The organism is Chryseobacterium sp. 27AL (assembly GCF_057815395.1).
In genome coordinates, this window is record NZ_JBYRIW010000004.1 from 54880 (window position 1) to 112550 (window position 57671).

Annotated in this window: 45 protein-coding genes and 1 riboswitch (2 of these 46 only partly in view); of the genes, 32 read left to right on the plus strand and 13 right to left on the minus strand. The window is 35.9% G+C overall.

Annotation, left to right across the window (positions count from 1 at the left end; genetic code table 11):
* The 4 genes in view from AC3WV0_RS09340 to AC3WV0_RS09355 are tightly spaced (at most 11 nt apart) and all read left to right on the plus strand, a layout consistent with a single transcriptional unit that may run on beyond the window.
* Positions 1–261 carry the end of a T9SS type A sorting domain-containing protein gene (locus tag AC3WV0_RS09340; protein ID WP_488845833.1) on the plus strand. The gene continues 1437 nt to the left of window position 1, outside the view, so the window shows 261 of its 1698 coding nt (coding positions 1438–1698); its start codon lies off the left edge, out of view; the stop codon is at positions 259–261.
* A 6-nt stretch (positions 262–267) separates the two neighbouring features.
* The gene (locus tag AC3WV0_RS09345; RefSeq protein ID WP_488845834.1) at positions 268–3381 is read left to right on the plus strand and encodes a hypothetical protein; all 3114 of its coding nucleotides are present in this window, start codon (positions 268–270) and stop codon (positions 3379–3381) included.
* 11 nt (positions 3382–3392) lie between these two features.
* Positions 3393–7007: a DUF6443 domain-containing protein gene (locus AC3WV0_RS09350; protein ID WP_488845835.1), complete on the plus strand. Its 3615-nt coding sequence runs from the start codon at positions 3393–3395 to the stop codon at positions 7005–7007.
* Entirely contained in the window at positions 6973–7464 is a 492-nt protein-coding gene (locus AC3WV0_RS09355) for a hypothetical protein (protein WP_488845836.1), read from the plus strand. The genes AC3WV0_RS09350 and AC3WV0_RS09355 overlap by 35 nt, the downstream gene beginning before the upstream one ends.
* 73 nt (positions 7465–7537) lie before the next feature.
* On the opposite strand, the gene AC3WV0_RS09360 is transcribed toward AC3WV0_RS09355, so the two are convergent.
* Positions 7538–7765 carry a hypothetical protein gene (locus AC3WV0_RS09360; RefSeq protein WP_488845837.1) on the minus strand — a complete coding sequence of 76 codons (228 nt, stop codon included), beginning with the start codon at positions 7763–7765 and terminating at the stop codon, positions 7538–7540.
* 145 nt (positions 7766–7910) lie between these two features.
* Here AC3WV0_RS09360 and AC3WV0_RS09365 point away from each other — a divergent pair, with 145 nt between their 5' ends.
* Positions 7911–9668: a discoidin domain-containing protein gene (locus AC3WV0_RS09365; protein WP_488845838.1), complete on the plus strand. Its 1758-nt coding sequence runs from the start codon at positions 7911–7913 to the stop codon at positions 9666–9668.
* 32 nt (positions 9669–9700) lie between these two features.
* Here AC3WV0_RS09365 and AC3WV0_RS09370 read toward each other — a convergent pair whose 3' ends face one another.
* The 6 genes from AC3WV0_RS09370 to AC3WV0_RS09395 form a co-directional block, all read right to left on the minus strand.
* On the minus strand, positions 9701–10552 hold the full coding sequence (locus AC3WV0_RS09370; RefSeq protein WP_488845839.1) for an alpha/beta fold hydrolase: 852 nt from the start codon (positions 10550–10552) through the stop codon (positions 9701–9703).
* A gap of 117 nt (positions 10553–10669) precedes the next feature.
* Positions 10670–12967 carry a TonB-dependent receptor domain-containing protein gene (locus AC3WV0_RS09375; protein WP_488845840.1) on the minus strand — a complete coding sequence of 766 codons (2298 nt, stop codon included), beginning with the start codon at positions 12965–12967 and terminating at the stop codon, positions 10670–10672.
* Positions 12968–13280: 313 nt separating this feature from the next.
* Complete coding sequence (locus AC3WV0_RS09380) at positions 13281–13619, minus strand: DUF3817 domain-containing protein (protein WP_488845841.1); 339 nt, start codon at positions 13617–13619, stop codon at positions 13281–13283.
* Between the two features lie 93 nt (positions 13620–13712).
* Positions 13713–14297 (minus strand): nicotinate (nicotinamide) nucleotide adenylyltransferase, encoded by a 585-nt coding sequence (gene nadD, locus AC3WV0_RS09385; RefSeq protein WP_488845842.1) that lies wholly within the window; start codon positions 14295–14297, stop codon positions 13713–13715.
* 5 nt (positions 14298–14302) lie between these two features.
* Positions 14303–16015, minus strand: coding sequence for a single-stranded-DNA-specific exonuclease RecJ (gene recJ / locus AC3WV0_RS09390; protein ID WP_312903095.1), 1713 nt, complete (start codon positions 16013–16015; stop codon positions 14303–14305).
* Positions 16016–16114: 99 nt separating this feature from the next.
* The gene (locus AC3WV0_RS09395) at positions 16115–17737 is read right to left on the minus strand and encodes an ABC-F family ATP-binding cassette domain-containing protein (protein ID WP_072883960.1); all 1623 of its coding nucleotides are present in this window, start codon (positions 17735–17737) and stop codon (positions 16115–16117) included.
* A 116-nt stretch (positions 17738–17853) separates the two neighbouring features.
* On the opposite strand from AC3WV0_RS09395, the gene smpB reads away from it, so the two are divergent.
* The 5 genes from smpB to AC3WV0_RS09420 all read left to right on the plus strand — a co-directional run bounded on the left by smpB (position 17854) and on the right by AC3WV0_RS09420 (position 22627).
* Complete coding sequence (gene smpB, locus AC3WV0_RS09400) at positions 17854–18312, plus strand: SsrA-binding protein SmpB (protein WP_089999839.1); 459 nt, start codon at positions 17854–17856, stop codon at positions 18310–18312.
* Between the two features lie 77 nt (positions 18313–18389).
* Positions 18390–19874 carry an OmpA family protein gene (locus AC3WV0_RS09405; RefSeq protein ID WP_488845843.1) on the plus strand — a complete coding sequence of 495 codons (1485 nt, stop codon included), beginning with the start codon at positions 18390–18392 and terminating at the stop codon, positions 19872–19874.
* 93 nt (positions 19875–19967) lie between these two features.
* The gene (locus AC3WV0_RS09410) at positions 19968–20708 is read left to right on the plus strand and encodes a YebC/PmpR family DNA-binding transcriptional regulator (RefSeq protein WP_488845844.1); all 741 of its coding nucleotides are present in this window, start codon (positions 19968–19970) and stop codon (positions 20706–20708) included.
* A gap of 123 nt (positions 20709–20831) precedes the next feature.
* Positions 20832–21659, plus strand: coding sequence for a UDP-2,3-diacylglucosamine diphosphatase (locus AC3WV0_RS09415; RefSeq protein WP_488845845.1), 828 nt, complete (start codon positions 20832–20834; stop codon positions 21657–21659).
* Positions 21656–22627, plus strand: coding sequence for a glycosyltransferase family protein (locus tag AC3WV0_RS09420; protein WP_488845846.1), 972 nt, complete (start codon positions 21656–21658; stop codon positions 22625–22627). The genes AC3WV0_RS09415 and AC3WV0_RS09420 overlap by 4 nt, the downstream gene beginning before the upstream one ends.
* Here the strand turns inward: AC3WV0_RS09420 and AC3WV0_RS09425 are convergent.
* Positions 22616–22906 carry a GNAT family N-acetyltransferase gene (locus AC3WV0_RS09425; protein WP_488845847.1) on the minus strand — a complete coding sequence of 97 codons (291 nt, stop codon included), beginning with the start codon at positions 22904–22906 and terminating at the stop codon, positions 22616–22618. The two genes, AC3WV0_RS09420 and AC3WV0_RS09425, sit on opposite strands and share 12 nt — an antisense overlap.
* 181 nt (positions 22907–23087) lie before the next feature.
* Positions 23088–23837: an RDD family protein gene (locus AC3WV0_RS09430; RefSeq protein ID WP_488845848.1), complete on the minus strand. Its 750-nt coding sequence runs from the start codon at positions 23835–23837 to the stop codon at positions 23088–23090.
* 27 nt (positions 23838–23864) lie between these two features.
* Between AC3WV0_RS09430 and AC3WV0_RS09435 the strand changes: the two genes are divergently transcribed.
* The 7 genes from AC3WV0_RS09435 to AC3WV0_RS09465 all read left to right on the plus strand — a co-directional run bounded on the left by AC3WV0_RS09435 (position 23865) and on the right by AC3WV0_RS09465 (position 30731).
* Positions 23865–24848, plus strand: a complete 984-nt coding sequence (locus AC3WV0_RS09435) for a stage II sporulation protein M (protein ID WP_488845849.1) — start codon at positions 23865–23867, stop codon at positions 24846–24848.
* On the plus strand, positions 24832–25794 hold the full coding sequence (locus AC3WV0_RS09440) for a DUF4013 domain-containing protein (protein ID WP_488845850.1): 963 nt from the start codon (positions 24832–24834) through the stop codon (positions 25792–25794). Before AC3WV0_RS09435 ends, AC3WV0_RS09440 begins: the two co-directional genes overlap by 17 nt.
* On the plus strand, positions 25787–26587 hold the full coding sequence (locus tag AC3WV0_RS09445; protein WP_488845851.1) for a DUF4129 domain-containing protein: 801 nt from the start codon (positions 25787–25789) through the stop codon (positions 26585–26587). The genes AC3WV0_RS09440 and AC3WV0_RS09445 overlap by 8 nt, the downstream gene beginning before the upstream one ends.
* Positions 26588–26595: 8 nt before the next feature.
* The gene (locus tag AC3WV0_RS09450) at positions 26596–27747 is read left to right on the plus strand and encodes a hypothetical protein (protein WP_488845852.1); all 1152 of its coding nucleotides are present in this window, start codon (positions 26596–26598) and stop codon (positions 27745–27747) included.
* A 108-nt stretch (positions 27748–27855) separates the two neighbouring features.
* Positions 27856–28887, plus strand: a complete 1032-nt coding sequence (locus tag AC3WV0_RS09455) for an AAA family ATPase (protein WP_488845853.1) — start codon at positions 27856–27858, stop codon at positions 28885–28887.
* A gap of 43 nt (positions 28888–28930) precedes the next feature.
* Positions 28931–30253, plus strand: coding sequence for a DUF58 domain-containing protein (locus tag AC3WV0_RS09460; protein ID WP_488845854.1), 1323 nt, complete (start codon positions 28931–28933; stop codon positions 30251–30253).
* A 52-nt stretch (positions 30254–30305) separates the two neighbouring features.
* Positions 30306–30731 carry an OsmC family protein gene (locus AC3WV0_RS09465; protein WP_488845855.1) on the plus strand — a complete coding sequence of 142 codons (426 nt, stop codon included), beginning with the start codon at positions 30306–30308 and terminating at the stop codon, positions 30729–30731.
* 79 nt (positions 30732–30810) lie between these two features.
* Here AC3WV0_RS09465 and AC3WV0_RS09470 read toward each other — a convergent pair whose 3' ends face one another.
* Together AC3WV0_RS09470 and AC3WV0_RS09475 are read right to left on the minus strand one after the other, a co-directional pair.
* Positions 30811–32490: a T9SS type A sorting domain-containing protein gene (locus AC3WV0_RS09470; protein WP_488845856.1), complete on the minus strand. Its 1680-nt coding sequence runs from the start codon at positions 32488–32490 to the stop codon at positions 30811–30813.
* Positions 32491–32825: 335 nt separating this feature from the next.
* Entirely contained in the window at positions 32826–35441 is a 2616-nt protein-coding gene (locus AC3WV0_RS09475) for an MGH1-like glycoside hydrolase domain-containing protein (protein ID WP_488845857.1), read from the minus strand.
* 188 nt (positions 35442–35629) lie between these two features.
* Positions 35630–35736, plus strand: a riboswitch (SAM riboswitch).
* A 56-nt stretch (positions 35737–35792) separates the two neighbouring features.
* Between AC3WV0_RS09475 and AC3WV0_RS09480 the strand changes: the two genes are divergently transcribed.
* The 8 genes from AC3WV0_RS09480 (at position 35793) to metF (ending at position 47279) form a co-directional block, all read left to right on the plus strand.
* Positions 35793–36731: an alpha/beta fold hydrolase gene (locus AC3WV0_RS09480; RefSeq protein ID WP_488845858.1), complete on the plus strand. Its 939-nt coding sequence runs from the start codon at positions 35793–35795 to the stop codon at positions 36729–36731.
* Between the two features lie 3 nt (positions 36732–36734).
* A complete protein-coding gene (locus AC3WV0_RS09485; RefSeq protein WP_488845859.1) occupies positions 36735–38273 on the plus strand; it encodes an ACT domain-containing protein in 1539 nt (512 codons plus the stop codon).
* Positions 38274–38381: 108 nt separating this feature from the next.
* On the plus strand, positions 38382–39548 hold the full coding sequence (locus AC3WV0_RS09490; protein WP_488845860.1) for an O-succinylhomoserine sulfhydrylase: 1167 nt from the start codon (positions 38382–38384) through the stop codon (positions 39546–39548).
* 63 nt (positions 39549–39611) lie between these two features.
* On the plus strand, positions 39612–40622 hold the full coding sequence (locus AC3WV0_RS09495) for a homocysteine S-methyltransferase family protein (protein ID WP_488845861.1): 1011 nt from the start codon (positions 39612–39614) through the stop codon (positions 40620–40622).
* An 83-nt stretch (positions 40623–40705) separates the two neighbouring features.
* Entirely contained in the window at positions 40706–41797 is a 1092-nt protein-coding gene (locus tag AC3WV0_RS09500) for a fatty acid desaturase family protein (RefSeq protein WP_488845862.1), read from the plus strand.
* 4 nt (positions 41798–41801) lie between these two features.
* A complete protein-coding gene (locus AC3WV0_RS09505) occupies positions 41802–44918 on the plus strand; it encodes a vitamin B12 dependent-methionine synthase activation domain-containing protein (RefSeq protein ID WP_488845863.1) in 3117 nt (1038 codons plus the stop codon).
* A gap of 28 nt (positions 44919–44946) precedes the next feature.
* Entirely contained in the window at positions 44947–46320 is a 1374-nt protein-coding gene (locus AC3WV0_RS09510; protein WP_488845864.1) for a Fic family protein, read from the plus strand.
* Entirely contained in the window at positions 46320–47279 is a 960-nt protein-coding gene (gene metF, locus AC3WV0_RS09515) for a methylenetetrahydrofolate reductase [NAD(P)H] (protein WP_488845865.1), read from the plus strand. The genes AC3WV0_RS09510 and metF overlap by 1 nt, the downstream gene beginning before the upstream one ends.
* A 91-nt stretch (positions 47280–47370) precedes the next feature.
* Here metF and AC3WV0_RS09520 read toward each other — a convergent pair whose 3' ends face one another.
* Positions 47371–47856 (minus strand): hypothetical protein, encoded by a 486-nt coding sequence (locus AC3WV0_RS09520; RefSeq protein WP_488845866.1) that lies wholly within the window; start codon positions 47854–47856, stop codon positions 47371–47373.
* Between the two features lie 17 nt (positions 47857–47873).
* Entirely contained in the window at positions 47874–49028 is a 1155-nt protein-coding gene (locus AC3WV0_RS09525; RefSeq protein WP_488845867.1) for a hypothetical protein, read from the minus strand.
* Positions 49029–49125: 97 nt separating this feature from the next.
* Between AC3WV0_RS09525 and folE the strand changes: the two genes are divergently transcribed.
* The 7 genes from folE to AC3WV0_RS09560 all read left to right on the plus strand — a co-directional run.
* A complete protein-coding gene (folE, locus tag AC3WV0_RS09530; RefSeq protein ID WP_488845868.1) occupies positions 49126–49791 on the plus strand; it encodes a GTP cyclohydrolase I FolE in 666 nt (221 codons plus the stop codon).
* A gap of 147 nt (positions 49792–49938) precedes the next feature.
* Positions 49939–51405: a cysteine--tRNA ligase gene (gene cysS, locus AC3WV0_RS09535; RefSeq protein WP_488845869.1), complete on the plus strand. Its 1467-nt coding sequence runs from the start codon at positions 49939–49941 to the stop codon at positions 51403–51405.
* Positions 51406–51654: 249 nt separating this feature from the next.
* Entirely contained in the window at positions 51655–52821 is a 1167-nt protein-coding gene (locus tag AC3WV0_RS09540; RefSeq protein WP_488845870.1) for a T9SS type A sorting domain-containing protein, read from the plus strand.
* 123 nt (positions 52822–52944) lie between these two features.
* A complete protein-coding gene (locus AC3WV0_RS09545) occupies positions 52945–55596 on the plus strand; it encodes a 4-alpha-glucanotransferase (RefSeq protein WP_488845871.1) in 2652 nt (883 codons plus the stop codon).
* A gap of 138 nt (positions 55597–55734) precedes the next feature.
* Positions 55735–56736 (plus strand): hypothetical protein, encoded by a 1002-nt coding sequence (locus AC3WV0_RS09550; RefSeq protein ID WP_488845872.1) that lies wholly within the window; start codon positions 55735–55737, stop codon positions 56734–56736.
* A gap of 181 nt (positions 56737–56917) precedes the next feature.
* The gene (locus tag AC3WV0_RS09555) at positions 56918–57373 is read left to right on the plus strand and encodes a hypothetical protein (RefSeq protein WP_488845873.1); all 456 of its coding nucleotides are present in this window, start codon (positions 56918–56920) and stop codon (positions 57371–57373) included.
* 124 nt (positions 57374–57497) lie between these two features.
* A protein-coding gene (locus AC3WV0_RS09560; protein WP_089999808.1) for a ferritin crosses the window boundary here: on the plus strand, positions 57498–57671 show its beginning. 336 nt of this gene lie beyond the right edge of the window; only the first 174 of its 510 coding nucleotides appear in the window; it begins with the start codon at positions 57498–57500; the stop codon falls past the right edge of the window.

The window sequence follows — 57671 nt, forward strand, 5'->3', positions numbered from 1 at the left end:
CAGATTGACCAGCTGATTGAGAAACAGGATATTAAGATTTATCCGAATCCCGTATCAGATTATGCATATGTAGAAATTGGTTTTGATTTTAAGGAGGCGGATATTGTATTGTATGATATGGGAGGAAGGCAGTTGCAGAGCCTGAAGACCAAGAATAAGGTAACCAAAACGAACACTCAGAATTTAATACAGGGTGCTTATTTAGTTATTATTAAAACGGATACGAACAAAACAGCCAACGCTAAATTGATTAAAAAATAATAAATTATGATATCAAAAAAAACTTTATATAATTTTCTGACATTAGCTTTAATCCTTCTAGCTCAAGTATTACTCTCTCAAGCAACTCCAAATTCAAATTGGACTCAGTACTATTTTAAAAATTTTCCAAATACTCCCTCAACATCAACCTTTTTAAGATATGGGGATATTCAAAACTCTGAATATACGGGAACAAATAGTCCCGAAATTTCTTTATACAACATAGAAACGGGTAATATAAAAGTTCCTTTTTCACTGAAATATATATCTGGAAATGGTGTTAAAGTCACAGATCAAGCATCATATGTTGGATTAGGATGGGGAATATCATTTCCAACGATTACACAATCTGTAATGGGATATGATGATCTTTCACAATTTGCAAAATTAAAACTTGATTTTACCTATAACAACACTCCCCCAGTTATAAGAGCTAATCAGTATTTTGATGTATGTGATAATGCAGCAGAACCAACAGGTTTTATTCAGCAACCAGGAGTAAATAAATTTGATTACTATAAAACTCTGAGTGTTCATCTTCCTGTGAATGGGGTTTTTGGTAATTATAATAATGATATAAATTATGATACTTCGCCAGATATTTTTACATGTAATTTGTTTGGTGAAAAGCTACAGTTTGTAACTAGTAATTTTCAAACTGTAAATGCAAATGCTCCTTACAATCCTACATTTTATTGTTTAAATAAAAAGGGTTATAAATTAACTTATACTACTTCTGATTTTTTCACAATTAAAGATCCTATGGGGATTTCATATAATTTTAGTCAATCAGAAATAATTGGAGCATCTACAGATATTCGTACAAGAAATTTTGTACTGACAAAAATTAAGGATCAAAACAATAATGAAGTAAATATCACATATAATAATTATTCTGTGACTAATATTCCTATATATAGTCAAAATCTTAATTTTACATATGGATATAATCAAAATGTTTTAGGAGATATACCTCGAAATGACATTAATGCTAACACTTGTCAACATATAAATGGATTTACTGGGGAGTATGAATTTTCAACTTCTGGATTTTTCCCATATGGGGCAAAAACTCAAATAAATAGTTTTTTTACTCCATCAATACAACTGCTTGCTCTTTATCAAAATGTTCTACAACCTTCTACAATTAGTTGGAGAGGTGGGAATATTAACTTTTCTTATTCTGGTAGAGATGACACTAGTACTCAGAAATTGGACAAAATAATTGTTAATAATGCTGGAGGAAAAGTTAAGGAGATAGAGTTTAATTATGATTATTTTCTTTCGCAAAATAGTAATACTGTAAGATTTTCTGATCCAAGACTTAACATTGTTAATATTCAACAAATCAATTCAATGAATGCCAATTTGTTTGATAAAAGACTGAAGCTAGTGTCTTTGAGAATCGATGGACAAAATCCTTATATTTTTGATTATAATAATATTCAATTACCTTCAAGAGATTCATTTGCTGTAGACTACTGGGGGTATTTTAATGGTGGAACTGCCAATAAAACATATTTCTTAAATCCTACCGATTTTGATTTGTCTACATATTCTGTGCCGATTGATAATTTTTATAATAATAATTTAAAAAAAGCAGATCTTAATTTTGCTAAAGCTGGTGTTTTAACTAAAATTACATATCCGACTAAGGGATATTCAACATTTGAATACGAATTAAACATATCTAATAATCTATTTTCTAATGAATTCTCTCCAATTCTAACTACAGGCAATGGACTTAGATTAAAAAGTCAGCATAATTATATTTATAATAATCAATTAGCTGATAAAACATTTTTCACTTACGAAAATGGAAATTCTACAAACCCATTATTTTTAATTAAAAGATATTTAAGTAGAAGCATTGAATTAAGTTCACTCACTCAGTCACTTATTAGTATGATTTCTTTTAATGCAAATAATAATAACTCTGCATCGCCTTTATCATCAGGAGATTATATTGGTTATAGTAAAGTTATAACCCAAAAAATAGATGATAACGGAAATAATTTAGGGAAAACGGAAATCAATTTCCAAAATAAAAGCGATTTTTTCTATTCTTTTTATGACAATCAGATACCAGTTAATATTCCCAGTTTAACATCAAATGACGTTGAAAATGGTAAAGTTTTAAGCCAAAGTATTTATGATAGTTCTAATAATAAAGTATCAGAAACAGCGAATACCTATACTAATACATTATCCAATATTTATTATGGAGTATCTCTAATAAAAGCATCAAGATTTGTTTTAAATAATGGTTGTTTTGCACCATCGCAATGTGCAATCTCTCCTGTTATGACAGCTGTCGGAAATATAGGCTATTATCCTATTTTTTCAAAAGAAAGTTTGTTAACCCAATCAATAAAAAAAGATTTTGTTAACAATAAAGAATTTATTACGCAAACAGATTATCAATATTCGGAACAGAATAATCTGCGCTACCAGCGTAGAAATTTCCCAGATGGAGGAACAGAAACTACAACCATATCTTATGCCAATGATATGAGTGATCAAAGGTTAGTAAACGCAAATATGATTTCCATTCCTCTACTCAAATCAATTTCAAAAGGAGGTCAAGATTATTCAGCTTTCAGGACTAAGTACGATGATATTTCTCATTTAAATCCTACATCTGTTCAGGAAACAAGCCAAGTCCAACCACCGAATTATTATGCAGATAGTAGAACTGTTATATCTTATACAAATTATGATGATAAAGGAAATTTATTAGAATATAAAAACATTGAAAATATACCAACTACTATAGTTTGGGGCTACAATAAAACTCTTCCCATTGCTAAAATAGAAGGAGCATCATACAACACTATTAGTCAATATTTACAAGATGCTATAAATAAATCAGATCTTGATATTGACACTCCTAGTGAACAAATATTGATTGATGCTTTAGATAATCTAAGAAAAAGATCAGAGATGAATAATTATCAAATTACAACTTATACATATAACCCTTTAGTAGGAGTGACCACTATTACTCCGCCATCAGGAGTTAGAGAAAAGTATATTTACGATTCTTCTAATCGTTTATTACAGATAATTGATGTTAATGGGAGAGTTTTGAAAGAAAATGAATATAACTACAAACACTAAAATATAATAAAATGAAAAAAATAATAATTCCAATAAGCATTTTATTTATAGTAGGCTCATTTCATGCCCAAACAACATCACCTAGCACAACAGAAAACTACATATACACAAAGACATATTTGAGCTATCCTGATACATCAGATCCAACGCAAATACCTAAAACGTCAGATGTTGTTCAATATCTTGATGGATTAGGGAGGCCTAAACAAATAGTTAATGTAAAAGCAAGTCCACTTGGAAGAGATGTTGTAAATCATATTGTCTATGATGGATTTGGAAGACAATTAAGAGATTATCTGCCCATTCCACAATCACAAACTTTGAATGGGGCAATTATTACAGATCCTTTAACAAATGCAACACAACCAGATATTTATGGATCAGAAAAGATATATTCAGAAAAGATATTTGAAAACTCTCCACTAGATAAAATATTACAACAAAAACAAGTTGGAAATTCTTGGGATAATAAGCCTATTCACTTTGGTTATGACTTAAATATAGATGGTGAAGTAAAAAAATATACAGCATCTACAGTCTGGGCAAATAAGACAACAAGTTCTACTGTAACCTTTTCTGGAAATTATGGACAAAATCTGTTATACAAAAATACTGTTACAGATGAGGATGGCAATATTTCTATAGAGTTCAAAAACGGAAGAGGACAAACAATTTTAGTTCGTAAAAATGATGGTACACAGAATGTAGACACGTATTATGTTTATGACAGTTTTCAGAATTTAGTTTTCGTAATCCCTCCTATAGCTTCTTTAAATACAACATCTGTTAATACAGAAATTGATCAAACTTTATTAGATAATTATTGTTATCAGTATCGCTATGATATTTGGGATCGGTTGGTAGAAAAGAAGCTTCCGGGCAAAGGCTGGGAATATATGGTGTATGATAAGCAGGACCGGTTGGTTCTTACCCGTGATACTGTGCTGGAAGGTCAGGGTAAATGGCTTTTTACAAAATATGATCAGTTTTCAAGACCTATTTATACTGGTATTTTGGACAGTCCTCCGGGCAGAGCCCAGCAGGTGGCTGCTGTAGAAGGGTTAGGCTCCAATAATGAAGTCAGAACGACAGCAAGTTTTAACAATACCGGGATGGATGTGTACTATACAACGAATTCAGCCTATCCTCAGTATAATTATGTTTTGTTGTCTGTCAATTATTATGACACGTATCCTACTTACAGTTTCAACCCTGCTTTTCCAACAACGATTTTAGGAGAAACAACGCTGACTGATACTCCCACAACAGAAGGATTGAGCACCAAAAGCCTTCCGGTAATGAGTCTGGTGAAAAACATTGAAGACGATAACTGGACAAAAAACTACACCTACTACGACAAAAAAGGACGGACGATCGGAAATTACTCGATCAACCATTTAGGCGGAAGAACAAAAGTAGAATCCAGGCTGGATTTTGCAGGAGTAGTTCAGCAGAGCATCACCCGCCATAAAAGGCTGGATACTGATACCGATAAAGTCATTACTGAGAACTTTACGTATGATCAGCAAAACAGATTATTGACCCATACGCATCAGGTGGACAGTAATCCTGTAGAATATTTAGCCCAGAACACTTATAATGAGCTATCCCAGCTTTCGGGAAAGAAAGTTGGAGGAATATCTCCTTCCACTCCGCTTCAGGATATTAGCTACAGCTATAATATCCGGGGATGGATGACGAAAATTAATGATCCTGCTAATTTGAATGGTAAATTATTCGGGTATGAAATAAAATACAATAATCCGGAAAATGCTGCGCCTAAATTTAATGGTAATATCGCTGAAGTAGACTGGATAACAGGAGCAGTATCGAACGATCCTAAACGAAGATATTCTTATGAATATGATAAACTGAATAGACTGACCAACGCTTTTTATAGAGAGCCGGGCACAGCTACTAGTGGTACCTTTGATGAATATTTAACGTATGATCTAAATGGAAATATTACCAACCTGAAACGCTATGCTCCTCAGGTGTATTCTCCTACAGTAACAAAAGTGGATGATCTTGATTATCAATACACCGGAAACCAGTTGACCAAAATCATTGAAAACGCATTAAATGATACAGGCTATGAAGGGGGCAACAACGTCATTGATTATAATCTGAACGGAAGCATGATCAATATGAAGGATAAAGGGATTAACAGTATTGCTTATAATCATTTGAATCTGCCGGATTCTTATGGAATTACTCAGGCCAATCCTTTTGGCGGAACCTTTACCAGCTTCAGCCTGGACTATCTGTATAGGGCAGACGGCACTAAAGTTCGTAAAACCTACTACAGTGGCGGAGGCAGGGGAAATCCTACGATTACCACCAATATTACAGATTATCTGGACGGGTTCCAGTATAGCTATTCAGAGGTTACCCAGTGCCTTTGGTGCCGGACAAGTGTAGCCTATGAAAAAGAGGCTTTTAAAGATCCTGTTACTCTTGGTCCCACCTTCCCGGGTACACTAACTCCAACCTGGAATCTTGATTTTGTACCGACGGCAGAAGGATTTTACAGTTTCACAGAAAACCGTTATATTTACCAGTACAGAGATCATTTGGGAAATGCACGGGTGAGTTATGCTAAAAACAGCAGTGGCGCATTGGAAATAAAGGATACGAATAATTATTATGCTTTTGGAATGAATCATATCGCAGGTAGCTTTGGAACATCCAATCTGGGAAGCTGGTATTCTTATAAGTACAACGGGAAGGAACTTCAGGAGACCGGAATGTATGATTATGGCGCAAGATTTTATATGCCGGATATTGGAAGATGGGGCGTAGTGGATCCGCTGGCGGAAACTTCGAGAAGATGGTCAGCTTATACATATGTATTAAACAATCCAATAAAATTTGTTGATCCTGATGGTAGAGAAGTGGTTGAAACTGCTTCAGGGACTACATACACAGGAGCCGACGCTCAATCAGCATTTTTAGCATTAAAAAATCAGTTAGGAAATGGTCCTGGTCCTAAAGGTTCTTGGGGAGGAGTTAGCTGGCAAAAGTATGTCAATAATTGGTATTATGAAGATGGTGCCGAGCATTATAGAGCTGATATAAAAGCTAGGGTTGGGACATTGAAATCTATAAACGGAAATGCGACTCTAGATGTTAAGCAAACGATAGGACAATGGGATAAGGAGTATGGGTTTTTACCTGTAAACAGAACTAATTTCGCCAATGAAAATGCAATGCAAGTAACTAATTGTTATGGATATGTATTAACAAATGGTTACTTTTTCGTAGATGATAGTATCGAAAATATAAGAAGTTTTTTATTGGATTCAGGATATAAATCCGCTCAAGCTTCTAATAAAACAAATTTCAAAACAGGAGATATATTATTATGGGAAGGGCACATGATGGAAGCGGTAGGTTTAAAAAATGGAAAAGTGCAATGGGAAAGTTATTTTGGGTTTGATAGCTCTCCTGTAAAAGGATCATTACAACAAGTAATGAATTATAACAAAGAAGTTAGCGGTGGTGGCTATGGAAGTTTACAAGGTGCAACATTATATAGACAACAGGATCAATCAAAAATACAATTTGGACAAAAAAAATATGAATCAGTCGATGTTAAAACTATACAACAGCAAAGGAATTATTAGTTTTTTTTCTCTTTTTTTATTAATGTTTTGCAGTAAGAATGAACCTAATAGAAAAAACAGCGATATCTCTTCTATTCATTCTATAAAATACGTTGGAGGAAACGAAGGAGTGAAATTATCTGAAGACAAACAGAAAAAAGCTTTTGGTAAATGGAAACTCACAAATGCTGTTTTTTTTAATGATAGCAAGAAATTAGAAAAGAAAATTATAATTGATAAAAATATTATTGTTGCTGAACAATGCATTTTTGATACCGAAAATAATATAATTGCCAATAAGCATAACACAATAGGGACATATAAGTTTAAAAGTTTGGACACCCTAAATACAGTTTATTATATTTTTAGTATCGGAGATAATAAAATGATGATGCAAACGTCAAATTTATTTAGAGTCGTTGATGGCAAGATGACAAAAGAAAGAGCAAGGATAAACTTGTTTTTTGTGAGAGAATAATATAAATACCCCACTGCGCAAAGTCTGTGACTTTGAGCGGATAAATAAATAAACCCTCGCAACTTGCGAGGGTTTATTTATAATGCAGCAATATTTTTAATTTTAAGAGCTTAATAAACCCATCTACAACGGAGAGCAGATGTTTTTTATTTTCCGGATCAAGCTTTTCAATGTCGTTGAAACGGTTGAGCATTGCAGGATCTTTGAAAATATTCACTTCTTCTGTCTCTCCTAAAAGATAACCAACTGTAGTTCCTAAAATCTTTGCAATATTTTTAGCAACCTCAATAGAAGTAATCATGTCATCACGTTCATACTTTCCAATTACAGAATAACAATAATTTTATCCGGAGTATCTTTAACAACGACTACAAAAAAATCAACCACCCGACTAAAGAACCCAAAAAACTTACCTATTTTTGTTTTTAAAGTTAAAACGTATGAAAATGCAGAAGTATCTTCTTTCATTCATGCTTTTGTTGGGAATATTCAGAATGAATGCCCAGCAAAAGACATTTTGTAACCCGATCAATATTGATTACGGATATACACCGTTTGAGGTTTTTTCAAAACAGGGAAAACATCGTGCGACAGCGGATCCTGTGATTGTTAATTTTAAAAATAAACTCTTCCTTTTTTCCACCAATCAGGAGGGATACTGGTACAGCGATGATATGCTCGACTGGAAATTCGTAAAAAGGAAATTCCTGAGAGATAACAAATATATCCACGACCTGAACGCTCCGGCTGTTTGGGCGATGAAGGACACCTTGTATGTTTTCGGCTCAACGTGGGAACAGGATTTTCCGATCTGGAAAAGTACCAATCCCACAAAAGATGACTGGAAAATTGCGGTTGACACCCTGAAAGTCGGAGCCTGGGATCCTGCTTTTCATTATGATGAGGATAAAAATAAGCTGTATCTGTATTGGGGTTCCAGCAACGAGTGGCCCCTGTTAGGGACAGAGGTGAAAGTGAATACGCTTCAGTCAGAAGGTTTTGTAAAGCCTATTGTAAGATTGAAACCTGAAGATCACGGCTGGGAAAGATTCGGGGAGTACAATGATAATGTTTTTCTTCAGCCGTTTGTGGAAGGCGCATGGATGACCAAGCATAACGGTAAATATTATATGCAGTACGGTGCTCCGGCAACGGAATTCAGTGGATATTCTGACGGGGTATATGTGAGTGATAAGCCGTTGGAAGGCTTCGAATATCAACAGCACAATCCTTTTTCGTATAAGCCGGGAGGTTTTGCCAGAGGAGCAGGACACGGTGCCACTTTCGAGGATAATTATAAAAACTGGTGGCATATTTCCACGATATTTATTTCTACTAAAAATAATTTTGAAAGACGTTTGGGGATCTGGCCGGCAGGATTCGACAACGATGATGTGATGTACTGTAACACAGCGTATGGCGATTATCCGACTTATCTTCCACAGTATGCCCAGGGAAAAGATTTTTCTAAAGGGCTTTTCGCCGGTTGGATGTTGCTGAATTATAACAAGCCGGTTCAGGTATCATCAACTTTGGGAGGATATCACTCTAATTACGCGGTGGATGAAGATATTAAAACCTACTGGAGCGCTAAAACAGGAAATTCAGGTGAGTGGTTTCAGACGGATTTAGGAGAGGTTTCCACCATTAATGCGATTCAGATCAATTATGCGGATCAGGATGTTGAGTTTATGGGAAAAACCTTAGGCAAAATGCATCAGTATAAAATTTATGGCTCCAATGACGGTAAAAAATGGAATGTAATTGTTGACAAAAGCAAAAATACCAAAGATGTTCCTCATGATTATGTAGAACTGGAAAAGCCAGTCAAAGCAAGATTCCTGAAAATGGAAAATCTGAAAATGCCAACAGGAAAATTTGCGTTAAGCGGTTTCAGAGTATTCGGGAAAGGAGCGGGAACAGTTCCCGGAAAAGTTCAGAACTTTGTGCCATTAAGAGCCGATCCTAAAAAATATGGGGAAAGAAGAAGCATCTGGATGAAGTGGCAACAAAATGCTGATGCCGACGGATATGTAATTTACTGGGGCAAATCTCCTGAGAAATTATACGGAAGCATTATGGTGTACGGTAAAAATGAATATTTCTTCACCGGAGCCGACAGAACGGATGCCTATTATTTCCAGATCGAAGCCTTCAATGCGAACGGAGTTTCGGAAAGATCGGAAGTTTTTAAATCAGAATAAAACGATAAACGCTTTGAAATTTTTCAGGGCGTTTATTTTTTGTCAATATTTCTTAGAAATTCATCTGTTTTTTGGATTAAAAATTTGGCATTGGAATCTTTTTCCCATCCGAGATGATCTCCGTTAAATTCATAGGATTTATGATAAACATTATTTTTATTTAAAACCGAATCTAAGATTTTCTTTTGCGATAAAGGGACCACCCAGTCATTTACTCCGTAATACGAAAGTGTAGGAGCTGAGGTTGGACTGACCCAATAAACCGGACTTCCAAAGTTCATTAAAGTAGTTTTAGTTCCAACAATTTTTGGATCGATAAGATGTTTTTCAACAAATGTATAATCATCATAATTCTTAAAGCCTGGATCATTGAGATCCGCAGGACCTACAATATTAATAACGGCTTTTACTTTTTTATCTTTATCAAATTTATAAGCATAAAGCATAGATAAATGCCCGCCAGCACTGTTTCCGAGAAGAATATATTTAGGTTTAATTTTTAATTTTTTCTCTAAATAATTCATTGCACTTTTGATATCATCAGTTTGATCAGGAAGAGCAAAATGTGTTACAGAAGCCAGCCGGTAATCAATATTGGCGAAAATTTTCTTCGGGAATTTTTTCATTAAATCAAAAGTAAAACTGGTCAATTGTGACCTTTTCCCACCACGCCATCCGCCACCGTGAATAATGAGGAAAACGTCTTTCTCTTCTGATTGATTTTCAGGGATATAAATATCCATTATTTGTTCTTTATCTTCTCCGTAAGCAATATTTTTCTCTATTTTAAAAGAAGCATCTTTTCCTAGATCAATCGTTTTTTGCCTGCATCCTGAAAATCCAAGAATTATTAAACCTGCAGAAATTAATAAAAGATATTTCATAAATAGTATTAAAATAGTTCATTCTTAAAATTTCATATTCTCATTTAAAAATATAAAAAACTCACCGTAAAACCGGCGAGTTACCACAAAAAATAATCTATATGAAGAATGATTGATTTATCTTGTTCTGTTTTTGATAGCGTCGGAAGCACTTTCGATATCTCTTACTTTTTTTACTTTCTGATTTCCGAAATTATACGTAATGCTTACGGTAAGATTTCTTCTGTACTGGTCGTTTCTAATGTAATTATAATTTCCGTTGGCCTGGTAATCTTCGATTTCTACAACGTTTGTTCTTAATACATCATTTACATTCACGGCAAATGTCCAGTCATTCCAGTTTTTCTTGATGCTGAGGTCAAGGCTCATTAAGTTTTTCAGCATTCCAAGTTCAATCTGTTGTTTGTCAACATAGAAATAATTTACACCAAGGAACCATGTTTTCTTTTTGTCTAAACGGATGGTATTATTACTGGTAATAACAAGGCTGGTTGATTTTATATTGTTTCTGTATATCAATGGATTTCCTTCTATATCTACAAAGGTATCTCCTGTTGTAGGGTCTTGGGCTAACGTTCCGTTGTTGATATTATGTTGTACCCCTGCATTGAAATTTAAGGTTAAATACTGTTTAAATAGAGACTTTTGAATTCCCAGCATGGCAGACATTTCCTGCTTGTCTCCAAAGTTTGTTCTGATGTAACGCAATACATTTTGATCCCCGATCTTACCGTCGACTGATTTTACATAACCCTGCAATGGCACCTGTGTAATCTGGTCTTTTACATAACTATGATTCAGGATCAGGAAATACGAGTTTTTATACATATAGGTAAGTTCCTGGTTATACGTTGAAGATGCCTTCACAAATGGGTTATTCTGCGTATAATTGAAATCGGTGATGTAATTTCTTACCGGATTAAGTTCCCAGAAACTAGGTCTTCGCATTCTGCTTGAAAAGGAGTAAGAAACATTGTTTTTATCATTAATAGCATAGTTAAAGCTTAAGTAAGGAAGCAGATTGTTGTAGTTTCTTTCAATACGCTGATGTCGTTGACTTTCAATTTCATGAGTAGGACTGTCTGCCGTACCCAGACTGTTGGTGATTTCATACCGTGCTCCTACTTTTCCAGAGAATTTATCAGAGAATTTCTTTTCAAGAGTCAGGTAAGCACCATAAATGTTTTCGTCATAGATAAAGTGATTAAGATCTGGATCAGGCTGCACATTTGGAATATGATTTCCCTCATCATCTACAAATAAATAGGTGTTGTTTTGAGTGTCATTGTCCGTTTTTGTCTTGTTAAAATTCCCTCCCACAGAAAAGGTAAAATCATTTTTAAACTTCTGAATATAATCCACTGTTCCTGAGAAATTATTGATGATCTGCGGAATATTCTGAGTGATTGTCTTACCTGTTGTAATCTCATTCAGATTATCATAAACCAACGTATTGTTGTTTGAGAACTGAAACCTTTTATAGTTCAGATAAGCAGCGTTGGCATTGAATTTACTGCCTAAAGAGTCAAGCTTTATTTCATAATTTAAATTAACAGAATTGTTGTAATTTCTGGCATCTTCCTTGTTTTTCGTCCAAGTATGTTTGGTCGTCATTACTCCATCCTTATCTGGTTGAATTAGGGTGTTATACAGATCGATCGTAGAATTATAGCTTTTATTAGCCCACGAATTCCATGATAAGGCAAGGTTACTTTTTTCGGTTAGCTGATAATCAATATTTAAATATCCGCCAAGGTTTTTATTTGGATCATCAATATCACCTACAGATTCATTCTGCATTTTATCGGTTCCGTTTCTTAATATATAAGTCTGCGGATTAATATTTTCACCGCCGCTTAAGTTGGCATTGATTCCTAATTTATCTTTTCTGTAATTTACTGAGAAGCTGGCATTGCTTGCATTATATTTATTCTGAGTATTAGACATTCTCATGTTTCCGCTCGTACCGTCACTCATTTTTTTCTTTAAAATGATGTTGATGATTCCGTCGGAAGATTCAACCTGATATTCACTTCCCGGAACGGTAATCACTTCAATCTTCTGGATATTTTCAGCCGGTGTATTTTTAAGGAATTGCGTTAAAGATTCCGCATCCATATTGGTTTTTCTACCGTTGATGTAGATCAGTGCGTTGTTTTTTCCTACGATTTTCAATGTTTTATCATCTGTCGTAGACAATAGGGGTGTTTGTTTCAACAGATCAAAAGTTGTATTTCCTTTAGCGACAGGCGAAGCAGCAACGTCGTATACAAAACGGTCACTTTGCTTTTTGAAAACCTGTTTGGTTAAAGTTACTCCTTCAATACTTTTTGTTTTTAAGGTATCTTGTTTTTTTTCCTGTGCGAATGTAAGTCCGCTAAAAAATATGGCTGCAATCAGAATAGTCGTTTTCATGTTTTATTTCTTTAGAGAGTTTAATAGCTTGTATTTATTATTATTTAACATTGCAAAGATATATAATAAATTAAGTATCTTGCAATACAAAGTACTTAAAATGTTTTTAAATAAATTTTAACTAATTGATTTTCAGTAATTAAATTTTTAGTTAAAATTTTAAATTATATTGTCTTTGTTATTATTTAGACAATTTGAGACAAAGTTATATTACATTCAAACAGAAAAAATTTTGAAAATTGACCATTAAAAAGTTTAAAATATAGAAAAAAAGGCATAAAAAAAGGATCTGAAAAGATCCGTAAAGTAATTTTTATTCTCTGTCGAAACGGGCGAGCTTTTTATCGATCCAGATCGTAGCAAAAGGAAAGAAAGCGGCAATCAAGGAGAAAACGCTGTCTTCATCATCCCAGATAAATATTTTTCTGATGGCTGGTAAAAACAAAAGATAAAGTGTAAAAAATAAACCGTGAATACTGCCGATCGTACTGATATATACAATAGGAAAAATATCTTCAGGATTCGTACGGATCCAGATCATTGCCGTAAAAAGAAAGAACCAGGAAACGGCTTCTGCCAGGCAAATATTCTTAAACCATTTAATTACTTTTTCTTGCGGATATTTTAAGAATAATTTTTCTAAGAAATTCATAACTATTTATTGATCATTAAAGATATTCGAGACTAAAGAGTCAGAAACTTCCAGCATCCATCTTCCAGCACCGAGCCTTAAGCAGCTACAAATTTACTTATAAAAACTACTACCGTCCAAATACTCAAAAACTTCTGGTGGCAGCATAGGTCTTACATTTTTTCCGGTTTTGATCATATTCCGGATTTCCGTTGCAGAAATCTCAATGATAGGAGCTTTGATTAATGAAATGTTTTCATGCTCGAGGTATTCGGAGTCTTTTTTCTCACCTTCAAAAACTCTTGGATACACAATGATATGATGATTTTTAATTAAAGTTTCGGCATTTTTCCATTTGTGTAAACCTTTCAGATTATCCTCACCCATAATAAGGCTGAAAGAATAATCCGGATATTTTTCGTGAAGGTATGTTAAAGTATCAATCGTATAACTTGGCTGAGGTAAAGAAAATTCCACATTTGAAGCACGAATTTTCGGATAATTTTTTACGGCAAGTTGCACCATGTCTAACCGGTTATGGTCTTTTAGTAAAGATTTTTTTTCTTTAAATGGATTCTGAGGACTTACCACAAACCACAACTCATCCATGTCCGAATGCTCCAGAATATAATTGGCAAGGATCAGATGCCCGATATGGATGGGATTGAATGATCCGAAAAATAAACCGATTTTTTTCATAAATCCTAATCCCTGAATTTCACATCTTTAATATTCAGATAATGCGTAACATTTCCCTTCCAGTGATTTTCTTCCAGGGTGAAGGCCAGATCAAAACTTTTTGTTCTGAAATCATCGGCAAACTGTCCGAGCTTGAAGCCTACACATTCGATATTTCTACCGGTAGATTCCTGTCTGATATAAAACTTCAGGTGATTGTTATCTTTCCCCATCGTTTTAATATAACCTGATACTTTCTGATTGGTCAAAGCCAGGATAGGTTTCATATTGTGAGGCCCAAATGGAGCCAGTTTTCTATGGAAATTGATAAATTCCCTGTTGATCTCGTCAATCTGAATTTCAGAATCAATCGTGATAGAAGGTTCTTTCTGATGCTCTTTAATTTTCTCAGAGACCACTCTTTCGAATTTTTCCTTAAAGGCATCAAATTTATCTTTCTCCATTGAAAGTCCTGCCGCAGCATGGTGACCGCCAAATTTTAAAAAGTATTCAGAACACATATCCAATGCTTCATGAACGTCAAAATCTGCAACAGATCTTGCTGAAGCTACCATTTCCCCATTATTACCGTCGGTGAAAACCAGAGTTGGCTTATAATAAGTTTCTATTAATCTTGACGCTACAATGCCAATGACACCTTTGTTCCATTCGGGATGGTAAACAATGGTGGTGTATTTTGTTTCCTGTTGGGATTCAATAATCTGATTTAAAGCAGAAAGGGTAGAATTCATATCCAGCTCGCGTCTTTCATCATTAAGATCCATGATGTCACTCACGATCTGGTGGGCATGTTTTAGGTTATCTGAAACCATGAGTTCAACCGCGGCTTTTCCATGGGAAATTCTTCCTGCTGCATTGATTTTTGGAGCAATTTCAAAAACAATATTTGAAATTTCGAAATGAGAAAGTTTCTCTTCCGGTATTAATAATCGTAAGCCTAGATTTCTCGTCTTGCGAAGTATTTTCAGTCCCATTTTAGCCAAAACTCTGTTTTCGCCGGTCATAGAAACAATATCGGCAGCAATAGAGATGGCCAGAAGATCGGTCAGCTCAAACAGTTCGGCTTCAGGAAGTTTGTAGATGGTATTTAAACCTTGGCAAAGCTTAAAACCAACGCCACATCCGGAAAGTTCTTTGAAAGGATAACGGCAGTCACTTCTCTTGGGATCGAGAACGGCAACGGCATTCGGAATTTCTTCACCGGGTAAATGGTGATCACAAATGATAAAATCAATTCCCAGATTCTGGGCATAGTTGATCATATCCAAGGCTTTGATCCCGCAGTCTAGCGCGATAATTAATGAAAAACCGTTTTCTTTGGCAAAATCAATACCTTCTGTAGAAATTCCGTACCCTTCAGAGTTTCTGTCGGGGATGTAAAAATCTAGATATTTTTTCTGTACAATTTTGCTGAGATACAGATACATCAGCGCAACGGCGGTAGTTCCGTCTACGTCATAATCTCCGTACACCAGTATTTTTTCTCCGTTCTCAATCGCAGTAGCAATACGCTCTACAGCTTTCTGCATATCTGCCATTAAAAAAGGATTGTGGATATCTGTAAGGTTCGGTTTAAAAAACTCTCTGGCCTTTTGATAATTGTCAATTCCTCTAAGAACGAGGAGTTTAGATTCAAAAGTTCCAAAACCAAGGGACGAACTTAATCCATCCACAATTTCTTCATCGGGTTCGGGCTTGTAAATCCATTTTTGACTCATTTCACAAAAATAGGGAAATATATTTTAAAAAGGAAGTTTATTGCTATAGCTGAATGTTAAAAAAAACCGCTCAGGATATGAACGGTTTTTAAAAATATTTTAAGAGTACATTTTCTCTCTCAATTCCTTTACTTTTTTATCAGCAAGGTATTCGTCGTAAGTCATTTCTCTGTCGATGATTCCCTGAGGAGTCAGCTCGATAATTCTGTTACAGACTGTTGAAAGCATTTCGTGGTCATGAGAAGCCAATAAAATGTTCCCTTTGAAATTAGACAATGAGTTGTTCAACGTTGTGATACTTTCCAAGTCTAAGTGGTTGGTAGGTTCGTCTAATAAAAGAACGTTGGCTTTCTGAAGCATCATTCTACTGAACATACATCTCATTTTTTCACCTCCCGAAAGTACTTTACACGATTTTAAAGCTTCATCACCTGAGAAAAGCATTCTTCCCAAAAATCCTCTTACGAATTCTTCATGACGCTCTTCATCGTTTTTCGTGAATTGTCTTAACCAGTCAACCAGACTTAGATCTTCCTGGAAGAAATTGGTATTATCCAAAGGCATATGAGACTGCGTTGTCGTAACACCCCATGCCACAGTTCCTTTATCTGCTTCAACATTTCCTGCTAAAATTTCAAAAAATTCTGTAATAGCCAATGAATTCTTAGACAAAACAGCAACTTTATCTCCTTTTTTAAGATTTAAATCGATATTTGAAAATAATAATTCTCCGTCTTTTGTTTTTTCTAAACCTTTAACATCCAGGATCTGATCTCCCGCTTCTCTTTCCATTTCGAAAATGATTGCAGGATATCTTCTTGAAGAAGGTTTAATATCATCAATGTTCAGTTTATCGATCATTTTCTTTCTTGCAGTAGCCTGCTTAGCTTTAGCAACGTTAGAACTGAATCGTGCGATAAAATCCTGAAGTTCTTTTTTCTTTTCTTCCGCTTTTTTATTCGCCTGCGCTCTTTGTCTTGTCGCTAATTGTGAAGCCTGATACCAGAAAGAGTAGTTACCTGTGTAAAGATTTAATTTAGCATAATCCAAGTCACCGATGTGCGTACAAACGGTGTCTAAGAAGTGACGGTCGTGAGATACAACGATTACAGTGTTTTCATAATCTGCAAGGAAATCTTCCAGCCATGAAATGGTATCGATGTCAAGGTCGTTCGTAGGTTCATCCAGAATAAGAACATCCGGGTTTCCGAAAAGTGCCTGTGCAAGAAGGACTTTTACTTTATCCTTGTTTTCAAGCTCGCTCATCATTTGCCAGTGCATATCTTCCGTGATACCTACGTTTGAAAGCATGGTCTGGGCATCAGATTCTGCAGTCCATCCTCCCATTTCATCATAGATCACGCCTAGTTCACCAGCCTTGATTCCATCTTCATCAGAAAAGTCTTCTTTCGCATACAGCGCATCCATCTCTTCTTTTATCTCGAATAATTTTTTGTTACCTCTCAAAACAGCCTCCAGAACAGTATATTGATCATAAGCAAAGTGATCCTGCTCAAGAACTGACATTCTTTTTCCAGGTTCTAAAGATACGTGTCCTGTTGTCGGGTCCTGTTTTCCTGTTAATATTTTAAGGAATGTAGACTTTCCTGCACCATTTGCCCCGATAATCCCGTAGCAGTTTCCTTTCGTAAACATAATGTTTACCTCGTCAAAAAGAACTCTTTTCCCGAATTGTAAAGATAAGTTAGATACTGTTAACATATAGTTTTGTAAATTTGGCGCAAAAATACGAAAAGAATTTGGGTATTTCGTAATAATGTCATATTCAAGTTTTTAATGTAGGGTATTTTTTATATATTTAAGAAGAAATTTTTAAGATGAAGATTGAAAAAACAGTCAATATATTAAACAGAAGGGCCCGATTTGAGTATGAAATTCTTGAAGAATATGAGGCGGGAATGGTACTTACAGGTACGGAAATAAAATCTTTGCGCTCTTCAAAAGCTTCTATAGCAGAATCGTTCTGTCAGTTTATTGACGGGGAATTGTATATCATCAACATGATGATTGATGAGTATAAATTAGGCACGTTTTATAATCATAAAACAAAAAGGGAACGGAAATTGCTGTTGCACAAAAAAGAGCTGCAAAAGCTGGAAAAGAAATTAAAGGATGCAGGAAATACAGTTATACCTTTGAAATTATACATCAATGATAAAGGAAAAGCAAAGGTATTGATTGCGCTTGGAAGGGGTAAAAAACTCTTTGATAAAAGGGAGAGCATTAAAGATAGAGAAAATAAAAGAAACCTCGACAGAATATTAAAGAAAAGTTAAAAATCATCGGAAAAACTTTGTATATAAAGAAAAATTATATTTATTTTGCATTATCAATTATTTAATCATTTAATTCTATGAAAAATCTAAAATTAGGAATTTCAGCATTGGCGCTTACTGTCGCTTCTACTGTGTTCGCTCAGACTACCAACAATCCGTGGATGATCGGGGTTGGTGCTCATGCGGAAAACCATATGGCACAGAGAGAAAACTTCAGTAATACGTTCTCTGCTAATAATTTGACGAAGACAATGTTCAATATGAACAACTTCTCTATTACTCCGCCGTTATCCAAGCTTACTGTTGCTAGAAATATCGGTAAAGGTTTGGTTATTGACTGGCAAACTACTGTAGGTAACGTTGAAAACAAGAGATTTAACATGGGTAAAGAATTCATGTTGATGACTGGTCTTGGTTTCCAGGCTAAAGCTGCAGGTCTTTTATGGGATGAAGAATCTTGGTTCGATCCGTATTTAAGAGTAGGTGCCAACTACCTTAGACATGATTACACTTCTCTTACTTTCCCTAGAACTGATGCCAACGGAGCATGGATTGGAAACGGTGAGAATGGTAATGAAAATGGTAAAGCAAACCACTTTACAGTTGCTACAGGTGCTGGTATTAACTTCTGGTTAACTAAAAACTTCGGTTTAGGTATTCAGGGAGATTATGTTTCAACTCCGGGTGATAAAGCGAACTATGCTAACTTCTGGCAAGCTTCTGCTTCATTGAACTTCAGATTTGGTAACAGAGACAGAGATAAAGACGGTATCTTAGATAAAGACGATTTATGTCCTGATACTCCAGGTTTACCAGAATTCCAGGGATGTCCTGATACTGACGGTGACGGAGTTCCAGATAAAGACGATCAATGTCCAGACGTAGCTGGTCCGGTTGAAAACAACGGATGTCCTTGGCCAGATACAGACGGTGATGGTGTAATCGACAAAGATGATGCTTGTCCTACAGTTGCAGGCCCTGCTGAAAACAATGGTTGTCCTTGGCCAGATACAGATGGTGACGGTATCTTAGATAAAGATGATGCTTGTCCTACTGTTCCAGGTCTTCCGGAATACAACGGATGTCCTAAGCCTAAGAGTGTAACAGCTACTCAAGTTGAGCAAGAATTCAGAAATGTTTATTTCGATTTCAACAAAGCTACAATCAAAGCTGAATCAACTCCAGCATTAGACAGAGCTGCTAACTTAATTAAGCAAGACGGTGGTTACTATTTATTAGAAGGTCAAACTGATGCTAAAGGTTCTGAAGCTTACAACCTGAAATTATCTAGAGAAAGAGCTGCTGCAGTGGTTGCTGCTTTAGATGCAAGAGGTGTAGATGCTAACGCTCTTAAATCTGTAGGTGTTGGTAAAGCTAAAGCTACAGTTCCTGCTACGGCTTCTGACGCTGAAAGACAAGTTGACAGAAAAGTAGTAGTAAGAGCTATTGAAGATATGAACGAATGGAATGCAATGAAGAAGAAAGATTACGAAGATGCTCCAGTGAAAAAAGCTCCGGCTAAAAAAACTACTAAGAAAAAAGTAGTTAAAAAGAAAAAATAATTAAATTTTTCTAAATATAAGTACCTCCAGTTTTCTGGAGGTATTTTTTTTTCGTTCACTTTTAATTAATTTTGTTGAAAATTAAAAAATAAAATGGGAAGAGCATTTGAATATAGAAAAGCTTCTAAAATGGCCAGATGGGATAAAATGGCTAAAACTTTTTCTAAAATAGGTAAGGATATCGCATTAGCGGTAAAAGCCGGCGGTCCTGATCCTGAATCTAATCCTGCATTGAGAAGATGCATCCAGAATGCTAAAGGAGCCAATATGCCAAAAGATAATGTGGAAAGAGCAATCAAAAAGGCAAGTGGTGCAGATGCTGAAAATTATGAAGAAATTACTTATGAAGGATACGGACAGGGTGGTGTTGCATTTTTCATTGAATGTACGACCAACAATCCTACCAGAACTGTTGCCAATGTAAGAGCTGTATTCAATAAGTTTGACGGAAATCTTGGAAAAAACGGTGAGCTGGCTTTTATCTTTGACCGGAAAGGAATATTTTCAATCGATTTAGCACAGATCAAAATGGATTGGGATGATTTCGAAATGGAAATGATCGACGGAGGTGCAGAAGACGTAGAAAAAGATGAAGAAGAAGTACTGATAACCACTGCTTTTGAAGATTTCGGGTCTTTATCTCACAAGCTGGATGAATTAGGAATCGAAGCAAAAAGTGCAGAACTTCAAAGAATCCCTAACAATACCAAAGAAGTGAATGAAGAGCAGTTTAGAGCCAATATGAAAATGCTCGAGCGCTTCGAAGATGATGATGATGTACAGAACGTATATCACAATATGGAAGTTTCAGAAGAGATGATGAACAGTCTCTAATATTTGACGCTTTATCATATAAACCTCACAGGTTTTTAAAACCTGTGAGGTTTTTTATAATACTTAAAAATAATATAACATTCATATATAGTTAACTTTCAAGTAGTTTCTTTGCATAAAACTATGAAAAGAAACGTTGAATTAGTTGTCATATCGGATGTTCATTTGGGAACTTATGGATGTAAGGCTAAAGAATTACTGAGGTACCTTAATTCTATTCAGCCGAAAACACTGGTTTTGAACGGTGATATTATTGATATCTGGCAATTCAAAAAGTCTTACTTCCCTAAACCTCATTTGAAAGTAATCAAAAAGATTCTTTCATTTGCCACAAAAAATACCGATGTGTACTACATCACCGGAAATCACGATGAGATGTTCCGGAAGTTTACCGACTTCGAATTGGGTAAGCTTAAAGTCTGCAATAAAATCTGCTTAGATATTAACGATAAGAAAACATGGATCTTCCATGGCGATGTTTTTGATGCATCAGTACAGCATTCAAAATGGATTGCCAAGCTGGGAGGAAAAGGTTATGATTTACTAATCGTAATCAATAATGTTGTAAATTGGTTCTTAGAGAAAATGGGTAAGGAAAAATATTCATTCTCTAAAAAGATTAAGAATAATGTAAAAAAAGCCGTAAAATATATTGGTGATTTTGAATTAACAGCTTCGGAGCTGGCTATTGATAATCATTACGATTATGTAATCTGCGGGCATATTCATCAGCCACAGATACGTGAAGTAAGCAATAAAAAGGGAAGCTGTACGTATCTGAATTCAGGAGACTGGATTGAAAATTTATCTGCTCTGGAATATCATGATAAAGAATGGAAAATTTTTTACTACGAAGATCATAAACATTTGCTGAAAGACGAAGGGGTTGACGAAATCCAGGATATCAACAGTACAGAGCTTTTAAAAATAGTAACCAATTTCACAAAATGAAAATCTTATATGCATTTCAGGGAACCGGAAACGGTCATGTTGCCAGGGCACAGGAAATAGTTCCCATTCTGAAAAAATATGCTTCCGTAGAAACATTGATCAGTGGTCATCAATCCCAATTAAAGGCTGATTTTGACGTGAATTACCAACATAAAGGAATTTCCTTACTTTACAATAAAACAGGCGGCTTGTCCTATCGTAAAACATTTACGGATAACAGTTTTGTAGAAGCAATTAAAACCATTAATGAAATTGAGCTTTCAAAATATGATCTGATCATTAATGATTATGAACCGCTTACCGGCTGGGCATGTAAACTGAGAAAATATCCCATGATCGAATTAAGCCATCAGGCTTCCATGTTATTTAAGGAAACTCCAAAGCCTGAAAGAAAAGATTTTTTCGGAGAATTGGTACTGAAATATTATGTCCCAAGCGAAAGGAGAATAGGATTTCATTTTGAAAATTATCATCCTCAGATTAAAAAGCCGGTGATCAGGAAGAAAATAAGAAATCTCAATCCTGACAAAAAAGGTTTTTATCTGGTATATCTTCCTAGTTTCTCTGATCAGAATATTATTACTGTTTTAAAACAAATTCCTGTTGAATGGAAAGTTTTTTCCAAATATTCTAAGCTGCAGTTTAAAGAAAATAACGTTGAAGTCTTTCCTATTGACGAAATTCAATATTTAAAAAGTTTTGAAAACTGCGACGGAATTCTATGTAATGCCGGATTTGAAAGTCCTGCAGAAGCACTTTTTATGGATAAAAAATTATTTGTTATTCCTATTCATAATCAATATGAGCAGGAATGTAATGCCTGTGCATTGGATAAAATGGGGATCCCAAATTCCAAATTTCTAAAACCGGAAGAAATACAAAAATGGGTCGATTCAGACCAGCACCTTAAAGTTGACTATCCGGATGATATTGAAGAAATTCTGGTAAAGGAAGTATTAGCGCTGTAAAAACACATCGCTCACATCATTCATTCTCATCATAACAGATCTAGCGTAAGAACAGTGAGGATAAACTTTCCAATTGTTTTCTCTCGCAAATTTTATGGCTTCTTCCACGAGATATTTTCCCATTCCTCGACCTTCAAATTCAGGATGTACCAGGACAAAAGAAATAATTAATTTATTTTCTTCAGGAAAAATAGTGTATGTTAACCTACCGACTTCTTTTACTTCGTTATTTAAAGTGATTACACCGCCATTTCCGGATTTATTATTTTCAAATTTCATATCATAAGTTTTAATGACTATAAAACTACAAAAACCACACCGAGGAGAATTAAGAAGTGAATTGTTAATGCTGAACTAGCTTTGCTGTTAATTTTTAACTGTTCGAAAAATTACGGCTCATTTTACAATTATTTATTAAAAGAATCACAACTGACCAGCGCAGCGAAATTGACAATTCAACTTAATTATCTCTCCCCGTATAATAATTATAATCCTTAATAATGACACCTATGAATTGCCTTTCCGTCATTTTTGTAGGATCAATTTCCAGTTTTAAAATGCTTTTGATTTTGTCTGAAAGCTTGCTGATAATCTGCCGGTCATCCACTCTTAATGCCTTTAAGTAATTATCTTTTATGATTCGCATGTCATTATCACTTAACGCAATGACCTGAGGAAATGTCGGGATATAATCTTCTTTAATGTTTTCCAGGATGGTATGAGAAATATTAATATTATTCTTCAAAGAAATAACTGCCGTTCCGGAAGCAATATCCCCCAAACGCTGGTTGTTTTTGGAGATAATCATAGAAACGAGTCCAACTACTCCTACAAACAAGGTGTCAATAATCCTGAAAACCCACCGGATGAGATAATCGCCAAAGCTTGCCTGATAGCCGTCGATCTTTACGACCCGGATCTTCATAACTTTTTTTCCCGGCGTCTGGCCTTCCATAAGACTTTCAAGAACAACAGGATAAACTACCGTTGGAAAAAGCAAAATAATATAGACTGCCATCACCGACCACTGATCCATTCCGGAAAGAATATAACCGAGATCGAGAATATTGAAAAACGTGTAAAAGACAGCAATGGCGTATGCTATTTTTATCACAAAATCAATAATGAACGCGATCATCCGGTCTCCAACACTGGCGACGTTGAAATTAATATTTACATTTTGTGAAGTATTAATCGCAATTTGAGACATAATTTTTATTATTTTAGCCTTACAGTTATGAGAGAAGTTTATTTCATTAAACAAAATAAAGAAAAATGGTTGGGAATCGAACAGGTTATCCAGGGGAAAATTAAAAAAAATCCTGATGACTTGTCATCGCTGTACATTAATCTTATTAATGATCTTTCCTTTGCACAGACCTATTACCCGAAAAGCAACACTACAGTCTATCTGAATCATCTGTCTTCACAGATCTTTCAGAAAATTTACAAGACAAAAAGAGTTGAAGAAAACCGTTTGCTGTATTTTTTCAAGACCGAAGTTCCTTTGCTGGTTTATCAGTACCGAAAATATTTAGGTTATGCGTTTTTGTTCTTTACTTTATTTACGTTAATTGGAGTGCTTTCTGCCATTTATGATAAAGATTTTGTCAATATTATTTTGGGAGAAGGTTATGTCAACCAGACGATTGAAAATATAAAATCAGGAAATGCAGTTGGCGTTTACCAAAGCGGATCTACATGGGGAAGTACCATCGGGATTATATTCAATAACATCGGAGTAGGTGCAAAGCTTTATATTTATGGGATTTTCGGAGGTGTGGGAACATTGTGGGCGTTCTTATCTAACAGCATAATGCTTGGTGCATTCCAATACTTTTTTTATGATTACGGGGCATTGCAGGACAGCGCAAGGGGAATCTGGCTTCATGGTGTTTTTGAAATATTTTCTATGGTGGTAGAGGCGATGTGCGGATTGATCCTTGGGGCTTCTATTTTATTTCCGCGTACATTTTCAAGATTTAACTCTTTTAAAAATGGATTTAAAGATTCATTTAAAATTTTTTTAAGCACCGTGCCATTCACCATCTGTGCCGGAATTATCGAAGGATATGTTACAAGACATGCCCTGAAAATGCCTTTGTTTTTAAACTTAATTATTATCTTCGGATCATTATTTCTGATAGGATTTTATTATTGTATATATCCTTCTATAGTCAACAGAAAAACTAATACCCAAATCCATGATGCAGTTTTATAAAAAGAGAGATTTTGGAACTTTTATAACAGATAGTTTCGCATTTTTCAAATTATACGGGAAAAATTATTTTAAAAATTTTTTACTCCTCAACGGGTTACTGTTGATTCTTATGGTCGTTGTCATAGTTTTCGGCTACAAAGAATTCTTCGGAGTGATTCTCGGATCCAATATCAGCGGACAGAGCTATTATTTTGAGCAGTTTTTCAATGATAATCTCGGATTATTTATTATTTCCGGAATATTGCTTTTTATACTTTCTACAGCGCTGATCACCATTAATTTCCTGTTTCCTGTTTTTTACATGAAAAGAATTGCAGAAGGAAAAACCGATATTAAAGCAGATGACATCTTGAGCGATTTCAAGTCGAACAGAAAGAAAGTTTTCGCAACTTATTTCGGGCTTACTTTTCTGGTGCTGCCGGGTGCCACCATTATTTTTGGAATTTCATATATTCTTATTTTTATTATCATAGGGCTTGTGCTGATGTTGTTTGTGGGGCCAACGTTATTTAATATTATTACATTTCTGTGCTACGATTATTTTAATGGGAAAAGAGGTTTTTTTGAATCACTAAGCTATGCGATTCGCTCGCAGTTCTCTTATGCGAACGGAAGAGAAAAGTCGCCGTACTGGAAATACTGGGCGGCAACGCTTATTATGGCGATCTTGTTTTATATTGTGAGCATATTCTTCTCATCCATTCCGATGATTATGTTTTTTATAAAACTCTCGACCACAGCTCCCGATGCACAGTTTGAGCGTGATCCATTTACGGGAAGCTTTGGTATATTATTTTTTCTTATATATGGTATTTCTTCGGTTATCTCAACCTTGCTGATGAATGTACTGTATATCAATTCGGGGTTAATGTATTATGACAGCCGCACCGATCTCCATCAGAAAATGGAAATGGCAGAAATAGACACCATCGGAATTAATGAATAAGTTTTTTTTCATTTCACTGATTTTTATCTCTGCGGGGCATATAGAGGCGCAGACACAGGATGATCCGCCGCCGCCGGTTGCGGAAGTCTATGTTGATTCTCTGAATACAGGGCACTACAAAAATATGTACCGTGCCGATTCTGTTTTACTGCAGAAACCGGTTACAGAGAATACCATTTATCCTAAAAAATTTAAAGAAAATATTCAATCCAGGTACAAAGGGAAAGATTTTGATTATACAACGGTAAAACCGAGAATGTCTTTGTGGCAAAAGCTCATGGCAAAAATAGGAAAGATACTGAACAGCATTTTTGGTGAGACTATTTTCACAAAGTCCGGCAATATTGCAGGAATTCTCATGCGTTTATTTGCGATTCTTCTGGTTGGTTTTCTGCTTTATTTTATCATTAAATATCTCATCGGTAAAGACGGAAACTTCCTGTTTGGAAAGAAAAATAAGAAAGTTACGATCAAGGATGAGGAGCTGCATGAAAATATCCACGAAATCAATTTTCCTGAAAGCATCCTGAAATTTGAAAAATCCGGTGATTTCCGTTCTGCGGTACGTTACCAGTTTCTATTTGTATTAAAAAAATTAAGTGATAAAAAACTTATCACCTGGAATCCCGAAAAAACCAATAAGGATTATGTCGCAGAATTGAAAGCCGCACATCTTAAAGATGAATTTTTTAATCTGTCATACATTTTTGATTATGTGTGGTATGGTGAATTCAATATTTCTGAGGAAAGCTATCAGAAATTTAAAATCCAGTATCAATCATTTAAACCGTAATTTTTGCCATGAATAAGACTTTCAAAATATATGCTGTAATTTTCATCGTTGTGATGATTATTCTGGCGTTATTTGAAGTGAACAAGACAGAAAGTACGGACTGGAGAAAAAATTTTGATGTCAATCAGAAGTCACCTTTCGGATTGTTTGTTTTTAATAATGAAATAAATACACTTTTTAAAAACAACGTTAAAAAAGTTAATCAGACACCGTATGATTATTACCAGGTTGATAAAAAAGCTCATAATATTCTCGTTATAGAGGAAGAAATAGACAAGCAGTCCTGGAATAAAATCCTTGATCAGGTTTCGGACGGATCGGATGCGATGCTTATCATGAGTGAAATGCCAAAAGAGATCTCAGACAGCATAGGCTTTTATGATTCGCAAATTTCTTTTGAAGACGAAAATGTTTTAAAGCTTACAGATAAAAAATATCAGAACGATTTTATTCATCTGGATAAATTTCCTTCCGGAAGAGGTTTTACATTCATAAGGCCGGGCGTTGAAATTTTAGGAAAAACCGTTGAGAAAAATAATTCTGATCAGGCTAATTTTATTAAGATTAAATTTGGAAATGGAAATATTTATGTTCATTGCGAACCGCTTTTTATTACCAATTATTATCTTTTAAAACGTGGAAATGTAAAATATGCACAAGATGTTTTTTCATACCTGAAAGACCGGGAAACGATATGGTTTGTAGAAAATGATGCACAAGTTTCGAAGTTTTTTCTAAGGTTTATCCTTTCGCATCCGGCACTGAAGTATGCATGGTGGGTCTTATTGGGCGGTCTTGTTCTTTTTATTTTCTTTAATGCAAAAAGAAAGCAACGCATTGTGCCTATTATAGAACCGTTAAAAAATACATCGGTCGATTTTGTGAAAAGCATCGGAAATCTGTATCTGCAGGAAGGTGACTTCCATGATATGATGGCCAAAAAAGCCCAGTATTTTCTGAATAAAGTCAGGATGGATCTTTTGATTGACACCCAGCATCTTGATGAGGAATTTGCGAAAAAGCTTCATCTTAAAACCGGAAAGCCAATGGAAATGATCACAGAAGCCATACATCTGATCAGAAAGGCACAGGATCCGTATGCACAGGTAATGAAAGAAGATCTTGCAAAAATGAATAAATTGCTTGACGAAATAATTTAAAATGTAATAATATAACAATTTAACAATGTAACCATGTGAGGGAAAGTCCGGTTTAAAATTGGTAAACTGTTACATTGATACATTGTTTAAATTAAAAAATTATATGATATGGAAAACTTAGAAAACCCAAATACAGAAGACCAGAGCGGAATATATCTTGATAAAAAAGAAGAGCAGTTCCAGTCGAGAATAGACATGATTGAGCTTCGTGCCAGTCTGGATAAAGTAAAATCCGAAATAGGTAAAGTGATTGTAGGGCAGGAGAGTATGATAGATCATCTTTTAGCGGCACTATTATCAAACGGGCATGTTCTTATTGAGGGCGTTCCGGGAGTGGCAAAGACAATTACTGCAAAATTGCTTTCAAAAACCATTGATGTAGACTTTAGCAGAATTCAGTTTACGCCGGATCTTATGCCTTCCGATATTTTGGGAACTTCTGTTTTTAACGTAAAAAATTCAGAATTTGAGTTTAAAAAGGGTCCTATTTTCTCAAATTTTATTCTGATCGATGAGATCAACAGATCTCCTGCAAAAACACAGGCTGCATTATTTGAGGTAATGGAAGAAAGGCAGATTACCATGGATGGCATCCGTTACACGATGGAAGAGCCTTTCCTGGTCGTTGCTACACAGAATCCTATTGAGCACGAAGGTACATACAGACTTCCTGAAGCTCAGTTGGATCGTTTTCTGTTTAAAATAAATGTCGGCTATCCCGATTTGGCGCAGGAAATTTCAATCATTAAAAATCAGCACGAAAGTAAAAATGAAGATAAGACTGAGGTTGTAAACAGCGTCATCACGGCACAACAGTTAAAAAATTATCAGCAGCTGGTAAAAGAAATCATTGTAGAAGCCCATCTGATGGAATATATTGCCAAGATTATTGTGAATACCAGGGAAAACCAATTCCTTTATTTGGGAGCTTCTCCGCGGGCGAGTCTGGCTTTATTAACCGCTTCCAAAGCTTTTGCTGCATTAAGAGGAAGAGATTTTGTAACTCCCGAAGACATCAAAGAAGCAAGCTATGCGGTTTTAAGACACAGAGTAATCGTATCGCCTGAAAGAGAAATGGAAGGCCTTACCGCCGATGAAATCATCAGACAAATTTTAGAAGGAATAGAAATTCCGAGATAGATAACCGAATTAACAGCTACCTGAAAAACTACCATCCGAAAAAATGAAAAACTTATACATTAATACCCGCTTTTTCTATACGCTCATCGTAGTGGGAGTACTGTATGTCTTTGCGTTTTTCTTTCCGTTTATGATGTGGGCAGCACACATCGTTTTGCTGTTGTGTTTTTTGGGAGCAATGGTGGATTTTCTCTTTGTTTTTAATCGAAATAAAGGAATTTCAGCACAGCGAATTTTACCCGAAAAACTATCAAACGGTGATGAAAATCCTGTAAAAATCGATATTAAAAACAATTACGACTTTAAGATTAATGTTAAAGTGATCGATGAAATTCCGTTTCAGTTTCAGAAGCGTGATTTCCTGATTGAAAAACAGATTGCTCCTGGAAGAAATGTTTTTTTTCAATATATTCTTGAACCGAAAGAACGTGGAGAATATAATTTCGGAAGTCTGAATATTTACGTTTCTTCGCCTTTTGGTTTTGTTTCGAAAAGATTTAATTTTCAGAAAGATGCTAATTTACCGTCTTATCCTTCTTTCATTCACCTGAGAAAATACGAGCTGATGGCTATTCAGAGTGAGTTTTTATTGGGTGGAATTAAGAAAATAAGAAAGCTGGGACATACCATGGAATTTGAGCAGATCAAAGAATATGTTCCCGGTGATGATATCAGGACGATCAACTGGAAAGCGACTTCCAAAACGAACCGACTGATGGTTAATCAGTTTCAGGATGAAAAATCCCAGCGGATATTTATGTTGATCGATACCGGAAGGACGATGAAAATGCCTTTCAAAGGATTAAGTCTGTTGGATTACTCCATCAATGCGACAATGGCTTTATCTCACATTATTTTGAAGAAAGGCGACCGCGCAGGAATGATGACATTCTCTAAAAAAACGGAAAATAAAATTGCTGCCGAAAATAAATCGGGACAGCTGAGAAAAATATCAGAAGCGCTCTATAATATCAAAACAGATTTTTTTGAAAGTGATTTTAATCGGTTATATCAGGACGTAAAATATTCATTGAATCAAAGAAGCTTAATTTTACTCTTTACCAATTTTGAAACGCTTGACGGGCTGAGCCGGCAGCTGAAATATCTTCGCGGAATTGCCAAAAACCATTTGCTGGTGGTAGTTTTCTTTAAAAATTCAGAGCTGCAGACATTAATCCACAAAAATCCTGAAAGCATGCAGGAAATTTATGATGAAATTATCGCCGAAAAATTTGAGTTTGAAAAAAAACTGATCATTCAGGAGCTCCGAAAATACGGAATTTATACTGTTTATACATTGCCGGAAAATTTAAATATCGATGTTATCAATAAATATCTGGAGATCAAAGCCAGAGGAATTTTATAATTTTGCAATAAGCAATAAGCAATAAGCAATAAGCAATAAGCAATAAGCAATAATGAAAATAACACTTAACAGAATCAATGATGATTTTTTGTTTGAATGCACCAATTCTCAGGGAAATTCAATTCTTTTAGATAATACAACCCAGCCTGGAGCTAAAGGCGTTTCCCCTATGGAAAGTGTCCTGATGGCAGTTGCCGGCTGTAGCGGAATCGATATGGTTTCTATTCTGAAAAAACAAAGACAGGAAATTACTGATTTTAAAGCAGAAGTTGAAGGAGAAAGAATCCCGGTGGACGATGCCAAGCCTTTTAAATCAATCAAAGTGAAGTTCCTTCTTGAAGGAAATATGGATCCTAAAAAGGCATTAAAAGCTGCCCAGCTCTCTTTTGAAAAATACTGTTCTGTTTCCAAAACACTGGAACCTAAAGTGGAAATCGGATATGAGGTTTTCGTCAACGGGAAAATTATTCAGCCTTAATTATTAAAAATTATAGAAAATAAAACGCAGATAAAAAAGAATTTTTTTATCTGCGTTTTCAGTATGAATGTGTAAAATGTTACTTTTTAATGGTCTTCATGCTTTTTAATGAGCCATCTTTCATGGTTAAAGTCAGGATATACATTCCGGATTTTATTCCTCCTAAAAATACTGATGAAGAAGGATTCTCAATAGTTTTCACCACAACTCCTGAAAGGTCAGTGATTACAGCCTTTTTCACATTTTCTGCCTTCTCAATATATAAAGTATCTGCAAATGGATTCGGATAAGCAATTCTTTCTTTTGCTGTTGCTGTTACCTCGTTTGTTGCCAGAGATAGCGGCTCTAAAGTAACCGTTACGGTAAGCGTATTGTTGTCAACTTTGTTATAATCTGCATTACAGTCTGATCCTCCATAGGTTCTCCACGCTCTAAGCTCAAAGTTTACAGTGCCTGTAAGATCATTCGCAAGTGTAAGCCCGGTTCTGTTATAAGAATAGGTACCTGTAGATGACCCTGATCCGGATGCCACTGAAGCTTCAGTAGTATTGTTTGTAGTACAAACCAATAAACTTCTTTGCTCAGCCATCCATCCGTTGGAAACGGTAGACATCTTGTAAGAAACTGCTGTAGACTTTATTTTAAATCCTGCCGGAACATTGATGCTTAATCCTCCTGCACAATTTGTGGTGGAAGATGTTGTAACTCCCGAATTATTATATTGAGTATTGATATCTCCCAACGTATATACTGAGCTTACCTGGCCCGGCGTAAATTCTTTCATTTTCCAGAAGCTTTGAGAAGAACCTCCGCAATTGGATCTTATCCAGAAATAATAAGTCTGCCCCGTAGTAAGCTGGTTAAGCGTTACCGAAGTGCCTGAAGTCACTTCTCCGGTAGGTGTTGTAGTTGCAGTAGGCGCAGTAGGAGAGGTACTGTAGTAATATTGATATCCTGAAGCCGGAGCATTTGCCGGTGCTGTCCAGCTGATTGTCGCCTCTGTAGGGGTGGTAGTAGATGTGATATTGGTAGGGGTAGCACATGCATTATAAGCATCTGCCGAAAAAGCAAAAATGTTAGGAATTCCTCCTGTTCCTACTTTTGTTACCGTTATACTTTGTACGCTCTTTGATTGATTCGCTGTACTGATTGGCAAAGGAATCTGATATAGTCTTGGGTTGCTTCCTGAGCCTGATTCGAGATTGTCATTGGAAATATTAATTCTTCCGATTCCCTGGATTGCATAGCTGCTTCCTCCGTACCAGTCGGAAATATTGATCCCTGAAAAGGTCTCTGAAGTGTTATCTGTAAAATTAACGTCTACATCCACCGTGCAGCTTCCACTTCCTCCTGTAGCAAGCATATAGACTGTAAGAGCCTGAAGCGGACTTGAAAATACTAATGTACCGTTATCATTGGCCGCTGCCAGTCTCAAACTGTTATTTGAACTATATGGAGCCATCTGATAAGACAGGCCTGGTGTTGAAGATACTACAGAATTAATAATACCATTTGTAGGAAGACCGTAAGTAAGCGGTGTACTTGCGGCGGTTAATTGGAAATCCCGTGAGATAAAAGCATAGCTCACACCATCAACATCATTATTAGTTGAAGAGGCCGAAGGCCCAACACCGTTAGCAATGACATCAGCATTGAAACCACTTTGAACAGCCATTGGCTGATATTCCTGAGCGTAAAGTTGATGAGTGCATACAGCTGATAGAACTACAGCCGTAAGAGATAGTAATTTTCCTTTCATAAGAAATTGTTATTAAATTTATTTTGCTAATATAGATATTATAATGCTAAAAAATTAATTTAAATAAAAAATTATTGAAAAATTTATATGAATTATTGATTAATAATGGTTTTATATCAATAATTGATAGATTTTAACTATTTATTTTTATTTTTCTTATTGAAGGAATTTATGTTATGTGGTATATTGGAAAAAAAAATCCGTCTTACAACTAGTGAAAAACGGATTTTTTAATGATTTTTCTCAGCTTCTTATCTGAAAATCGTTTTGTATAAAGGATTCTCAGTCCACGTCATTAGCAGTGAGACTAACTCAGTATACTTTTTGCTTAATTCTTAAAATGTCATTCTGGGTTTCAGCAGCTTTGCAACTGTTGCAGTCCATCCTGTCTGGTGAGATGCTCCGATTCCCCGGCCATTGTCACCATGAAAATATTCGAAGAAGGTAATGTAATCCTTAAAGTTTTCATCATAATTAAATTTTGCATTACCACCATTAAAAGCTCTTTGGCCAACCTCATCTTTCAGGAAAATAGAGCATAATCTGTTGCTGATGTTTTGTGCGACCTCATCAAGATTCTTCTTGTCCCCGCTACCGGTCGGAAGCTCAACTTTCAGGCTGTTTCCGTAATAAAAATGAAATCTCTGCAGGCTTTCAACAATCAGGAAATTGATCGGGAACCAGATTGGCCCTCTCCAGTTACTGTTCCCTCCAAACATGCGGCTGTCACTTTCCCCGGGTGTGTAGTACACAACATTTTCTGTTCCGTGAACTGAAAATATAAATGGATTTTCTTCGTACACTTTAGACATCGCACGGATTCCATAATCGCTTAAGAACTCTTTCTCATCGAGCATACGGCTCAAAACCTTGGTTAGTCTTGTCTTACGGAGAATGCTCATCAGGTGCTTTCTTCCCTGACCTTCCTCTTCCCAGTGTGAAACCAGTTTGGTAAGCTCAGGTTTATTTTTTAATACCCAGTCCATTCTCTCCACGAAATTCGGCATTTTGTCGAGGAGGTGATGATCTATAATTTCCACGGCAAACATTGGGATAAGCCCTACAATACTTCTGAGTTTTAGTGAAACACTGTCTCCATTTCCCAGTTGAAGAACATCATAGAAAAAGCCGTCCTCTTCATTCCACAGGCCTTTTGTGCCTTCTCCCAGATTCTCCATGGCTTCTGCAATATAAAGATAGTGCTCGAAAAATTTGATCGCCATATCTTCATACACCTGGTAATACTGAGCCAGTTCCATCGCAATACGCATCATATTCAATGCGTACATTGCCATCCAGCTGGTACCGTCGGCCTGTTCCAAATGCTGTCCGTCTTTCAGGATCATATTCCTGTCAAAAGCTCCGATGTTATCAAGCCCCAGGAATCCTCCACCGAAGATATTCTTGCCGTTTTTATCTTTTCGGTTGACCCACCATGTGAAATTTAAAAGCAGTTTCTGAAAAACTTTTTCTAAAAATAAAAGATCGGGCTTGCCATTCTGCTTCTCATCAATCTTAAAAACCCGGAAGCATGACCACGCATGTACCGGAGGATTTACGTCGCTGAGGTTCCATTCGTAAGCAGGAAGCTGTCCGTTGGGATGCATATACCATTCTTTGGTAAGTAAAAGAAGCTGCCCTTTTGCAAATTCAGCATCAATAATCGCGTACGGAACACAATGAAATGCAAGATCCCAGGTTGCATACCAGGGGTACTCCCATTTGTCGGGCATTGAAATAATGTCCTTGTTATGGAGGTGATTCCACTCAGTATTTCTTACATAGTTATTAAAATCTCTGGGTGCCTCAAAGTTTGGATCACCTTTGAGCCATTTTCCTACATTATAGTGATAAAACTGCTTATTCCAAAGCAACCCGGCAAATGCCTGTCTTTGTACATTTCTTTCATCTTCATTTACCACATCATTCTGAATCTCATCATAAAATTCATCGGCCTCGGCAATTCTGGTGCTGAAAATTTCATCAAAATTCCTAAACGGATCATCCAGTTCATCAGGAGAAAGACGAAAATCAAAGGATTTCGATTTTCCTGCTTCAATAATTTCATCTAAAAGAAAAGATGCCTTAGTTCCAATTTTCTCAGGATTTACCGTGTTGCTTCCGTAAATGATATAATCATTGATACCATCCTTGAAATACGTATTTCCGGGATATGGGGCACCATAAAGTTTTGGAGTATTCGTCTCATTTTCGCAGAAAACACTTTCCGCACGAGTATTTCGTGAATAAAACTTTTTGATGGAAATACTGTCGTGGTCGATATCGATACAGCCATCTTTTGATGCGCTGGTTTGTCCTTTATAAGCGTTATATCCCCATTTCCAATTGTTTCGGAACCAGATTGTGGGTGCTACGACAATTGGTGCATCGGCACCGCTTCTGTTAAAAACGGTGACACGCACTAAAAAGTCGTTATGATCGGCTTTGGCATATTCAATGAAAATATCAAAATATTCATCTTTATCAAAAATCCCGGTATCGAAAATTTCGTATTCACGTTCTTTTTTGCTTCTTCTGGCATTTTCAGCACGGATATCATCATAAGGAAAAGCATTGATGGGATATTTGTACAGCATTTTCATGTAGCTGTGGGTAGGCGTGTTGTCCAGGTAATAAAAAATCTCTTTGATGTCTTCACCGTGATTTCCCTGCGGATTGCTCAGCCCGAAAAAACGCTCTTTTACCATCTTATCTTTCTTATTCCAGAACGAAAGGGCAAAACAGAAAAGCTGCTTTGCATCAGAGATTCCGGCGATTCCTTCTTCTCCCCAGCGGTAGGCATAGCTTTCGGCGTTATTATGATTGGCAAAATTCCACGCGTCGCCGTTGGGACTGTAGTCTTCCCGTACGTTTCCCCACTGCCGGTTACTTACATAAGGGCCCCAGTTTTTCCAGTCTGTATCTTGTAATCTTTGTTTTTCAGCAATCATATTTCGTCACTTTTCATTACGAAGTTAGTTTTTTTGGTAAAAAATTCCAACTTCACAAATTTGAATTTAATATATTATTTTCCTGCAAACAGCCTGCCGATAGACGTTTGTGATATTAAATTAAATTTATATAAAATTTTAAAAGAAAAGTTTTATCTTTGCACCATTCGTTCATTCAAATATTGAAAATGTTATCAAGAAAGGTTGAGGGATTAGACCCGATGAAACCTTAGCAACCCTTCGCAAAAGCGGAGAAGGTGCTACGTTCTACCAAAATTATTTGGACAGATAACTTACTGAAGTTCTTTCAGCCATTCCTGTGGCATTTTCAATTGTATTAAAGTAATAGAATTGAGAGCAGAACTAAAACATATTAATTTTTCGTATCGTACAAATTCTGGCAAGGAATACCATATCCCGTTGAGCTATCAGCTTTTCGGGAAAGAGCTGTTTTCCGCTCCTGTTATTCTTGTAAATCATGCATTAACAGGCAATTCGGATGTTTCGGGAGCAAAAGGATGGTGGAAACAGCTGATTGGTGACGATCAGGTGATTGATACCAGAAAATACACCATTTTATGTTTCAATATTCCAGGAAACGGTTACGATGATTTTTTTATTGATGAGTATGAAGATTTTACAGTTTCAGATATTGCGAATATATTTCTGCATGGCCTTGAAATTTTAAATATAAAAACGTTACATGCCATTATCGGAGGCTCTTTGGGAGGAAGCATCGGCTGGGAAATGCTGATTAAAAATCCGGCTCTTTGCGAAATCTTCATTCCTGTTGCATGCGACCATAAAACCCATGACTGGCTTCACGCGCAATGTCTGGTGCAGAAATTTTTATTAAGTCAAAATGATCAGCCTCTACAGAAAGCCAGAATCCATGCGATGTTGTGTTATCGGACACCGGAATCATTAAATAACAGATTCCAGAACAAATACAATCAGGAAAAAAAGAGGTTTGAGTCGGAAGATTGGCTCATTTATCACGGGAAAGCATTAAACGAAAGATTTAGTTTAAAATCGTATCAGCTGATGAATCATTTGCTGATGAACATTAATGTTGATAAAAATGATTTAGAAAAAATTCAGGCCCGAATGCACATGATCTCCGTTGATACAGATTTGTTTTTTCCGGCTTCCGAAATCAGGAGTTGCTACGAAAAGCTTAAAGAGAAAAAAGATAATGTTTTTTATCACGAGATCACCTCAATTCATGGGCACGACGCCTTCTTAATGGAATACGAACAATTAAATACTATCATTAAAAATATTTTGTAGAAGATGAAGAATGTAAACGAAATAAAATTTTTAAAAAACAGATCAATCATCAAATTTGAAGGAGAGGATTTCTTAGGTGAAATCGGGATTGACGGACGCATTTTCAAAGCGCTGACCTTGGCGCGAATCAGTGTTGGGGTAATTTCCCAGCAGGCTATCGAAAACGGAATTTCCATTCTTGTTCAGGAAAGCGATTCTGAAAAAGCGGTGAATTGTCTGATTGACGAATTTGAAGCAGAAAGAAAATCGGGAAAAGTTTCCCAGATTTACAGCATAAATAATGTGTCGGTGATAGGTTTTGTGGCAGAAGATTTAAATAAAGTATTGGCCGAGCTGGCAAGAAATAATGTTTTCCCATTACTTTTAAATCAGATTGCAGCCGAAAAAAGAGTAAATATCGTTGTCACTTCTTCTCAGGACGAAAAAGCAAAAAATATCATCGAATCTGAAATTTCTAAAAAGCCAAAAACAGTACACTTAGCTATTATTGGCCATGGAAATGTTGGAAAAACACTGATTGAGCAGGTTTTGGAATCTTCGGAAGAAATCAAAAGACGTAAAAAAATAGATCTGAAAGTCGTAGCAGTCGCCAATTCAAAGAAAATTGCTTTTAATAAAAAGGGTTTTGACGGCAATTGGAATGATGAAATTGCAACGGCGGAAATCCCTTCCAATGTTGAGGAACTTATCAATTTTTCGAAAAATAATCAATTGGAAAATCTTATTGTGGTAGATAATACAGCCAGTAAGGATTTTGTTAAAAATTATCATGCTTTAGCAGAAAACGGTTTTGATCTGGTTTCTTCCAATAAAATTTTCAACACACTTCCTATCGAAGAATACCGTAAACTAAGATATACGTTGAACAAAAATAACAGGCGTTATCTTTATGAAACCAATGTTGGTGCCGGTTTACCATTAATTGATACCATAAAACTATTACATCTTTCAGGGGAAAACATCACAAGAATTAAAGGTGTTTTCTCAGGGACTTTGAGCTATGTTTTCAATAATTTTTCATTGAGAGATGATCATTTTTCAACCATCATCAACGAAGCACTGGAAAAAGGTTATACCGAACCGGATCCGCGAGAAGATTTATCCGGAAATGATGTGGCAAGAAAGTTATTGATTTTAGCTAGAGAACTGGATTTAATCAATGAATTTGAAGATATCAATATTCAGAATTTAGTTCCTGAAAATCTGCTTTCGGTTTCAAAATCAGAATTCCTTTCAAGACTGGAAGAACTGGACGAAGAATATCAAAAAATAAAAGAAAACCAAGAACCGGGACATGTATTAAGATACGTCGGAGACCTGCATGGAGATCTACAGAAAGATAAAGGTGAATTAGATGTGAATTTAATTTCCGTTCCTGCAAGTTCAGCATTAGGACAATTAAAAGGCTCCGATTCGATCTTCGAGATTTATACAGAGAGTTATGGAGAACATCCGATTGTGATCATGGGGGCCGGGGCCGGGGCAAAAGTGACTGCAAGAGGAGTTTTCGGGGATATTTTAAGAGTAAGTGAAACAAAGTAATTAATGTAACAATATAACAATGTAGTAGTTACCGATATCTAACTTTTGCCCTTCTGAACGAAGTGAAGAATCTCATTGATACACTGCTACATTGGTAAATTAAACAATATGGAAAACGAAAATTTTGAAACCTTTGCCATAAGAACCCAAACAGAAAGAACCCAGTTTGATGAGCATTCAACGCCGCTTTTTCTCACTTCCAGCTTCGTTTTTGAAGATGCGGAAGACATGAGGGCAAGTTTTGCGGAAGAAAAATCAAAAAACTTATACAGCCGATTTTCAAATCCGAATGTAACTGAATTTACCGATAAAATTGTCAAGATGGAAGGAGCAGAAGCAGGATATGCTTTCGCAACGGGAATGGCAGCGATTTATTCAACGTTTGCGACTTTGTTAAATGCGGGCGACCATATCGTAAGTTGTCAGTCAGTTTTCGGATCTACACACACCTTATTCACAAAGTATTTCCCTAAATGGAATATTGAAACAACTTATTTCAAAGCGGAAGACGCGAAGAATATAGAAAAGTATATTCAACCCAATACAAAAATTTTATATCTGGAAACACCGACAAATCCTGCAATTGAGGTGTTGGATTTGGAATTTTTCGGAAAAATTGCAAAAAAGCACAATTTAATTTTTATTGTGGATAACTGTTTTGCAACACCTTATTTACAGCAACCGATAAAATATGGAGCAGATATCGTGGTGCATTCTGCAACCAAATTGATCGATGGTCAGGGTCGAGTTTTGGGTGGAGTAGCCGTTGGAAGAGAAGATTTGATTCGTGAAATTTACCTTTTCGCAAGAAATACAGGACCCGCTATGTCCCCATTTAATGCCTGGGTTTTATCGAAAAGCCTGGAAACACTGGCAATCCGGGTTGAAAGACATTGTGAAAATGCATTAAAAGTAGCTGAGTTTTTAGAAAGTCATCCGAATGTGAAATTGGTGAAATATCCTTTCCTGAAATCCCATCCGGGTTATGAAATTGCCAAAAAGCAGATGAAATTAGGAGGAAATATCGTCGCATTTGAAATCAAAGGTGGCATTGAGGGTGGCAGAAACTTTTTAAATAATATTAAAATGTGCTCACTTTCTGCAAACCTTGGTGATACCAGAACAATTGTTACGCATCCGGCCTCTACAACACATTCTAAATTGACGGATGAAGAAAGAAATCAAGTAGGAATTACGGCAGGTTTGGTTCGTTGCTCGGTTGGTCTGGAACATGTGGATGATATTATTGCGGATTTGAAACAGGCATTGGGATAATAACGAACCCGAAGGGTTCAACAATAATAGCCGTAGGTGAAACCTATGGAAAAAAAATATAAAATGAAAAATTCAGAACAATTATACAAAGCATTATCCGAAAGGATTTTAATTCTTGACGGGGCCATGGGAACGATGCTTCAGCGGTACAAATTTGAAGAAGAAGACTATCGCAGCGAGCGTTTTAAAGATTGGCAGCACCCGGTGAAAGGGAATAATGATCTGCTTTCTCTCACGCAGCCACAGGCCATTGAAGAGGTGCACAGAAAATATCTTGAAGCCGGGGCAGATATTATAGAAACAAATACGTTTTCAGGAACGACCATTGCGATGGCTGATTATCACATGGAAGATTTGGTTTACGACCTCAACTATGAATCTGCGAAAATTGCAAGAAAAGTCTGCGACGAATTTACGGCCCAAAACCCTGAAAAGCCAAGATTCGTTGCAGGATCTATTGGCCCTACCAACCGAACAGCAAGCCTAAGCCCAGATGTAAATGATCCAGGTTACAGGGCGATCACATTTGAAGAGTTGAGAGTTGCTTACAAACAGCAGTGTGAGGCTTTATTGGATGGTGGTTCGGATATTTTACTGGTAGAAACGATCTTCGATACATTAAATGCCAAAGCGGCTTTATTTGCGATCGATGAAATTCAGGATGAAAGAGAAATCAAGATTCCCATCATGGTTTCCGGAACGATTACCGATGCTTCAGGAAGAACATTGAGCGGACAAACCGCAGAGGCATTTTTAATTTCCGTTTCACATCTAAATCTGTTGAGTGTCGGTTTTAACTGTGCGCTGGGAGCCAATCAATTGACGCCGTATCTGGAAACATTGGCGCATAATTCAGAGTTTTATGTTTCAGCGTATCCCAATGCAGGTTTGCCCAACGCCTTCGGAAAGTATGATGAAACGCCTGAAGATATGGCAGGTCAGATCAAGGAATATGCAGAAAAAGGACTGATCAATATTATCGGAGGCTGCTGCGGAACGACTCCGGAGCATATCAAAGCCATTGCAGATTTAGTTTCGAAATATCCTCCAAGAAAATTGAAGGAATTTGTCTGATTTAATAGAATTTTTTAATTGAATCATAAGGAAAGGGAACAGTTTTTAATATTATCTTTAATTATCGCACAAAATTAACTATAATGGAAAAACCTATTTACTTAAAAGATTCTAATGATGCAAAATTGTTTAATGAATTAAGAAAGAAAGTGAGCCAGCGAGTAGAAGCAATTCCTGAAAACCGGGATATTTACATCCAGATCAAAGCATTTGTATTGCCTTTGTTGTATGTCGGATTATATGTATTTGCATTATTCAATGCAGAAAAGCCTTGGGTATATATTGCAAGCTTTATTTTGATGGGAATTTCTTTGGTATTGATTTATTTAAATTTAATTCACGAGGCGGCACACAACAATATTTTTAAAAGCAAAAAAATGAATGGTCTGGTGTTGCAGATCTTTGATTTTGTAGGTGCCAATTCCTATATCTGGAAAAAAAGACATATTGCAAGCCATCATGCCTATCCGAATGTTGACGGTTGGGATACAGATATCGAGCAGAGTGGCCTTTTGTTGATTATTCCTTGGATTAAAGCCAAAGGAATTCAAAAATATCAGCACAGGTTTTTCTTTTTGGTGTATCCGTTATATTTATTTAACTGGATGTTTATCCGCGATTTCAGAGACTTTTTTGATAACAACCGCGTAATCCTGAAAACGCAGGGTGCGATACCGATGAGAGAAAAAGTTAAGATGGTTGCGTATAAACTGTTCTATTTTTTCTACCAGATTGCAGTTCCTGTTCTGTTTTTTAAAGTTTCTATCGGCCTTGCGTTGGGCGCCTGGTTTTTGCAGGTGATTTCGGCAAGTATTTTTGCGCTTTTTGTGTTATTGCCGTTACACCCGCTTCCTGATAATGCTTTTCCAAAATTGGATGAGAAAAACGGACTGCCTTTCAGCTGGTTACACCATCAGTTTGAGGTAACCAATGATTTAAAAGAAAATAACTGGTTTGTACGAAATGTGCTGGGGAATTTCAACTTTCATGTGGCCCATCACTTGTTTCCGAATTACAGTTATGCTTATTATAATGAAATTACAGAGGAAATTGAGCAGTTCGCCAAAGAGCACGGATTGGCTTATAAACGGTTTCCAATTACGACAGCGTTAGGCAAGCATGTGGATTTGCTGAAGCAAAATGCAAATAACGCATATTTTATTTTAGAAGAATAAATTGATGAAATATTTAAAATTATCAGGGCTCGAGCCGCTGATTATTACGCCGGAAAGCAATTTTATCAACGTTGGGGAAAGAACCAATGTTGCCGGCTCCAAGAAGTTTTTAAGATTAATAAAGGAAGAAAAATTTGCGGAAGCATTGGATATAGCCCGTCATCAGGTTGAAGGAGGCGCACAGATTCTGGATGTCAATTTCGATGACGGCTTGATTGATGGTAAAGCTTCCATGATAAAATTTTTAAATTTAATAGCTTCCGAACCGGATATTGCAAGAATTCCTCTCATGATCGATTCTTCTAAATGGGAAATTCTGGAAGCCGGACTTCAGGTGGCACAGGGAAAATGCGTGGTCAATTCAATCAGCCTTAAAGGAGGAGAAGAAGAATTTATCAGGCAGGCCAAAGCCATCAAAAGGTATGGAGCTGCCGTCATTGTGATGGCATTTGATGAAGTGGGGCAGGCGGATACGTATGAACGCAGAATTGAAATTTCCAAGCGATCTTACGATATTTTGGTGAATCGTTTAAATTTTCCTGCAGAAGATATTATTTTCGATTTAAATATTTTCCCGGTTGCTACAGGTATGGATGAGCACCGTCGAAATGCAATAGATTTCATCGAGGCAACAAGATGGGTTCGCCAGAATCTTCCGTATGCATCGGTGAGCGGAGGGGTTTCTAATGTTTCTTTCTCGTTTAGGGGAAATGACACCGTGAGGGAAGCGATGCATTCTGTTTTCCTGTATCACGCCATTCAGGCTGGGATGAATATGGGAATCGTAAATCCTGCAATGCTTGAGGTTTATGATGAAATTAATAAAGAGCTTCTTGAGCTTGTAGAAGATGTTATTCTTGATAAAAGAGAAGACGCTACAGAAAGGCTTTTAGACTATTCCGAAAAGCATAAATCGGTCAAAAAAGAAAAAGTTGAAGATTTAGAATGGAGAAACTATCCTTTGCAGGATAGAATTACGCATGCTTTGGTTAAAGGGATCGACCGTTTTATTGAAGAAGATGTTGAGGAAGCAAGGCAACAGGCAGAAAAACCATTGCACGTTATCGAAATTAACCTGATGACCGGAATGGGCGTTGTCGGAGATTTGTTCGGAAGCGGAAAAATGTTTCTTCCTCAGGTTGTAAAATCGGCAAGGGTAATGAAAAAAGCCGTGGCATATATTGAACCATTTATTAAAAACCCCCTTTCCCCCGAAGGGGAGAAAATCTCTAATAATAATCTGCGCAATAATGAAAATAAAAAATATGGCTGGCAAACCGCAAACCCCGTATTATATAAAGAATTGAAAACACGTGCAAAACAATTGCGCGATAAAATGACGGAGGCAGAAACTTTACTTTGGAATATATTAAGAAGCAAAAAGTTTGAAGGTTATAAATTCAGAAGGCAGCATATTATTGATCAGTTTATAGTAGATTTTGTTAGTTTGAAGGCAAACCTTATTATAGAAGTTGACGGGAAATTTCATCATAACGAAGCACAAAAAGAAAGAGACACATCAAGAACTGAAATTTTGCAATCGTATGGATTTAAAGTTATTAGGTTTACCAATGAAGATGTTTTAAAAAATCTTGATTCTGTCTTAAATACAATTTCTGAAGAACTTCAGAAAAATAAAAACAATAGTATTAGGAATTCTTCTCCCTCTGGGAGAGAGAGGGCTGGAAAAATTCTGATGGCAACGGTAAAAGGCGATGTTCATGACATCGGTAAAAATATTGTAAGTGTAGTGTTAGGCTGTAACAATTATGAAATCGTTGATTTGGGAGTAATGGTTCCTGCCGAAAAAATTATCCAGACGGCCATTGAAGAAAAAGTAGACGTTATCGGGCTGAGCGGACTGATCACACCAAGTCTGGATGAAATGGTGTATATTGCTTCCGAGCTGGAAAGACAGAACCTTGATTTTCCTTTATTGATAGGCGGTGCAACTACTTCAAAAGCACATACCGCTGTTAAAATTGATTTAAAATATAAAAATGCAGTCGTTCATGTAAATGATGCTTCCAGGGCGGTAAATGTGGTAAGCTCATTGCTGGGTGACCGAAATAAGGAATATGTTGCAGACTTAAAAAATGACTATTCCGAATTTCGTGAAAAGTTCCTGAACAGGCAGGTTGACAAAGATTATGTCTCCATTGAAGAAGCGAGAGAGAATAAGTTTAAAATTGACTGGGAAACTGAAGAAATTTTTACCCCAAATCAATTGGGAATTACGGTTGTTGAAAATCAGGATTTAAGAGAATTGTTGCCTTTCATCGACTGGTCCCCGTTTTTTAGAAGCTGGGACCTGCATGGAAAATATCCGAATATTCTGGAAGATGAGGTTGTCGGAGCCCAAGCGAAGGAACTTTTCAAAGATGCTCAGGTTATTTTAAAGAGAATTCTGGATGAAAAATTACTGACTGCAAAAGCTATTTTCGGAATTTTTAAAGCCAATTCTACTGAAACCGATGATATTTTAATTTTCGATGAAAATTATCAGCAAAAAGCAAAGTTCATTACATTAAGACAGCAGACTCAACGTTCAAAAGGAAAAGATTATCTGGCTTTAAGTGATTTTATTGCGCCTCAAAGTTCAGGAAAAACTGATTATATGGGAGCTTTCTGTGTAACGACAGGTTTCGGCACAGATGAACTGGCAGCAGAATACGAAAAATCAAACGATGACTATAATGCCATCATGGTAAAAGTATTGGCAGATCGTTTTGCAGAAGCTTACGCTGAATTTTTACATAAAAAAGTGAGAACCGAATATTGGGGCTATGCCAATCAGGAAAATTTAACCAACGAAGAACTGATTGCTGAAAAATACAAAGGGATTCGTCCTGCTCCGGGATATCCTGCCTGTCCCGACCATCTTGAAAAGCACGCCATTTGGGACTTATTGAAAGTAGAAGAAAACATTGGTGTTTATTTGACAGAAAGTTTAGCTATGTTTCCTACTGCTTCGGTTTCCGGATATTATTTCGGGAGTCCACACGCCAAATATTTCGGCCTTGGGAAAATCGCCGAAGACCAGCTGAAAGATTACTCCGTAAGAAAAGGAATTTCTTTACAGGAGGCGAGAAAATGGCTGTCGCCGAATTTAGCAGATTAAAATCTATTTTTGTAATTAAAATAGCATCATGAAAAATATCAAAATATTAGAAAATTTAGACGAAATACAATTAATTGATGAACAAAAAAAATTAATTGATACTCATCGACCGTTTTCTACAGAACTGGAAAATAAGATCTTTCAGAAATTAAAATTAGACTGGAATTATAATTCTAATGCCATTGAAGGAAATCAATTGAGCTATGGAGAAACTGTTGCTTTTTTAAATTTTGGATTGACGGCAAAAGGAAAACCTTTCAAAGATCATTTAGATATCAAAGGTCATAATGAGGCAATTGGATTTATGTTGCAATTGATTAAAGAGAATCGTCCGCTTTCAGAAAGCGATATCAAAGATCTGCATAAAATAATTTTAATAGAACCATATTTTTCAAAAACTGTTTCACCGCAAGGAATTGAATTTGAAAAAGAAATAAAAATCGGGCAATATAAAACTTCGCCGAATCATGTAAAGACAGTTTCGGGAGATATTCATTATTACACCAATCCGGAAGATGTTGCTTTTGAAATGAATAATTTGCTGAAATGGTATAGAAATGCCGAAGAAGAAAGGCTTCATCCGGTAGTAATGTCTGCAATCTTTCATCACAAGTTTACAGCAATTCATCCGTTTGATGACGGAAACGGAAGGTTAGCAAGAATTTTAAGCAATTTTATTTTATTGAAACATAAATATCCGGTAATTGTTATTAAGAACAGAGATAAAGTTCAATATTATGCTGCTTTAAATATTGCGGATAATGGGATTTATGAAGATTTGATAAAGTTGTTTGCAGAAAATGTAAGACATAGCTTTGGTATTATCCAGAAAGCCATTAATGGAGAAAATATTAATGAAGCTGATGATTTGGATAAGGAGATTGAGTTGTTTGTTAAAGAATCGCAGATTAATACAGCTCCAATTTTAGATTTTGAGAAAAATAAAAAAGAAATAATTGAATATTATATAGTTAATTATTTCATGTATTTATTACCTAAATTAAACAAAATAGGTGAACTTTTTCAAGGGTCGTATTTAATTTATCCTCCTTCAAAGTTTTTACTATCAAATTACGAGTCATTTGTAAAAAGATATAGAAATGAAAGCATCTTCGTTAACAATACTCTTGAAGTAAAGCTTCCAATAGATTTTATTGATCACATCCAAAAAGAATTTAATTTTAAACTTATTCTTAAAATTATAATTAAGAAAAAAACAATAAAATATATAGCTGAACATCTTAATGGAGTCTTTGATTTTATTGGAAATGAAGAAGTAGATTTAATATTTAATAAGACATATACTTATGATGATAAGCCTGATGTTATTTATAATGAAGTAACAGCAAATATCATTAATTATACTATAAATTTTATAAAAAGCAAAACGAATCAAGATTAATGAAAATCACCGACCATATAAAAAACGCAAATGGAAAAACCCTGTTCTCCCTTGAAGTGGTTCCGCCCCAAAAAGGAATCGGAATCGAAGATCTCTATAAAAATATTGATCCTTTAATGGAATTTAAACCGCCCTTCATTGACGTTACGACTTCCAGAGAAGAATATATTTATATCGATAAAGGAAACGGTTTAATGGAGCGCCGAATCACCAGAATGCGTCCCGGAACTTTGGGAATCTGTGCCGCCATTCAGCATAAATATAATGTTGATACGGTTCCGCACCTGCTTTGTGGAGGATTCACGAAAGAAGAGACAGAATATCTTCTGGTAGACTGTATGTATCTTGGAATTGACAATGTAATGGCGCTACGTGGCGATGCTATGAAAGGACATCAATATTTTGAACCTACCAACGGAGGACATGCCAGTGCGATGGATTTAGTTCATCAGATCAATAATCTGGGAAGAGGCAAATATCTGCATAATGAGGACCAGGAGTGTGAAGAGCATAACAAATTTTGTGTTGGCGTTGCCGGTTATCCTGAGAAGCATATTGAAGCTCCTTCCATGAATTATGATTTAAAATGGCTGAAACAAAAAGTAGATGCAGGTGCCGATTATATTGTAACGCAAATGTTTTTCGACAATAAAAAGTTTATCGAATTTGTAAAAAAGGCCCGTGAAATGGGAATTACAGTTCCTATTATTCCTGGAATTAAACCTATTGCTACGAAAAAACATCTTAAAATCCTGCCACAGATATTTAAAATTGATCTGCCAGAGGAGCTAATTACTGAAGTTGAAAATGCTAAAAATAACGAAGCCGTAAAACAGATCGGTATTGAATGGGCGATTACCCAATGCAGAGAATTGCTTGATTTCGGAGTGCCGGTACTGCATTTCTATTCGATGGGAAAAAGTGATAATATTAAAAAAGTAGCGGGAGCGCTATTCTAATAGAGTAAAATTGATGATAAAGAGAAGCCTTGTTGTATGATAAGGCTTTCTTATTTTCTGATTTAGGATTCGGCGGCCGCCGAATCCTAAATTAAATCTCATTCTGATATTGTAATAATCTGTCAAATACACTTTTGGTAGTTGGCTTAGAAGAATCCAGGTTAAAAATAAACATGCCACTTTCGATATTAAAAAAGTATTTCCTGGTTTGATCTTCTATGGAAAACCACTTCAGGAGACCGTTGACAATATTGATGTCTTCCCATTTTATACTGCTTTCGTTCATAGGGAAAATGTGAGGATTCTGATGTAAGGTATCTGTAAAATGGATATTTCTACCCTCCACATATAAAATTCCACTACCCTGAAATGCTTTCAGTTTAAAAAACTCATTTTGGGCATTTCCCATATTATAACGGACAAAAGCGTAATACTCAGGCGTGCCAATCTGTGCGAGCAAAGCCTGCTGCTTCTTTTTCCGGCTTCTTGCAGCAATATAAGCAATCAGGAAGATAAGTGCCGGAATTGAAAAAATAATGATAAGAAATAATATAATTAAAACAATAACTGAGCTCATAAAATATTATTTTGAAGTTATAGTGTCGGATGCCTTTCAAATTCTTTATTCCTGTCAAAAAGATATCGGTAAGTTGCCAGCTTTCTGGTTACTGTAGTATCAAGATTTTCTGCAATCTTAATCATTTTAGGATTGAAATCTCCGATCCACTGCATTTCAGTCACTTTAAAATCGGTATGTTCTCTTAAATGCTGCGTACCTTCCCAGATCATATATCCTTCGATACCCTTTTTTTGCCATTCAGGAACGACTCCAAAAACAAGGCCAACCATTTTTTCATTCTTCTTGAATTTTTTAACCCATAAAAATTTAAGCTTTTCAAAAACACCGAATTTCCCGTTCAGATATTTAAACCACTGATTAAGATCAGGAAGATTCATCCACATGGCAATCGGCTTTTCTTTTTCGTAGACAAACCAGGAAATGTGATCATTCAGAATCGGTTTCATTTTTCTGAACATTCTCAAAACTTTAGATTCCGTTATATGCTTTCCTTCTCCGTGTGCTGCCCAGGCTTTATTGTAGATTTCGGTAAAATCCTGTGCAAATTTTTTCAGGTTATTTTTTTTCATCGGTTTTGCCGTAAGATCCGGATTTCGACTGTGTTTAGCATGCATGACGGTAAAAACACGGGACACGTCCGCAAAAATCGGTCTCGAAAAACAAAGCTGTTCAAAATAGACTTTGAAACCATAATTTTCAAAAAGGTCTTTATAATAAGGAAAATTATAATTCATCCCATATAGAGGCTGTGCAAAACCATCAATCAACACACCCCAGAATTTATCACGTTCTCCAAAGTTAATCGATCCATCCATGGCTTCCATCCCTCTTTCTTGGAGCCATTTTTTACAATAATTGAAAATAAAATCTGCGGTTTGCTGATCGTTTATGCAATCGAAAAAACCAATTCCTCCTGTCGGTTGCTGCTGCTTGTAAAGATTGTTGACAAAAACAGCTACCTTTCCTAAAGTTTCTTTTTCTTTATTTTTAAATAAAAATCTGGCGCATTCTCCGTTTTTAAAAAACTTATTTTTTTCGGGATTAAAAATTTCTTCAATGTCTTTATCCAAAGGCCTTACATAGTTTGGGTCATGGTGATACAGTCTCACCGGAAATTCTAAAAATTCCCTTTTTTGGGATTCGTTTTTTACTTCTTCAGCAATAATCATAACGTAAAATGATGGTGGAGATGAAAGATAATGTTTTTCGCCCAAATTAAATATGACGAACAGATTTTATCCGTATTTTTGTGCAAATTAAATAAAAATGGTTGATTTTACTGATAACGACGATGATATTTTCACTGGAAAAGAACATACGCCTATAAGGAAAGATGCTTTTGATAAATCGCCAGAAGAGAAGATAGAAAAAATTACAGCGCTTTTTGGAGAAATCATGGAAACATTAGGATTAGACATGACTGATGATTCATTGAAAGACTCTCCGAGACGTGTTGCCAAGATGTATGTAAATGAAATTTTCGGAGGCCTCCTTCCTGAAAACAAACCGGGAATTTCCACTTTTTCGAATAAATATAAATACCGCCAGATGCTGGTGGAAAAAGACATTACAGTATATTCATTTTGTGAACACCATTTCCTGCCTATTATCGGAAGGGCACATGTTGCTTACATCTCAAATGGAGAAGTGATCGGTCTGTCTAAAATCAACAGGATTGTCGATTATTATGCGAAAAGGCCGCAGGTTCAGGAAAGACTTACGATGCAGATCGTAGACGCATTAAAAGAAGCTTTAGGTACAAAAGATGTTGCCTGTATCATTGACGCAAAGCATCTTTGCGTAAACTGCAGAGGGATAAAAGACACGGCGAGTTCTACCATTACGGCAGAATTGAGCGGTATTTTCAGAACCAATCCGATTACAAGACAGGAATTCCTTCATTATGTGGGAAGCCATGCAAAATTGGATTAAATTAATACAAAGTTTGTTATATGATAAAATTTAAAAAAGTTTCTAATAAAATTTTTATCACGACAATTATTTGTTGTGAAAGATTTATCTTGAATTAAATTTAAAAAAAATCATTTATCAATCATTAATTATCACGTATAAAAAATCATGCAATTAAAAATATACAATTCGCTTACCGGCGAAAAAGAAATATTTAAACCCATTTTAGAAGGAAATGTTGGGATGTACGTTTGTGGGCCAACCGTTTACAGCAATGTGCATTTAGGAAATGTCAGAACCTTTCTTTCCTTTGATTTTATTTACAGAAGCTTAATGCATCTTGGCTATAAAGTAAGGTATGTAAGAAATATCACCGATGCAGGTCACCTTACCGATGATGGTGATGTAAACAACGACCGTTTTGTAAAACAGACCCGTCTCGAAAAGCTGGAACCCATGGAAATCGTTCAGAAATATACTGTGGATTTTCATAAAGTGCTGGATCTGTTTAATTTGTTGCCGCCAAATATTGAGCCGACTGCAACCGGTCATATTGTAGAGCAGATCGAATTGACCCAAAAGCTAATCGAAAGAGGATTCGCTTACGAAAGCAATGGTTCTGTGTATTTTGATGTGCTGGAATACAACAGAAGAGGTTTAAACTACGGAGAGCTTTCCAAAAGAAATATTGAAGAGCTTTTTGCCAATACCCGCGATCTGGACGGACAGGGAGAAAAGAAAAATCCACAGGATTTCGCACTTTGGAAAAAAGCTTCTCCGGCACACATTATGCGATGGAATTCCCCTTGGGGAGAAGGTTTCCCGGGATGGCATCTGGAGTGTACCGCAATGAGCACGAAATATTTAGGTGAAACTTTCGACATCCACGGAGGAGGAATGGATCTTAAATTTCCACACCACGAATGTGAAATCGCACAGGGAAAAGCCTGCAATGATACTGCTCCGGTAAATTATTGGATGCATGCGAATATGCTGACGATGAATTCCCAGCGTATGAGTAAGTCTACGGGGAATTATATTTTGCCGATGCAGTTAGTTACCGGTGAAAATGATTTCTTTGAAAAGCCTTTCCATCCGTCGATTGTACGTTTTTGCTTCCTGCAGGCTCATTACAGAAGTGTGCTGGATATTTCCAATGATGCAATGCTGGCCAGTGAAAAAGGTTTCATCAGATTAATGGAAGCTATTAAAGTTTTACATAATATTATCCCAAACAACGAAAAAAAATCAGCTTTCAGTCTGGAGGAATGGAAAAATAAAGCATACGATGCTTTAACGGATGATTTCAACTCACCTGTTTTAATTGCGCATTTATTTGAAGCGGTAAAATATATCTTTGCTTTGAATGATAATAAGGAAACGATTTCAACGAAAGATTTAGAGGAATTAAAATCTACATTGAATGCATTTGTTTTCGATGTTTTAGGGCTTCAGAATATTGAAGAAAATAATAATGAAAAACTTGATCAGACATTAAAGGTTTTAATCGAATTAAGAAATCAGGCGAGAAAATCAAAAAATTTCGAACTTTCAGATCAGATCCGTGACAAGCTTCTTGCCGAAGGCATCGAATTGAAAGACGGAAGAGATGGAACTTCTTATGTTTTAAATTAAAATTCTAAAAATATTGGCATACAAACTCTCACAATTTTTGTGGGAGTTTTTTTATGCGCAAATGTCATTCTGAATGAAGCAAAGCGAAATGAAGAATCTCTTATATAATTGCATGAGATTCTTCCTTCGTCAGAATGACAGAGATTCCTTTTCAAAATTTTTTATTAACTTCAAAAATTTTTTAAAATTCAATTCAAAAATTACGTAACTTAGTCATAATAAAATGATTAAAAATTAAATTTATATACTATGAAAAAACATCTATTCCCTTTATTTCTGCTTTTAATCGGTGCCAATGCATCTGCACAACAGGATTTTTTTGCGCTTGTCGGTAAAGACACTCCGAATATTGTGTTTAATGATTTCCGTGCTCTTGATTTAGCAAACGGAAATTCCGGGGAGAAGATTTTTACAGCTGATACTTCTGCAAAAGTCTTTTCACAAACAAGAAACGGTGTGGTAACCGAAGATAAGAATGCTCATAATAATGCTCAGGCTATGAATATGGCCACCCTTGCTTATGATGCTTCCAACAACAACCTTGTGTACATGCCCATGTTTTCATCGAATATTTATGTGCTCAATGCAAAATCCGGAGAAATTACTTTGATTGAAAATAATGTAGCCAGAGTGAGTTCATGTGATATTAATTCTCACTTTACAAGAATGGCAACAGGTTACGATGGGAGTATTTACGCAGTCAACAATTCAGGCACGCAATTCCTGAAGATCAGCAGAATAGGAAGTCAATATGTTGTAAGTGATTTGGGAATTATTACTGATGATGCTTCCAACGGCAAAAATTCTTTCACTACAATTGAAACGGGTTTCGGAGGCGATATGATTGCCGATGCAGATAATAACTTCTATATTTTTTCGGCTTCCGGAAATGTATTTAAAGTTTCAACAAAAGATTTGAAAGCAAAGTTTGTAGGTAAAATTTCAGGCATTCCGGATAATTACTCTGTGAATGGATCTGCCGTGAGTTCTAACGGAAAAGTGGTGATTGCCAGTGCAAAAGGTGCTGTTTTATATGAAGTCGACCTTAATACTTTGCAGGCAATACAGCTTCCGGGTCAGGAGAATTTACATATTTATGATTTAGCCAGTAAATATTTTGCTAATGACAAAGCGATATCAAACAATGTTTTTGCTAATCTCGATATCTATCCGACAAGAGTAGATGAAAAATTGATCAACATTAATGTTAATGACAAATCGGTAAAAGGAAATATTAAACTCAATATTTTTGACCTGTCAGGAAAAAATGTAATGGATCAGAATTTATCAGTGAAAAATGGTTCTTTAAATCAGCAGGTTTATTTAAAGAATCTTGTGAGCGGTGCATATCTGGTTAATATTACCGACGATTCCGGAAAAGTATTGCTTAACAAAAAAATTATTGTAACGAAATAAGCCTTTATTTTTAATAAAATTTAAACCTTTTCAAAATATTTTGAGAAGGTTTTTTAATGAATATTTGATATTCAATAAGTTTTATTTTTCAATATTATGATGTATTTTTATAAAAAAATGTAAATGAAGCTATATTTTAATGTAGGTTACAGTACAAAAGTCGGAGAACGGCTTCAGTTGGTTATTAGCGAAGAAGATGCTGTATCACAGGTTCATCCGATGTTTTATACAGAAAATGGTCTTTGGAAATGTGAGGTTGATTATTTTTCAAAATTTATTTCTTATCAGTATCAGCTTGTAGATGATAGGGGAAATATTTTGTGCGAAGAATTTGTTCCGCATCGTTTGAACTTTCCTCATAATTATAAAGAATTCGTCATTTTTGATCATTGGAACAATAAAAATTTCCCCGAAAATTACCTGAATAACAAAATTCTTTACAATAAACTGAATACATTTAAACCTGAAAAAATATCGGTTTTAAAGAAACATACTCATTTATTCAGAATCGAAGCGCCGATTTACAATACAAACTGGGCCGTTGTGCTGTTCGGAAGCACAGCTTCTCTCGGAAACTGGGATTACGAAAAAGCAATTCATTTATCACAAACCGATTTTGGCGTGTGGGAAGCGTCCGTTGAAATTCCTGAAAATGAATTTATTCAGTACAAATATTGTCTCTATGATAAACAGACCGGAAAGATTGTAGATGTGGAAGTAGGAGAGAACCGCTTTGCGTCACCGAATTCTTCCAAAGATGTTCTGCAGATCGTTTCTGACCATTATTTTAAATTTAAACTGTATCAGATGTATCACGATGCAGGGGTTGCCGTTCCTATTTTTTCCCTCAGGACAGATGACGGCTTCGGTGTCGGAGAATTTTCTGATCTGAAAAAACTGGCAGACTGGGCAAATGAAACCAAGCTCGGAATTATTCAGATCCTTCCAATCAATGATACCACTGCAAATTATACATGGACGGATTCTTACCCTTACGCAGCGGTTTCTGTTTATGCACTTCACCCGCAGTATATTTCACTTGAAAATCTTGATTTCCCTTTACCTGAAAGTCTTACTGCGGAATATGAAAATGAAAAATCTGAATTAAATTCCCTTGAGCTGATCGATTATGAAAAAATGATCTCCGGTAAATGGAAATACCTGAAAGCGGTTTTTAATGAAGATAAAGATAAAATTTACAAAGACAGAAACTTTAAAAAGTTTATTAAAGACAATGAATCCTGGTTGATTCCTTATTCTGCATTCTGTGTCTTAAGGGATAAATATAAAACCCCGAATTTCAATGAATGGAAAACGCACAAAAAATACATAGCCGGGAAAATTGCACCTTTCTTCAATGCCAAAAGTAAAGATTATGATGCTTCAATGCTTCATGCGTGGGTACAGTATCAGCTTCACAAGCAATTGAAAGAAGCCATTGACTATACTCATCATCTTGGTGTTTCGGTAAAAGGCGACTTGCCGATCGGAATTTACCGATATTCTGTAGAAGCATGGACAGAACCCGAGCTATTCGGAATGGATTTCCAGGCAGGTGCACCACCGGATCAGTTTACAGAGCTTGGCCAAAACTGGGAATTCCCGACCTACAACTGGGAAGCCATGAAAGCCGATGATTATAAATGGTGGAAAAACAGGTTCAAAGCATTGGAACAGTATTTTGATGCGATGAGAATTGACCATATTTTAGGGTTTTTCAGAATCTGGAGAATGCCGGTTTCAGCAACACAGGGAATTCTTGGCTATTTTTATCCTGCAGTACCAGTGACATTGGAAGAATTCGGCGCATGGAATATTCCGTTTAATTTTGACAGGTATTGCAAGCCATTTATCAATGATCAGATTTTATGGAAATATTTCGGAGAAGACAGAGAAAAAGCACTTGAATTTATCAACAACAATCACGACGGAACCTATTCTTTTAAAGAAGAATTCAATACGCAGAGAAAGTTATCTGATTTCTTTAAGAAGAATCCGCTAGGTCCGATAGAAGAACAGCTGATCTCGCTTTGCGCGAATGTTTTATTCTTAATTGAAGAAAGAAACGGGCAGGTTGTTTATCATCCAAGATTCAACGTATATCATACAGATTCTTATCATTATCTTTCGGATTGGGAAAAGAAAGCCATCTATGATCTGTATCACGATTATTTCTTTAAAAGACAGGATCATCTGTGGTACGAAAAAGCAATGGAAAAACTTCCTGTAATTCTGAATGCGACCAAAATGCTGATCTGCGGTGAAGATTTGGGACTTGTTCCGGATTGTGTTCCCGCTGTAATGGATGAACTGGCGATCGTTGCTTTGAAAGTTCAGAGGATGCCATCTGATAATATTCCTTTTTACAATCCTAAAAATGCGGGTTATCTGAATGTAGTAACCGCCTCTTCCCATGACAGTTCCACACTCAGACAGTGGTGGAAAGAAAATCCTGAACTTACCCAGCAGTATTTCAATCTTCAGCTGATTCAGTTTGGGCAGGCGCCTGCAGATCTGGATCCGCATCTTGCTGAAATCATCATGAAGCAGCATTTATACAACGATGCTATGCTGGCTATTTTCCCAATACAGGAATTTTTAGCTACTGACAAAGAGCTGGCAAATGCAGAAATGGAGAATGAAAGAATCAATAATCCTGCGGTCTTCCCGCATTACTGGAGGTACCGTATGCATCTTAAGCTTGAGGATCTTAAAGACAGAGCAGATTTCAATAAAAAGATTTCCGATTGGGTAAAAGAAAGTGGAAGATTGTAAATTTAACATTTGATTTTCAATTATTTAATATAAAATTAAAAGAAGTTTTATCGTAAGATTTAACTTCTTTTTTTGATTTATATCAAAAAGGTAGAATAAGAAATTAGACTTTTTATTAACCAATTAACGACTATAAAAATGAAAAAAATATTGATCAGTTTTGCTTTGAGCCTTGGGATATTTTCCTTTGCTCAGCAGTATCCAAACAACGGTTGGGAGGATGATGTATATTATCAGAATGATGGAGGCTATTACAGCGATGAAGATGACCAGAACTATTTCCCGGATGACTATTATTATAATTATCCTCAGGACTATTATCCACAGGATTATTACCGAACCAATTACAATGACTACAGAAACAGTATCGTTAATATCAACTGGAATGTTTTCTTCACCCAAAACAGGCTAAGTCCATGGCAGATTGATCAGATTATAAGATTAAACAATCTCTATGTAAGCTTTTCATCATGGAACAGATTCTATAGATATAATCCGGACAGATGGTACTATGACAGATTCTACGCGTTACAGAGAATTATGGGACCGAGAGTTTTTGTAGTTTTCCAGAATAATTATTATAGAGGATACAGCCCGGTGGTTTATTTCCAGAATTACAGAAGAACGCATTATGCAGCAATCTGCAGACCGATGCCGAGATACAGAAACGTAAACATCAATATTTACAGGGTCGACAGAGCGAAGTTCAGAAGAATGGATAATCCGACCTTCAAAATCGTAAGATCCGACCGGCCAAATAATGGTTTCAGAGGTCCTGTAAGAGATGGTAATAACGGAAGCTTCCGTGGCCAGGCAGATAAAAGAAACAATGACAATTCCGGTTTCAGAAGTGATAACAATGTACCGAAAAATAACGGAGGTTTCAGAGGAAATGACAATGCAGGAGTTAGAAATAACGGAGGATTCCGTAATGAAAGAGCTGAAAATAATGGAAACCGAGGTGGCGGATTCAGAGGTGGGGAAATGAGAAGAGAAGAGGCTCCAAGAAGAGAAAATAATAGTGGTTTCAGAAATGAAGGAGGTTTTAGAAGAAGTGAAAATTCAGCGCCGAAACAGCAGAATAATGGCGGTGAAAGAAAAGGAAACGGCGGTTTCAGAAACGGATTTGCAAAGAATTAATTTTCATATATTATATTTAAGTGGTGTGAAGGGCAGGTTTTTTTAATCTGCTCTTTTTTTTATTAATCATTGTTGATAAATTGGTATTTAATTTTAACAAAATTTATGAAATTTACAGTTTAACTTTTGTTTTAACTAATAATCAAAAAGATATAAAAGAAATAATTAAATATTTTAGAATATGAAAAAATTAGTATTAGCAGCAGCATTTATCGGATTTGGAAGTTTTGCAATGGCACAACAGACTACAACTCCTCAAGACAGACAGGCAAGAAAAGCCGAGATGCAACAGAAGTTTCAGCAAAAGGAAAAGGAGCACTTAGCACAGATGCAGAAAGATTTAAATCTGAACCAGGCTCAGGTCGACAAAATCAAAGCGTTGCAGGATAAAAGAAAAGCAGAAATGAAAGCTGAATTTGAAAAGAATAAAGGCGAAAGACAGGCAAAAATGGAGCAGATGAAAGCCAAAAGAGCACAAATGGATGCCGATATGAAACAGATCCTGACGCCTCAGCAATATGATAAATGGCAGGCTGACAGAAAAGCTAAAATGGAACAAAGACGAATGGCAATGAAAGAGAGAGGAGCGAAAATGCATAAGCCGATGAATACGGTAGCTCCGGATGCAACGAAGTAGTTTATAATTTTGATTTTTTAATGTGTTGAAGGGTGGGATTTATTCCGCCCTTTTTCCATTAATTCTATTAAAACTTTTGATTTCGGGGTTTTATTCCCTAATTTTGACCGTAAATTTATTACTTATGGTTAGCGAGAAAATTGCGAAATTACTTAACGAACAAATAGCTCACGAACAATACGCTGCTCAATATTACCTGTCTATGTCTGCATGGTTTTCAGGAAAAGACCTGGACGGAATTGCCAACTATTTCAGAGTACAGAGCAAAGAGGAATTGATGCACGCCGATAAAATGTTT

Bases quoted from the DNA above. Each gene is read 5' to 3' on its own strand.
- metF (WP_488845865.1), top strand. From the start codon at position 46,320: ATGAAAATCACCGACCATATAAAAAACGCAAATGGAAAAACCCTGTTC.
- AC3WV0_RS09520 (WP_488845866.1), bottom strand. From the start codon at position 47,856: ATGAGCTCAGTTATTGTTTTAATTATATTATTTCTTATCATTATTTTT.
- AC3WV0_RS09510 (WP_488845864.1), top strand. From the start codon at position 44,947: ATGAAAAATATCAAAATATTAGAAAATTTAGACGAAATACAATTAATT.
- AC3WV0_RS09540 (WP_488845870.1), top strand. From the start codon at position 51,655: ATGAAAAAACATCTATTCCCTTTATTTCTGCTTTTAATCGGTGCCAAT.
- AC3WV0_RS09395 (WP_072883960.1), bottom strand. From the start codon at position 17,737: ATGTTAACAGTATCTAACTTATCTTTACAATTCGGGAAAAGAGTTCTT.
- AC3WV0_RS09415 (WP_488845845.1), top strand. From the start codon at position 20,832: ATGAAAAGAAACGTTGAATTAGTTGTCATATCGGATGTTCATTTGGGA.
- AC3WV0_RS09380 (WP_488845841.1), bottom strand. From the start codon at position 13,619: ATGAATTTCTTAGAAAAATTATTCTTAAAATATCCGCAAGAAAAAGTA.
- AC3WV0_RS09495 (WP_488845861.1), top strand. From the start codon at position 39,612: ATGAAAAATTCAGAACAATTATACAAAGCATTATCCGAAAGGATTTTA.
- AC3WV0_RS09505 (WP_488845863.1), top strand. From the start codon at position 41,802: ATGAAATATTTAAAATTATCAGGGCTCGAGCCGCTGATTATTACGCCG.
- AC3WV0_RS09345 (WP_488845834.1), top strand. From the start codon at position 268: ATGATATCAAAAAAAACTTTATATAATTTTCTGACATTAGCTTTAATC.
- AC3WV0_RS09500 (WP_488845862.1), top strand. From the start codon at position 40,706: ATGGAAAAACCTATTTACTTAAAAGATTCTAATGATGCAAAATTGTTT.
- AC3WV0_RS09365 (WP_488845838.1), top strand. From the start codon at position 7,911: ATGCAGAAGTATCTTCTTTCATTCATGCTTTTGTTGGGAATATTCAGA.
- AC3WV0_RS09475 (WP_488845857.1), bottom strand. From the start codon at position 35,441: ATGATTGCTGAAAAACAAAGATTACAAGATACAGACTGGAAAAACTGG.
- AC3WV0_RS09455 (WP_488845853.1), top strand. From the start codon at position 27,856: ATGGAAAACTTAGAAAACCCAAATACAGAAGACCAGAGCGGAATATAT.
- nadD (WP_488845842.1), bottom strand. From the start codon at position 14,297: ATGAAAAAAATCGGTTTATTTTTCGGATCATTCAATCCCATCCATATC.
- AC3WV0_RS09420 (WP_488845846.1), top strand. From the start codon at position 21,656: ATGAAAATCTTATATGCATTTCAGGGAACCGGAAACGGTCATGTTGCC.
- AC3WV0_RS09450 (WP_488845852.1), top strand. From the start codon at position 26,596: ATGAATAAGACTTTCAAAATATATGCTGTAATTTTCATCGTTGTGATG.
- AC3WV0_RS09445 (WP_488845851.1), top strand. From the start codon at position 25,787: ATGAATAAGTTTTTTTTCATTTCACTGATTTTTATCTCTGCGGGGCAT.
- AC3WV0_RS09370 (WP_488845839.1), bottom strand. From the start codon at position 10,552: ATGAAATATCTTTTATTAATTTCTGCAGGTTTAATAATTCTTGGATTT.
- AC3WV0_RS09490 (WP_488845860.1), top strand. From the start codon at position 38,382: ATGGAAAACGAAAATTTTGAAACCTTTGCCATAAGAACCCAAACAGAA.
- AC3WV0_RS09460 (WP_488845854.1), top strand. From the start codon at position 28,931: ATGAAAAACTTATACATTAATACCCGCTTTTTCTATACGCTCATCGTA.
- AC3WV0_RS09550 (WP_488845872.1), top strand. From the start codon at position 55,735: ATGAAAAAAATATTGATCAGTTTTGCTTTGAGCCTTGGGATATTTTCC.
- AC3WV0_RS09545 (WP_488845871.1), top strand. From the start codon at position 52,945: ATGAAGCTATATTTTAATGTAGGTTACAGTACAAAAGTCGGAGAACGG.
- AC3WV0_RS09555 (WP_488845873.1), top strand. From the start codon at position 56,918: ATGAAAAAATTAGTATTAGCAGCAGCATTTATCGGATTTGGAAGTTTT.
- AC3WV0_RS09440 (WP_488845850.1), top strand. From the start codon at position 24,832: ATGATGCAGTTTTATAAAAAGAGAGATTTTGGAACTTTTATAACAGAT.
- AC3WV0_RS09355 (WP_488845836.1), top strand. From the start codon at position 6,973: ATGTTAAAACTATACAACAGCAAAGGAATTATTAGTTTTTTTTCTCTT.
- AC3WV0_RS09465 (WP_488845855.1), top strand. From the start codon at position 30,306: ATGAAAATAACACTTAACAGAATCAATGATGATTTTTTGTTTGAATGC.
- cysS (WP_488845869.1), top strand. From the start codon at position 49,939: ATGCAATTAAAAATATACAATTCGCTTACCGGCGAAAAAGAAATATTT.
- AC3WV0_RS09350 (WP_488845835.1), top strand. From the start codon at position 3,393: ATGAAAAAAATAATAATTCCAATAAGCATTTTATTTATAGTAGGCTCA.
- recJ (WP_312903095.1), bottom strand. From the start codon at position 16,015: ATGAGTCAAAAATGGATTTACAAGCCCGAACCCGATGAAGAAATTGTG.
- AC3WV0_RS09470 (WP_488845856.1), bottom strand. From the start codon at position 32,490: ATGAAAGGAAAATTACTATCTCTTACGGCTGTAGTTCTATCAGCTGTA.
- AC3WV0_RS09430 (WP_488845848.1), bottom strand. From the start codon at position 23,837: ATGTCTCAAATTGCGATTAATACTTCACAAAATGTAAATATTAATTTC.
- AC3WV0_RS09375 (WP_488845840.1), bottom strand. From the start codon at position 12,967: ATGAAAACGACTATTCTGATTGCAGCCATATTTTTTAGCGGACTTACA.
- AC3WV0_RS09405 (WP_488845843.1), top strand. From the start codon at position 18,390: ATGAAAAATCTAAAATTAGGAATTTCAGCATTGGCGCTTACTGTCGCT.
- AC3WV0_RS09525 (WP_488845867.1), bottom strand. From the start codon at position 49,028: ATGATTATTGCTGAAGAAGTAAAAAACGAATCCCAAAAAAGGGAATTT.
- AC3WV0_RS09360 (WP_488845837.1), bottom strand. From the start codon at position 7,765: ATGATTACTTCTATTGAGGTTGCTAAAAATATTGCAAAGATTTTAGGA.
- AC3WV0_RS09425 (WP_488845847.1), bottom strand. From the start codon at position 22,906: ATGAAATTTGAAAATAATAAATCCGGAAATGGCGGTGTAATCACTTTA.
- AC3WV0_RS09435 (WP_488845849.1), top strand. From the start codon at position 23,865: ATGAGAGAAGTTTATTTCATTAAACAAAATAAAGAAAAATGGTTGGGA.
- folE (WP_488845868.1), top strand. From the start codon at position 49,126: ATGGTTGATTTTACTGATAACGACGATGATATTTTCACTGGAAAAGAA.
- AC3WV0_RS09410 (WP_488845844.1), top strand. From the start codon at position 19,968: ATGGGAAGAGCATTTGAATATAGAAAAGCTTCTAAAATGGCCAGATGG.
- AC3WV0_RS09485 (WP_488845859.1), top strand. From the start codon at position 36,735: ATGAAGAATGTAAACGAAATAAAATTTTTAAAAAACAGATCAATCATC.
- smpB (WP_089999839.1), top strand. From the start codon at position 17,854: ATGAAGATTGAAAAAACAGTCAATATATTAAACAGAAGGGCCCGATTT.